Annotated in this window: 51 protein-coding genes (1 of these 51 cut by a window edge); 25 read left to right on the forward strand and 26 right to left on the reverse strand. The window is 69.1% G+C overall.

Features of this window, described 5'->3' with window-relative positions:
- Positions 1-16 precede the first annotated feature (16 nt).
- Entirely contained in the window at positions 17-514 is a 498-nt protein-coding gene (locus tag CEG14_RS25000; RefSeq protein WP_094829128.1) for a GAF domain-containing protein, read from the reverse strand.
- A 141-nt stretch (positions 515-655) separates the two neighbouring features.
- Here CEG14_RS25000 and CEG14_RS25005 point away from each other — a divergent pair, with 141 nt between their 5' ends.
- From CEG14_RS25005 to CEG14_RS25020, 4 genes are all read left to right on the forward strand, one after another.
- Positions 656-1,855: an aminotransferase-like domain-containing protein gene (locus tag CEG14_RS25005; protein ID WP_094829129.1), complete on the forward strand. Its 1,200-nt coding sequence runs from the start codon at positions 656-658 to the stop codon at positions 1,853-1,855.
- A 141-nt stretch (positions 1,856-1,996) separates the two neighbouring features.
- The gene (ubiA, locus tag CEG14_RS25010) at positions 1,997-2,923 is read left to right on the forward strand and encodes a 4-hydroxybenzoate octaprenyltransferase (protein ID WP_094829130.1); all 927 of its coding nucleotides are present in this window, start codon (positions 1,997-1,999) and stop codon (positions 2,921-2,923) included.
- A gap of 285 nt (positions 2,924-3,208) precedes the next feature.
- The gene (locus CEG14_RS25015; RefSeq protein ID WP_094829131.1) at positions 3,209-3,598 is read left to right on the forward strand and encodes a DUF4148 domain-containing protein; all 390 of its coding nucleotides are present in this window, start codon (positions 3,209-3,211) and stop codon (positions 3,596-3,598) included.
- Positions 3,599-3,861: 263 nt separating this feature from the next.
- Positions 3,862-4,962 (forward strand): saccharopine dehydrogenase family protein, encoded by a 1,101-nt coding sequence (locus tag CEG14_RS25020; protein ID WP_094829132.1) that lies wholly within the window; start codon positions 3,862-3,864, stop codon positions 4,960-4,962.
- A 10-nt stretch (positions 4,963-4,972) separates the two neighbouring features.
- Here the strand turns inward: CEG14_RS25020 and glcC are convergent, their stop codons facing one another.
- Positions 4,973-5,737: a transcriptional regulator GlcC gene (gene glcC, locus CEG14_RS25025; RefSeq protein ID WP_094829133.1), complete on the reverse strand. Its 765-nt coding sequence runs from the start codon at positions 5,735-5,737 to the stop codon at positions 4,973-4,975.
- 242 nt (positions 5,738-5,979) lie between these two features.
- Between glcC and CEG14_RS25030 the strand changes: the two genes are divergently transcribed.
- Positions 5,980-8,154 (forward strand): malate synthase G, encoded by a 2,175-nt coding sequence (locus CEG14_RS25030; protein WP_094829134.1) that lies wholly within the window; start codon positions 5,980-5,982, stop codon positions 8,152-8,154.
- A gap of 109 nt (positions 8,155-8,263) precedes the next feature.
- Complete coding sequence (locus CEG14_RS25035; RefSeq protein ID WP_094829135.1) at positions 8,264-8,878, forward strand: TetR/AcrR family transcriptional regulator; 615 nt, start codon at positions 8,264-8,266, stop codon at positions 8,876-8,878.
- A gap of 277 nt (positions 8,879-9,155) precedes the next feature.
- On the opposite strand, the gene CEG14_RS25040 is transcribed toward CEG14_RS25035, so the two are convergent.
- Entirely contained in the window at positions 9,156-11,897 is a 2,742-nt protein-coding gene (locus CEG14_RS25040; RefSeq protein ID WP_094829136.1) for a cation-transporting P-type ATPase, read from the reverse strand.
- 209 nt (positions 11,898-12,106) lie between these two features.
- On the opposite strand from CEG14_RS25040, the gene CEG14_RS25045 reads away from it, so the two are divergent.
- On the forward strand, positions 12,107-12,451 hold the full coding sequence (locus tag CEG14_RS25045) for a hypothetical protein (RefSeq protein ID WP_094829137.1): 345 nt from the start codon (positions 12,107-12,109) through the stop codon (positions 12,449-12,451).
- A 54-nt stretch (positions 12,452-12,505) separates the two neighbouring features.
- Here the strand turns inward: CEG14_RS25045 and CEG14_RS25050 are convergent, their stop codons facing one another.
- Positions 12,506-13,189: an O-methyltransferase gene (locus CEG14_RS25050; RefSeq protein ID WP_094829138.1), complete on the reverse strand. Its 684-nt coding sequence runs from the start codon at positions 13,187-13,189 to the stop codon at positions 12,506-12,508.
- Positions 13,190-13,331: 142 nt separating this feature from the next.
- On the opposite strand from CEG14_RS25050, the gene CEG14_RS25055 reads away from it, so the two are divergent.
- Complete coding sequence (locus CEG14_RS25055) at positions 13,332-14,183, forward strand: LysR substrate-binding domain-containing protein (protein ID WP_094829139.1); 852 nt, start codon at positions 13,332-13,334, stop codon at positions 14,181-14,183.
- Between the two features lie 10 nt (positions 14,184-14,193).
- Here the strand turns inward: CEG14_RS25055 and CEG14_RS25060 are convergent, their stop codons facing one another.
- On the reverse strand, positions 14,194-15,084 hold the full coding sequence (locus CEG14_RS25060; protein WP_094829140.1) for a LysR family transcriptional regulator: 891 nt from the start codon (positions 15,082-15,084) through the stop codon (positions 14,194-14,196).
- A gap of 129 nt (positions 15,085-15,213) precedes the next feature.
- On the opposite strand from CEG14_RS25060, the gene CEG14_RS25065 reads away from it, so the two are divergent.
- Positions 15,214-15,951, forward strand: coding sequence for an SDR family oxidoreductase (locus CEG14_RS25065; RefSeq protein ID WP_094829141.1), 738 nt, complete (start codon positions 15,214-15,216; stop codon positions 15,949-15,951).
- A 211-nt stretch (positions 15,952-16,162) separates the two neighbouring features.
- On the forward strand, positions 16,163-20,428 hold the full coding sequence (locus CEG14_RS25070; RefSeq protein ID WP_094829142.1) for a trifunctional serine/threonine-protein kinase/ATP-binding protein/sensor histidine kinase: 4,266 nt from the start codon (positions 16,163-16,165) through the stop codon (positions 20,426-20,428).
- On the opposite strand, the gene CEG14_RS25075 is transcribed toward CEG14_RS25070, so the two are convergent.
- Entirely contained in the window at positions 20,429-21,082 is a 654-nt protein-coding gene (locus tag CEG14_RS25075; protein ID WP_094829143.1) for a response regulator transcription factor, read from the reverse strand. It abuts the gene before it with no gap.
- A 427-nt stretch (positions 21,083-21,509) separates the two neighbouring features.
- On the opposite strand from CEG14_RS25075, the gene CEG14_RS25080 reads away from it, so the two are divergent.
- The 6 genes from CEG14_RS25080 to CEG14_RS25105 all read left to right on the forward strand — a co-directional run bounded on the left by CEG14_RS25080 (position 21,510) and on the right by CEG14_RS25105 (position 26,978).
- Positions 21,510-22,202: a hydrolase gene (locus CEG14_RS25080; protein ID WP_094829144.1), complete on the forward strand. Its 693-nt coding sequence runs from the start codon at positions 21,510-21,512 to the stop codon at positions 22,200-22,202.
- Between the two features lie 70 nt (positions 22,203-22,272).
- Positions 22,273-24,135, forward strand: a complete 1,863-nt coding sequence (locus tag CEG14_RS25085; RefSeq protein WP_094829145.1) for an amidohydrolase — start codon at positions 22,273-22,275, stop codon at positions 24,133-24,135.
- The gene (locus CEG14_RS25090) at positions 24,135-24,572 is read left to right on the forward strand and encodes a DoxX family protein (RefSeq protein WP_373454234.1); all 438 of its coding nucleotides are present in this window, start codon (positions 24,135-24,137) and stop codon (positions 24,570-24,572) included. Before CEG14_RS25085 ends, CEG14_RS25090 begins: the two co-directional genes overlap by 1 nt.
- Positions 24,573-24,677: 105 nt before the next feature.
- Positions 24,678-24,956, forward strand: coding sequence for a DUF1427 family protein (locus CEG14_RS25095; RefSeq protein ID WP_094829146.1), 279 nt, complete (start codon positions 24,678-24,680; stop codon positions 24,954-24,956).
- Between the two features lie 129 nt (positions 24,957-25,085).
- On the forward strand, positions 25,086-26,300 hold the full coding sequence (locus CEG14_RS25100; protein WP_094829147.1) for a hypothetical protein: 1,215 nt from the start codon (positions 25,086-25,088) through the stop codon (positions 26,298-26,300).
- Positions 26,301-26,309: 9 nt separating this feature from the next.
- Positions 26,310-26,978 carry a glutamine cyclotransferase gene (locus CEG14_RS25105; protein ID WP_218831362.1) on the forward strand — a complete coding sequence of 223 codons (669 nt, stop codon included), beginning with the start codon at positions 26,310-26,312 and terminating at the stop codon, positions 26,976-26,978.
- 81 nt (positions 26,979-27,059) lie between these two features.
- Here CEG14_RS25105 and ssb read toward each other — a convergent pair whose 3' ends face one another.
- The gene (ssb, locus tag CEG14_RS25110) at positions 27,060-27,566 is read right to left on the reverse strand and encodes a single-stranded DNA-binding protein (protein ID WP_094829148.1); all 507 of its coding nucleotides are present in this window, start codon (positions 27,564-27,566) and stop codon (positions 27,060-27,062) included.
- A 239-nt stretch (positions 27,567-27,805) separates the two neighbouring features.
- The gene (locus tag CEG14_RS25115) at positions 27,806-28,990 is read right to left on the reverse strand and encodes an MFS transporter (RefSeq protein WP_094829149.1); all 1,185 of its coding nucleotides are present in this window, start codon (positions 28,988-28,990) and stop codon (positions 27,806-27,808) included.
- Positions 28,991-29,471: 481 nt separating this feature from the next.
- On the opposite strand from CEG14_RS25115, the gene uvrA reads away from it, so the two are divergent.
- From uvrA to CEG14_RS25130, 3 genes are all read left to right on the forward strand, one after another.
- Entirely contained in the window at positions 29,472-32,330 is a 2,859-nt protein-coding gene (gene uvrA, locus CEG14_RS25120; RefSeq protein ID WP_094829150.1) for an excinuclease ABC subunit UvrA, read from the forward strand.
- Positions 32,331-32,403: 73 nt separating this feature from the next.
- Positions 32,404-33,063: a glutathione S-transferase family protein gene (locus CEG14_RS25125; protein WP_094829151.1), complete on the forward strand. Its 660-nt coding sequence runs from the start codon at positions 32,404-32,406 to the stop codon at positions 33,061-33,063.
- Between the two features lie 161 nt (positions 33,064-33,224).
- The gene (locus CEG14_RS25130) at positions 33,225-34,307 is read left to right on the forward strand and encodes a helix-turn-helix transcriptional regulator (protein ID WP_094829152.1); all 1,083 of its coding nucleotides are present in this window, start codon (positions 33,225-33,227) and stop codon (positions 34,305-34,307) included.
- A 319-nt stretch (positions 34,308-34,626) separates the two neighbouring features.
- Here the strand turns inward: CEG14_RS25130 and CEG14_RS25135 are convergent, their stop codons facing one another.
- From CEG14_RS25135 to CEG14_RS25145, 3 genes are read right to left on the reverse strand one after another with little or no spacing between them, the layout of a single operon-like run.
- Positions 34,627-35,784, reverse strand: coding sequence for a deoxyguanosinetriphosphate triphosphohydrolase (locus CEG14_RS25135; protein ID WP_094829153.1), 1,158 nt, complete (start codon positions 35,782-35,784; stop codon positions 34,627-34,629).
- On the reverse strand, positions 35,781-36,857 hold the full coding sequence (aroB, locus tag CEG14_RS25140; RefSeq protein ID WP_094829154.1) for a 3-dehydroquinate synthase: 1,077 nt from the start codon (positions 36,855-36,857) through the stop codon (positions 35,781-35,783). The genes CEG14_RS25135 and aroB overlap by 4 nt, the downstream gene beginning before the upstream one ends.
- A complete protein-coding gene (locus tag CEG14_RS25145; protein WP_094829155.1) occupies positions 36,854-37,501 on the reverse strand; it encodes a shikimate kinase in 648 nt (215 codons plus the stop codon). Before CEG14_RS25145 ends, aroB begins: the two co-directional genes overlap by 4 nt.
- Before the next feature lie 113 nt (positions 37,502-37,614).
- Between CEG14_RS25145 and CEG14_RS25150 the strand changes: the two genes are divergently transcribed.
- The gene (locus CEG14_RS25150; protein WP_094829156.1) at positions 37,615-40,053 is read left to right on the forward strand and encodes a penicillin-binding protein 1A; all 2,439 of its coding nucleotides are present in this window, start codon (positions 37,615-37,617) and stop codon (positions 40,051-40,053) included.
- A gap of 105 nt (positions 40,054-40,158) precedes the next feature.
- Here the strand turns inward: CEG14_RS25150 and cyaY are convergent, their stop codons facing one another.
- Positions 40,159-40,488 carry an iron donor protein CyaY gene (gene cyaY / locus CEG14_RS25155; RefSeq protein WP_094829157.1) on the reverse strand — a complete coding sequence of 110 codons (330 nt, stop codon included), beginning with the start codon at positions 40,486-40,488 and terminating at the stop codon, positions 40,159-40,161.
- Positions 40,489-40,543: 55 nt separating this feature from the next.
- Between cyaY and lptM the strand changes: the two genes are divergently transcribed.
- Together lptM and lysA are read left to right on the forward strand one after the other, a co-directional pair.
- A complete protein-coding gene (lptM, locus tag CEG14_RS25160; protein WP_255032053.1) occupies positions 40,544-40,726 on the forward strand; it encodes an LPS translocon maturation chaperone LptM in 183 nt (60 codons plus the stop codon).
- A gap of 12 nt (positions 40,727-40,738) precedes the next feature.
- Entirely contained in the window at positions 40,739-42,028 is a 1,290-nt protein-coding gene (gene lysA, locus CEG14_RS25165; RefSeq protein ID WP_094829158.1) for a diaminopimelate decarboxylase, read from the forward strand.
- A gap of 73 nt (positions 42,029-42,101) precedes the next feature.
- On the opposite strand, the gene ccsB is transcribed toward lysA, so the two are convergent.
- The 3 genes from ccsB to CEG14_RS25180 form a co-directional block, all read right to left on the reverse strand.
- Positions 42,102-43,442 (reverse strand): c-type cytochrome biogenesis protein CcsB, encoded by a 1,341-nt coding sequence (gene ccsB / locus CEG14_RS25170; protein ID WP_094829159.1) that lies wholly within the window; start codon positions 43,440-43,442, stop codon positions 42,102-42,104.
- An 8-nt stretch (positions 43,443-43,450) separates the two neighbouring features.
- Positions 43,451-45,538, reverse strand: coding sequence for a cytochrome c biogenesis protein ResB (locus CEG14_RS25175; protein WP_094829160.1), 2,088 nt, complete (start codon positions 45,536-45,538; stop codon positions 43,451-43,453).
- 148 nt (positions 45,539-45,686) lie between these two features.
- Entirely contained in the window at positions 45,687-46,388 is a 702-nt protein-coding gene (locus tag CEG14_RS25180; protein ID WP_094829161.1) for a c-type cytochrome, read from the reverse strand.
- 236 nt (positions 46,389-46,624) lie between these two features.
- On the opposite strand from CEG14_RS25180, the gene yihA reads away from it, so the two are divergent.
- Together yihA and hemB are read left to right on the forward strand one after the other, a co-directional pair.
- Entirely contained in the window at positions 46,625-47,248 is a 624-nt protein-coding gene (yihA, locus tag CEG14_RS25185; RefSeq protein WP_094829162.1) for a ribosome biogenesis GTP-binding protein YihA/YsxC, read from the forward strand.
- Complete coding sequence (hemB, locus tag CEG14_RS25190) at positions 47,245-48,261, forward strand: porphobilinogen synthase (RefSeq protein WP_094829163.1); 1,017 nt, start codon at positions 47,245-47,247, stop codon at positions 48,259-48,261. The genes yihA and hemB overlap by 4 nt, the downstream gene beginning before the upstream one ends.
- Before the next feature lie 12 nt (positions 48,262-48,273).
- On the opposite strand, the gene CEG14_RS25195 is transcribed toward hemB, so the two are convergent.
- From CEG14_RS25195 to cutA, 3 genes are all read right to left on the reverse strand, one after another.
- Entirely contained in the window at positions 48,274-49,143 is an 870-nt protein-coding gene (locus tag CEG14_RS25195) for a DMT family transporter (RefSeq protein WP_094831167.1), read from the reverse strand.
- A gap of 241 nt (positions 49,144-49,384) precedes the next feature.
- Positions 49,385-51,307 carry a protein-disulfide reductase DsbD gene (gene dsbD / locus CEG14_RS25200; protein ID WP_094829165.1) on the reverse strand — a complete coding sequence of 641 codons (1,923 nt, stop codon included), beginning with the start codon at positions 51,305-51,307 and terminating at the stop codon, positions 49,385-49,387.
- Positions 51,308-51,319: 12 nt separating this feature from the next.
- A complete protein-coding gene (gene cutA, locus CEG14_RS25205; RefSeq protein WP_094829166.1) occupies positions 51,320-51,661 on the reverse strand; it encodes a divalent-cation tolerance protein CutA in 342 nt (113 codons plus the stop codon).
- A 105-nt stretch (positions 51,662-51,766) separates the two neighbouring features.
- Between cutA and CEG14_RS25210 the strand changes: the two genes are divergently transcribed.
- Positions 51,767-52,204 (forward strand): HIT family protein, encoded by a 438-nt coding sequence (locus CEG14_RS25210; protein ID WP_094829167.1) that lies wholly within the window; start codon positions 51,767-51,769, stop codon positions 52,202-52,204.
- A gap of 100 nt (positions 52,205-52,304) precedes the next feature.
- On the opposite strand, the gene rplQ is transcribed toward CEG14_RS25210, so the two are convergent.
- The 8 genes from rplQ to secY all read right to left on the reverse strand — a co-directional run.
- Entirely contained in the window at positions 52,305-52,697 is a 393-nt protein-coding gene (gene rplQ, locus CEG14_RS25215; protein WP_094798019.1) for a 50S ribosomal protein L17, read from the reverse strand.
- 186 nt (positions 52,698-52,883) lie between these two features.
- Positions 52,884-53,870, reverse strand: coding sequence for a DNA-directed RNA polymerase subunit alpha (locus CEG14_RS25220; protein ID WP_094829168.1), 987 nt, complete (start codon positions 53,868-53,870; stop codon positions 52,884-52,886).
- A gap of 214 nt (positions 53,871-54,084) precedes the next feature.
- The gene (gene rpsD, locus CEG14_RS25225) at positions 54,085-54,708 is read right to left on the reverse strand and encodes a 30S ribosomal protein S4 (protein WP_094829169.1); all 624 of its coding nucleotides are present in this window, start codon (positions 54,706-54,708) and stop codon (positions 54,085-54,087) included.
- 12 nt (positions 54,709-54,720) lie between these two features.
- On the reverse strand, positions 54,721-55,122 hold the full coding sequence (rpsK, locus tag CEG14_RS25230) for a 30S ribosomal protein S11 (protein ID WP_003806930.1): 402 nt from the start codon (positions 55,120-55,122) through the stop codon (positions 54,721-54,723).
- Between the two features lie 14 nt (positions 55,123-55,136).
- On the reverse strand, positions 55,137-55,502 hold the full coding sequence (rpsM, locus tag CEG14_RS25235; RefSeq protein WP_025514374.1) for a 30S ribosomal protein S13: 366 nt from the start codon (positions 55,500-55,502) through the stop codon (positions 55,137-55,139).
- Between the two features lie 41 nt (positions 55,503-55,543).
- Entirely contained in the window at positions 55,544-55,657 is a 114-nt protein-coding gene (gene rpmJ, locus CEG14_RS25240; protein ID WP_003806928.1) for a 50S ribosomal protein L36, read from the reverse strand.
- 35 nt (positions 55,658-55,692) lie between these two features.
- Positions 55,693-55,911, reverse strand: a complete 219-nt coding sequence (gene infA / locus CEG14_RS25245; RefSeq protein WP_003806927.1) for a translation initiation factor IF-1 — start codon at positions 55,909-55,911, stop codon at positions 55,693-55,695.
- Between the two features lie 9 nt (positions 55,912-55,920).
- Positions 55,921-56,203, reverse strand: partial view of a preprotein translocase subunit SecY gene (gene secY, locus CEG14_RS25250; protein ID WP_094829170.1) — the 3' end only. It continues 1,043 nt past the right edge of the window; the window shows 283 of its 1,326 coding nt (coding positions 1,044-1,326); its start codon lies off the right edge, out of view; it ends in the stop codon at positions 55,921-55,923.

Genomic DNA, 56,203 nt, shown 5'->3' on the forward strand with positions numbered 1-56,203 from the left:
GCCCGGCTCGCGCCTGTCAACGCGGCGGCGCGTTCAGGCTGTCGGTGAAGACTTTGCACAACGCTTCCATGCCGACGCGGTCTTCCTCGTCGAAGCGACCGGGCACCGGGCTGTCCACGTCCCACACGCCCAGCAGCGCGCCATTGCGCTCGAGCGGCACGACGATTTCGGAACGCGATGCGGCATCGCAGGCGATGTGGCCGGGAAACGCGTGCACGTCGGCCACCACCTGGGTCTGGCGCGCGCTCGCGGCCGCACCGCACACGCCGCGCTCGAGCGCGATGCGCACGCAGGCCGGCTTGCCCTGGAACGGCCCGAGCACCAGCTCGCGGCCATCGTAGAGATAGAACCCGGCCCAGTTGATGTCGGGCACGGCCTGCCACACCAGCGCGCTGAAGTTGGCGGCATTGGCGATCAGGTCGTACTCGTCGGTGAGCAGCGCCTTCATCTGCGCGGCGAGCTGGCGATACAGCTCCGGCTTGGAATCGGCGGACAGGGCGGTGGCTTCGAACATATGCTTCTATTTGTAACTGTACCGGCGGGAATCGACGGGATTGATTTCGGGGGCACTTCGGCGTGCGGCACCGGCTTTCGGTCCGTGTGCAACAATGAGTTTTTACCGCAAGTGTCAATACCTTCCTTCAGAAGCCCTCCCATGGACAAGCCTTTCGAACCCGCGTGTTCGTTCTCCGAACGCGCCCGGCAGCTGACCAGCTCCGCCATCCGTGAAATCCTCAAGGTCACCGAGCGCCCCGAGGTCATCTCCTTCGCCGGCGGCCTGCCCGCCCCCGGCGGATTCCCGGTGGAAGTGGTACGCGCCGCCTTCGACAAGGTCCTGTCCACCAACGGCCGCGCCGCCCTGCAATACGGCCCGACCGAAGGCTACGCGCCGCTGCGCAAGTGGGTGGCCGACGACCTGAACAAGGCCGGCGCCCAGGTCTCGCCCGACGAGATCCTGATCGTGTCGGGTTCGCAGCAGGCGCTCGACCTGCTGGGCAAGGTGCTGATCGACAAAGACAGCAAGGTGCTGGTCGAGGATCCGAGCTACCTCGGCGCGCTGCAATCGTTCTCGCTGTACCAGCCGCGGTTCGTGCCGGTGGCCACCGACGAAGGCGGCCTGATCCCCGAGGCGATCACCGCCGAGCTGGCCGAGGGCGCGCGCTTCCTGTATGCCCTGCCCAACTTCCAGAATCCCACCGGCCGCACGCTCGACCTCGCGCGCCGCGAGGCGCTGGTGGCGCGCGCCGCCGAATTCGGCCTGCCCATCATCGAGGATGATCCCTACGGCGAGCTGCGCTATGCGGGCGAACCGCAGCCGGGCCTGCTGGCCCTGGGCAGCAAGGTCGGCGCCACCGTGATCCGCCTCGGCACCTTCTCCAAGGTGCTGGCGCCGGGCCTGCGCCTGGGCTACATCGCCGCGCCGCGCAACATCATCAACAAGCTGGTGCAGGCCAAGCAGGCCACCGATCTGCACACGCCCACGCTCACGCAGATGGCCGTGTACGAGATCGTGAAGGACGGCTTCCTCGAACAGCACCTGCCCAACGTGCGCGAGATCTATCGCAAGCAGGGCCAGGCCATGCTCGAGGCCATCACGAAGGAATTCCCGGCCACCGTGAGCTGGACCAAGCCCGAAGGCGGCATGTTCCTGTGGGTCACGCTGCCCGAGCACATCGACAGCACCACGCTGCTGGCCGCCGCGATCGAACAGAACGTGGCGTTCGTGCCGGGCGCGCCGTTCTACGCCGGTTTGCCGCGCGCCAACACGCTGCGCCTGTCGTTCGCCACCGTGCCGGAAGACAAGATCCGCGCCGGCATCGCGATCCTCGGCAAGCTGCTGCACGCCTACGCCTGATCGTCACGCGGCGCGGTCGCCTCGGGGCGGCCGCGCCGCGAATCCGCCTGTCCCGCCTGCTAGTATTGAGGCCTGGCTCCGCCAGGCGCGCGCGCCTGCGCGGCTCGATTTCCCTCCCCACCGCATCCGCCCTTGCCTGCCGTGAGCACGCCCCAATCCGCCGCCCCCGACCTGAACGACATTGTTTTCAACGACTGGGTCGAACGCTGGTTGCCGCGCGCGTGGCGCCCCTACGCGCGCCTGGCGCGCCTCGACCGTCCGATCGGCACCTGGCTCACGCTGCTGCCCTGCATCGCCGCGCTGGTCCAGGCCTCGGGCGGCCTGCCGGACCTGCGCCGCCTGATCGTGTTCTCGCTGGGCGCGCTGCTGATGCGCGGCATTGGTTGCACGGTCAACGACATGTGGGACCGCGACATCGATCGCCACGTCGAGCGCACCCGCTTCCGGCCGCTCACGAGCGGTCAGCTCAGCATGCGCCAGGCGGTGATCTTCCTGGTCGCGCAGCTGCTGGTGTGCGCCTCGTTGCTGTTCTTCATCAACGAACTGAGCCGCTGGTGGGCCGTGGCGGTGCTGCCGTTCGTATTCATCTACCCCTTCTGCAAGCGCGTGACCTACTGGCCGCAGGTCGTGCTGGGCATCTGCTTCAACTGGGGCATGCTGATGGCCTGGTCGGACACGCACAACACCGTTCCGCTGGCCGCCATCGCCATGTGGCTCGGCGCGGTGCTGTGGCAGGTGGGCTACGACAGCATCTATGCCTACATCGACGTGCGCGACGACCGCAGCCTCGGCCTGCACTCCACCGCGATGCGTTTCGGCGACCAGGGCAAGACCTGGATCGGCGGCTTCTATCTCGGCGCCATCGCGCTGTGGGTCTGGGGCGGCCATGCCATGGGGCTGGGCTGGCCCTATCAGGCGGGCATGGCGCTGGTCGCCATCCATCTGGCGTGGCAGCTCAAGGAGTTCGACATCCGCCGTCCCGAGCGCGGCCTGGCGCTGTTCCGCGCCAATCTCTGGACCGGGCTGCTGCTGATCGGCTCCGCGCTGGCGGGCACCCTCGCCGCCTGACCTTCGGGTGGCATCCGCCCTGCGCAAAACCGCCCCCCGGGGCGGTTTTTTCATGCGCAGGTGTCGCGGGAGGGCGCCCCACGTATGGCGCTCATATCCCCACGTATGGGATAGTTATCATTATGTTACGGGGATTACTTGCGCTGGTGGAATAATGTTTTCTGCCAATCCGGGTTTATCCGGAGGCGAGGCCGGTCCAGAATGTCTTCAACGGGAAACAAACACGAACACGACGGATAGGCCGCCGAGTCCGATCCCTTGTGTAGACCCCTGGAGGAATCAACCATGAAGACCCTTGCTACCGCTGTTGTGCTGTCGATGTCGATGATGGCCGGTGCCCAAGCCGCCGACCTCAACCAGGAACCCACCCGCGCCCAGGTGCAATCCGAGCTGGCGCAGGCCAAGGCGCAAGGCGCCTACACCTTCGGTGAAGAAGGCTACCCCGCCGTGATCGCGCAAGGCCAGTCGCTGTCGTCGCAGCAGGTTGCCGACCAGCTGGCCCAGGCCAAGGCCGACGGGGAAGTGACCTTCGGCAATCTGGACTACCCGCCCCGCGTGGCGAGCACCGGCCCGACCGAAACGCGCGCCCAGGTGAAGGCCGATCTGGCCCAGGCCAAGGCGGAAGGCATCGTCACCTTCGGCAACCTGGACTATCCGCCCCAAGTCGAGGGCTGATCCCGAATCGCAGGCTCCCGGGAACCGACGTCCCGTTCCGTTCCCAATGGTCGAAGCCCGCCTCGCGGCGCCCCTCACGGCGCCCGCCTGGCGGGCTTCGGCCGTTCAGGGGGCCGAATTCTCCTTTTTCGACGAAATAGCGTCACATCCAGTCATTCCGTAGTGTTCCCTACGATTTATCGCCAATCTGCTGGCTACATTCCGGCAGGTCGCGCCGATAGCATGGTGCCGTCCCGTTTCCCACCCGTTTCAGGAGCTGCGCCATGTCCGATACCCCCATCACCATTCTTGGCGCCGGCAAGATCGGCTTCGCCATCGCCTTGCTGCTGACCCGCACGGGCGACTATCGCGTGCGCGTGGCCGACCAGGACGACGCCCGGCTCAACGCCGTCGCGGCGCTGGGCTGCGAGACGCTGCGGGTGCGCGGCGACGCCGGCTTGCGCGAAGCCATCGCCGGCCAGTACGCCGTGCTCAACGCGCTGCCGTTCCATTGCGCGGTCTCCGCGGCAGGCATCGCGGCCGCCGCCGGCGTCCACTATTTCGACCTGACCGAAGACGTGGCCAGCACGCAGGCGATCGCCGCGCTGGCGGGCGACGCGCGCGCGGTGCTCATGCCGCAATGCGGCCTCGCTCCCGGCTTCATCGGCGTGGTCGGCCACGATCTGGCCCGGCGCTTCGACACGCTGCTCGACCTGCGCATGCGCGTGGGCGCCCTGCCGCGCTACCCCTCCAACGCGCTGCGCTACAACCTGACGTGGAGCACCGAGGGGCTGATCAACGAGTACTGCAATCCCTGCGAAGCGCTGGTCGACGGCGAGCTGCAGCGCGTGGCGCCGCTCGAAGGCTACGAAACCTTCACGCTCGATGGCGTGGAATACGAGGCCTTCAACACCTCGGGCGGGCTCGGCACGCTGCCGCACACGCTCGCCGGCCGCGCGCGCAACGTCGACTACAAGTCGATGCGCTACCCCGGCCATTGCGACATCATCAAGCTGCTGCTCAATGATCTGCGCCTGCGCGAGCGCCGCGATCTGCTGCAGGAGATCCTGGAGTCGGCCATCCCCTCCACCGAGCAGGACGTGATCGTGATTCTGGCCAGCGCCAGCGGCCACCGCGCGCGCCGGCTGGTGCAGGAGTCGTTCGTGGCGCAGATCCATGGCGCCCCGATCGACGGACATTTCCTCAGCGCGATCCAGCTCACCACGGCGGCCGGCATCTGCGCCGCGCTCGACCTGGTGCACGGCGGCAGGCTGCCGCAGCGCGGCTTCGTCGGCCAGGAGCGCATCGCGCTCGCCGATCTGCTGGCCAACCGCCACGGCAGGATCTACGACGGCCGCGCGGTGGCCGACATGGCCACCCTCTAGCCGGCGCGGCTCAGGTCCAGCCTTCGAGCCGCAGGGTGGCGCGCACCAGGCGCTGCTCTTCCTGCTCGATCTCGCGCAGGCTGCGCCGCACGCTGTCGACGTGATCCGTGGCGGCGCGGTGCGCCTCGTCGGGCTGGCGCCCGATCACCGCCTGAAACAGGCGCTCGTGCTGCAGGTCGATCTGCTGCTTGTGCGGCTGGCGGTGATAAAGGTTGTTCACGCACGCAAACACCGAGCCCAGCAGCAGATCGGTGAGCGACTGCAGCGTGTGCACCAGCACCGCGTTGTGCGAGGCCTGGCAGATCGCCAGGTGGAAGTCGTGATCGTGATGCGCGTGCGTGGCCACGTCGGCGCCGGTCTCATGCGCCGCCACCATGGCGTCGTAGCGGCGCCGGATCATGATGAAGTCGGCCTCGGTGCCGCGGATCGCGGCCAGCCGCGCCGACTCGCCCTCGAGCAGCGAACGCACCTCGAGCAGGTCGTAGAGCGTGCGCGGCTGCGAGTGGAACAGATGCACCAGCGGCCCCGCATCCACCTGCGACATCTGCGCCACGAACGAGCCGCGACCCTGTTCGGTGTGGATGATCTGGCGCGCGCGCAGCAGGTGCAGGCCCTCGCGCAGCGCGCTGCGCGAGACCTTCAGCTTTTCGGTGAGCCGGCGTTCCGAGGGCAGGGGCTGGCCGGCCTTGAGCACACCATCCAGGATGAGGCGCTCGATGCGTTCGGCCACGGCTTCGGCCACCTGCGGGCGGCGGCCCGCTTCCGGGGTATCCATGGAATCGTTCCAACTGGTATGACCAGGGCGTGGCCTCGGCGGGCCACCGGCATGATCGATTTCTCAAGTAATTGAAATCACATCATAAAACGCTCAGGCGCGCCAAACCCGCAGCGCAATAAACTGGTCTGACCAGTGGCCGGGCCTATGGACAGCGGCCCCTTGCTGCCGCGATGATGCAGCCATGTCCTGCGGCGCCCCGTGCGCCGCGCCTCCCCGCTTCCAACTCTCCCGAGACCATCATGACCGAGCGCATCCCGCACCACGGCCTGCAAGTGGCCCCCGTCCTGCACCAATTCATCGAAGACGAGCTGCTGCCCGGCACCGGCGTGGACAGCGACGCGTTCTGGAGCGGCTTCGCGGCCCTGGTCGATGAACTGGCGCCGCAGAACCGCGCCCTGCTGGCCGAACGCGACCGCCTGCAGGCCGAGCTCGACGCCTGGCATCGCGCCCACCCCGGGCCGATCCGCGATGCGGCGGCGTACCGCCAGTTCCTCGAACAGATCGGCTACCTGCAACCGGCGCCCGCCCACGTGCGGGCCAGCACCACGCAGGTCGACCGCGAGATCGCCGTGCAGGCCGGGCCGCAGCTGGTCGTGCCGGTGTCGAACGCGCGCTACGCGCTGAACGCCGCCAACGCGCGCTGGGGCAGCCTGTACGACGCGCTCTACGGCACCGATGCCATCCCCGCCAGCGCAGGCGCCGCCGGCACCGAATACAACCCGCAGCGCGGCCACGCCGTGATCGCACGCGCGCGCGCCTTCCTCGACCAGGCCGCGCCGCTGGCGCAGGGCTCGCACGCCAACGTCACGGCGTATGCCATTGCCGACGGCAGGCTCGCCGCGACCATCGGCGGCAAGCTGGTGGGCCTGGCCGATCCGGCGCAGCTGCTGGGCTTCCACGGCGAAGCCGGCGTGCCCACCGCGCTGCTGTTCGTGCACAACGGCCTGCACTTCGAGATCCAGATCGATCGCCAGCACCTGATCGGCAGCGCCGACGCGGCCGGCGTGAAAGACGTGCTGGTCGAAGCCGCGCTCACCACCATCATGGACTGCGAAGACTCCGTCGCCGCGGTCGATGCCGAGGACAAGGTCCACATCTACCGCAACTGGCTCGGCCTGATGCGCGGCGACCTCACCGAAGAGGTCGCCAAGGGCGGCAAGCGCTTCACGCGCCGCATGGCGCCCGACCGCGAATACCAGGGCCTGGACGGCAATACCTTCACGCTGCCCGGCCGCTCGCTCATGTTCGTGCGCAACGTGGGCCACCTCATGACCAATCCGGCCATCCTCGACGCGCAGGGCGCCGAGATCCCGGAAGGCATCCTCGACGCCGTCATCACCGTGCTGGCCGCCACCGCCGACCTCGCGCTCAAGCGCAACTCGCGCACCGGCTCGATCTACATCGTCAAGCCCAAGATGCACGGCCCGGCCGAGGTGGCATTCGCCAACACGCTGTTCGACCGCGTCGAAGACCTCTACAAGCTGCCGCGCAACACCGTGAAGATGGGCATCATGGACGAGGAGCGCCGCACCAGCGTCAACCTGGCCGCGTGCATCGCGGCCGCCTCGCAACGCGTGGCCTTCATCAACACCGGCTTTCTCGACCGCACCGGCGACGAAATGCACACCGCGATGGAGGCCGGCCCGATGCTGCGCAAGGGCGACATGAAGTCGAGCGCCTGGATCACCGCCTACGAGCGCAACAACGTGCTGGCCGGCCTCGATTGCGGCCTGCGCGGACGCGCCCAGATCGGCAAGGGCATGTGGGCCATGCCCGACCTGATGGCGGCCATGCTCGAACAGAAGATCGCGCATCCCAAGGCCGGCGCCAACACCGCATGGGTGCCCTCGCCCACCGCCGCCACGCTGCACGCGCTGCATTACCACCAGGTCGACGTCCAGGCCGTGCAGCAGGAGCTCGAGCGCACCCGCTACGCCGACGTGCGCGACGGCCTGCTCGAGGGCCTGCTGACCGTGCCGGTGGGCGATCCCGCGGGCTGGACGCCACAAGCGATCCAGCAGGAGCTCGACAACAACGCGCAGGGCATCCTCGGCTACGTGGTGCGCTGGATCGACCAGGGCGTGGGCTGCTCCAAGGTGCCCGACATCCACGACGTGGGCCTGATGGAAGACCGCGCCACGCTGCGCATCTCGAGCCAGCACATCGCCAACTGGCTGCGTCACGGCATCGTCGACGAAGCCCAGGTGCGCGCCACCTTCGAGCGCATGGCCGCCGTGGTCGACGGCCAGAACGCGGGCGACCCGCACTATCTGCCGATGGCGGGCCACTTCGACCGGTCCTTCGCCTACCGCGCGGCCACCGCGCTGGTGTTCGAGGGCCTGAAGCAGCCCAACGGCTACACCGAGCCGCTGCTGCACCGCTTCCGCCTCGAGTTCAAGGCCGCGCAGCGCTGATCGCGATTCGCCCGCAGCAGCCAGGCCCCGCTCGACGAGCGGGGCTTTTTCTTGGCCGGCGCCCTCACCCGGGCTTGCTTTTTCGCACGACCGTGCTAAATTGCTGCGCATGGACACCCACCCTTCCAAGAGCGAGCTCACCTACGCGGCCATCGTGGACACCGCGCTCGACATGGCGGCGAGCGAAGGCCTGGAATCGCTCTCGCTGGGCGAGGTCGCGCGCCGGCTGGCCATCAGCAAGAGCGGCGTGTTCTCGCGGGTCGGGTCGCGCGAGGCCTTGCAGCGCGCCGTGCTCGACGAATACGACCGCCGCTTCGTGGAGGCGGTGTTCACGCCCGCCATGCAGGCGCCGCGCGGCCTGCCGCGGCTCGACGCCCTGGTGCACAACTGGATCACCCGTGCCAGCAACGTCGACACCCTGACCGGCTGCATCTACGTGGCCGGCGCCTTCGAGTACGACGACCTCGACACGCCGATCCGCGAACGCCTGCAGGAGAACGTGCTGCGCTGGCGCGCGGCGCTGCAGCGCGCCGCCGAGCAGGCGCTCGAGGCGGGCCACCTGCGGCCCGACACCGACGCCGTGCAGCTGGTGTTCGAGCTCTACAGCCTGATGGTCGGGCTGATGCATGACGCGCGCTTCCTGCGCGATCCGGCCGCGCCCGAGCGGGTGCGGCTGGCCTATCGCCGCCTGATTTCCACGTACCGCAGTTTTTCCGCCGCCTGACGGCGCCCTGCCCCGCGCCCGCGCGGGGTGTTGCAGCACCTTATTTCGCACGATCGTGCGAAACGGAGCAGATCATGAATGGATGGCTGGTGTTGGGCCTGGCGGCGGTGGCGGGCGGCGTGCGCGCCTGGATCGGCTGGCGCGCCCTGCTGCGGCAATTGCCGGATCGCAACGAAGACATTTCCCTGTTCTGAGCGGCCGCCCCGGCCGGGCGCGGTGTGGCGCGGTGTCGCGGCGAGCGGCGGGCGACAAGCGGCACCCGCCGCCCGAACCGGCCTCAGAACCGCGCCAGGCGCTTGCCCAGCGCGGTATGGCCGATCACCCACTTCTCGAACTCCGCCACCAGGAACACCAGCAGGCCCACGCCGATCACCTCGGCCCAGTTCAGCAGCGACAGCGGCGCCGAATCGAACACGGTGTGCATGATGGGCAGGTAGGTGTAGCCGAGCTGCAGCAGCAGGCAGGCGCCGATCGACATCAGCACGTAGGGATTGCCGAACAGCCCCTGGCGATTGAGGATCGAACCGAAGATCGAGCGGCTGTTGACGAGATAGAACATCTCGGCCATCACGATGGCGTTGACCGCCATGGTGCGCGCCGTTTCGATCGAGGTGCCGTTGCGCAGCTCCCAGAGAAACATGCCCAGGCCGCCCGCCGCCATCAGCGCCGACACCATCACCACGCGCCAGACGAAGAAGCCCGACAGCAGGGGCTGGCCCGGCGGCCGCGGCGCGCGCTGCATGATCCCGGCCTCGGTGGGCTCGAAGGCCAGCGCCAGGCCCAGGCAGCTCGAGGTCACCAGGTTGATCCAGAGCACCTGCGCCGGCGTGATCGGCAAGGCAAACTGGAACAGGATGGCGAGGATCACGATCAGCGCCTCGCCGCCGTTGGTGGGCAGCATGAACAGCACGAACTTGCGCAGGTTGTCGTACACGCCGCGCCCTTCCTGCACGGCCGCCGCGATGGTGGCGAAGTTGTCGTCGGCCAGCACCATGTCGGCCGCCTCCTTGGCCGCCTCGGTGCCCTTCAGGCCCATCGCCACGCCCACGTCGGCGCGCTTGAGCGCGGGCGCATCGTTCACGCCGTCGCCGGTCATCGACACCACCTGGCCGCCGGCCTGCATGGCCTGCACGAGGCGCAGCTTGTGCTCGGGGCTGGCGCGCGCGAACACGTCCACGCCGAGCACGGTCTCGCGCAGCGTGGCGTCGTCCATCAAGGCCACCTCGGCGCCCGTGACCGCGGGCTTGCCCACGCCGATGTCGAGCTGCGCGCCGATGGCGCGCGCGGTCTCGGCGTGGTCGCCGGTGATCATCTTCACCACGATGCCGGCCTCGTGGCAGCGCGCCACGGCGTCGATCGCTTCGCTGCGCGGCGGGTCCATCATGCCCACCAGCGCGATCATCGTATAACCGTCTTCCATGTCGGCCGCGCCGAGCGTGGCGCCGGCCGGCTCCGCGTGCTTCACCGCCAGCGCGAGCAGGCGCAGGCCCTTGGCCGCCGTGTCGGTGGCCATGCGGCGCCAGTAGTCCACGTCGAGCGGCACGCGCGCGCCCTGCGCGTCGAGCTGGTCCACGCTCATGTCGAGGATGCGTTCGGGTGCGCCCTTGGCGTAGATGAGCGGGCTGCCCGACGCGTCGCGGTGCAGGGTGGCCATGTAGCGGTTTTCCGACTCGAACGGAATCGAATCGCGGCGCGGCCATTCGGCCTCGCCCTGCGCCTGCGCGTAGCCGGTCTTCTCGCCCAGCACCAGCAGCGCCCCCTCGGTGGGGTCGCCCTCGACGCGCCAGTGCGTGCCGTCGGGCCGCAGCACGGCGTCGTTGCACAGCACGGCGGCACGCACCGCCTGCGCCAGCGCGGGCGTGTCCGCCACCGCCACGGCGCGGCCGTCCAGCGTGCATTCGCCGCCGGGCTCGTAGCCCACGCCGCTCACGTCGTAGGCGCGGCCGGCGCACACCACGCGCTGCACCGTCATCTCGTTGCGCGTGAGCGTGCCGGTCTTGTCGGAGCAGATCACCGTGACCGAGCCCAGCGCCTCCACGGCCGGCAGGCGGCGCACGATCGCGCGGCGCCGGGCCATGCGCTGCACACCGAGCGCGAGCGTCACGGTCATCAGGGCCGGCAGGCCCTCGGGAATCGCCGAGGCCGCCAGCGCCACCACCATCATGAACATCTCGGCGGCCGAGTGGCCGCGCCACAGCGTGCCCACCAGGAACAGCACCGCGCACACCGCCAAAATCACGACGGCCAGCGTGCGGCCGAAGCGGTCGACCTGGCGCAGCAGCGGCGTGCTCATGCTCTCGATGCTGCTGAGCATCTGGTTGATGCGGCCGAGCTCCGTGTGGCTGCCGGTGGCCACCACCACGCCGCGCGCCTGGCCATACACCACCACCGTGCCGGAGTACGCCATGCCGTAGCGGTCGCCGAGCGGCGCGTCCTGCGCCACGGCGGCGGTGGCTTTCTCGACCGGCAGCGATTCGCCGGTCAGCGCGGCCTCCTCGACGCGCAGCTCCTTGGTCGAGATCAGGCGCAGGTCGGCCGGCACGCGGTCACCGGAGATGAGGTGCACGATGTCGCCCGGCACCAGCTCGGCGGCATCGATCTCGCGCCGCTCGCCGTCGCGCTCGGCCACCGCGTGCGGCGACAGCATGGCGCGGATCGCGTCCAGCGCCGACTCCGCCTTGCCTTCCTGGATGAAGCCGATCACGGCGTTGATGAGCACCGCGGCCAGCAGCACGCCGGTGTCGATCCAGTGCCCGAGAAAGGCCGTGATCACGGCCGACGCCATCATCACGTACAGCAGCACGTTGTGGAACTGCATCAGAAAGCGCATCAACGCGCTGCGCCGGCGCTGTTCGGGCAGGCGGTTGGGCCCGTGCTGCGCGAGGCGGCGCGCGGCTTCCGCGGCGCTCAGGCCGTGTTCGCCGGTCTGCAGCTGCGACAGCGCCTCGGCCTCGGGCAGGGTATGCCAGAGGGGCGCGGCGGCGGGGGTGGGCGTGACGGAGGTGGCGCGATCGGTCATGGATCCGTGTCCTGGGTTGCAGGGAGGAGCCGTCGCGGGCGTGGAGCACGCCGGTACGGACGGGCGGCCTGGAAGGCACCGGGGGTCGCCCGGGCATCCGACCCCATCGTAACCACTCCGCGCCGACCGCGCATTGACCTGCGGCAACGTCGGCACCGGGCACGGCGCTTGCTCCACGCGAAGCTCAACCCTCGCTCGCGGAGGAAGTCATGAACCACAAAAATATGCCGGCCCGTCACGTGGCCGCGGCGCTGCTGCTGGCAGCCGCCCCCCTGATGGCCCAGGCGCAGAACGCCGACGAAGTGCAGAACGCGCCGCAAACGGGTCCGACGCCCACGCCCCAATACCAGCCGCCCCCGCCGCTGGACAATGGCCAGCGCACGCTGCCGGGCGCCACGCATCCGCACAGCATGCCGCCCAACGCGGCGCAGCCCCGGCCGCAGGATCGCGCGCGCCAGAGCGACCGGCCGGCGGCGGGCTCATCGGCCAACACCACCACGCAGCCGCGCAGCACGCTGCCGCAGTCCAACCCGCGCGACGCGGTGGGCCGCTGAGCCCGGCGCGGCGCGCGCCGCCGCGCGCGGGTGCGCGCCGGCCCGGCCCGCGCCTCAGGCGCTCACGTACGCGAGCGCAAAGCCGTCCCAGCCCTTTTCGCCCACCGTCTGCACCGCCGTGATCTCGAGCCGCAGGTCGCGCGCGGCGGCGCTGAAGAAGGCGTGCACGCCGCGCACGTCCGGATCGTCTGCATGCGCGGGATCGGCCAGCCGGCCGGCGCGTGCGATGTTGTCGGCCACGATCACGCTGCCGGGCCGCACCAGCGGCATCAGGCGCTCGAGATAGACCGCGCTGTCGGCCTTGTCCGCATCGAGAAACACCATGTCGAAGGGCGCCTCGCCCACGCGCGCCAGCGCCGCGAGCGTCTCGCGCGCATCGCCCTCGATCAGGCGGATGGTGTCGTTCAGGCCGCTGGCCTCGAAGGTTTCGCGCGCAACCATCGCATGGCGCGGGTCCGCCTCGAGCGTGACGAGCCGGCCGCCCACCGGCAGCGCGCGCGCCATGCACAGCGTGCTGTAGCCGCCCAGCGTGCCCACCTCCAGGATCCGGCGGGCGCCGCACATTCGTGCAAATAACGCCAGCATCCTGCCCTGGTTGGGCGCCACCTCGTGGGCCGGCAGCCCGGCCGCGCGGGCCCGCGCCAGGGCGGCCGACAGCACGCCCTCATCGAGGTGCAGGGTCCGGGTGAAGTACTGGTCCAGCGCGTTCCAGCGCGCAGGATCGTGGGCAGGGGTCATGGCGGGCTTCCTTCGCTACATGGCTTCGAATGACCAGGATCTTAGGCACCGCAGCCGACCCGCAATAGCGACTAATTCGGCGCGCATTCGTGAGTTTTCCTGACATACTGGTGTCGCCTTTCGCGGCCAACATAGGCTCACCATGCGCAAACTCCCTCCGCTCTCGGCCCTGCGTGCCTTCGACGCCGTCGCGCGCAGCGGCTCGGTCACCGCCGCCGCCGCCGAGCTGCACCGCACCCATGGCGCCGTCAGCCGGCAGCTGCGCGCGCTCCAGGAACACGCCGGCGCGGCGCTGTTCGCCCGCCAGGGCACCGGCATCGTGCTCAACGAGGCCGGCCAGGCCCTGCAGGCCATCGTCGGCCCGCTGTTCGATCAGCTCGAAGACGGCTACGCCCGGGTGCAGCAGCGCGCCCGCCAGCCGGGCCTGCACGTGGCCTGCAGCGCCACGTTTGCGATGCGCTGGCTGGTGCCGCACCTGGCCGACTTCTATCGCGACGAACCCGACATCCGCATCCGGCTCTCGATGACGTCGGCGCGCGAGATCCGCGCCGAGGGGGCAGACTTGCTGATCGCCTGGGACCTGAGTCACTACCCCGAAGCCGAGCGCGCACGCGCGCTGCCGCTGGCGCCGGCCGCGTTCGGACCGGTGTGCCGGCCGGGCTACGACATGAAGGCGCGTGGCGCCGTTCGCATCACGCACGAATACACCACCAGCGCCTGGAGCCAGTGGCAAGCCCTCACCGGGCGGCGCGACCTGCCGCGGCGCGAGATCGCGTTTCCGCACACGCACCTGTGCATCGAGGCCGCGCTCGGCGGTCTCGGCGTCGCGCTGGTGGAATCGCGCCTGGTGCAGAAAGAGCTGGCCGACGGCAGCCTGGTCGCCCCCCACGGCTTCACGCCCTTTGCCGGCGGCATGATGGCGCTGGCGGCCGGCGAGCCCGATGCGCGCGCGCGGCGCTTCATCGCGTGGCTGAGCCAGGCCCTGCAGCGCTGAGCGCGCGGGCTCAGCCCGCCTGCGCGAACACCTCGCGCATCCATTGCACGAAAGCGCGCACCCGCACCGACAGCTGGCGGTTCTGCGGATACAGCACCGACACCGGCATGGGCGGAGGCGGATGACCGGGCATCACCACCTGCAGCCGGCCCGCGCCCAGCTCGGCCTCGAAGCGGTAGCGCGGTGCCTGGATCAGGCCCAGTCCCGACACCGCGCAGGCGGCGTACAGATCGGCGCCCGTGACGCTGACCGGACCGGGCAGCACCACGTCGACCTGGCGGCCGTCCACCATGAACTCCAGCGGCATGACGCGGCCCGAGCGGCTCGACACGAAGTTGACGGCGCGGTGCTCCGCGAGCGCGTCGGGCCCGGTCGGCACGCCGTGGCGCGCGAGATAGGCGGGGCTGGCCACGGTCACCTGTTCGAGCAGCGCCACGCGCGCGCCCACCATGCTGGAATCCTGCAGGTAGCCCGCCCGCAGCACGCAGTCCACGCCCTCGCGCACCAGGTCCACCAGCCGGTCGTCCTCGCCCAGGTGCAGCTCGATGCCAGGGTGCCGTTCGAGGAACGCGGGCAGCGCCGGCACCACGAAATGGCGCGCCAGCGTGCCCTGCAGATTGACCCGCAGCAGCCCCTTCGCGGCCGCGTGGCGGAACGCGCCCTCCGCCTCTTCCATGTCGGCCAGCAGCCGCACGCAGCGCTGGTAGAACGCCTCGCCATCCGGCGTGAGCCGCACGGCGCGCGTGCTGCGCTCCAGCAGCCGGGTGCCGAGCCGCGCCTCCATGCGCTTGATCAGGTTGGTGATCGTGGCGCGCGGGATGCGCAGGTCTTCGCTGGCGCGCGTGAAGCTGCCGCGCTCTGTGATGCGCACGAAGGCCTGCATCTCCTGGAATCGGTCCATGGCGTCTATTGTTGAGGTAAATGGATCAATGTGATCGATTCTGACATGGTTATCTGTCAGCAGGAATGATGCAAGATACGGTCACGGCAGGCGGCCCTCCGGCCGCCCACGACACTCCAAGAGCACACCATGACCTCCTCCCCTTCCGTCGCCCTCGTGACCGGCGCCTCGCGCGGCATCGGCGCCCGCATCGCCACCCGCCTTGCCCAGGCCGGCCACGCCGTGCTGGTCAACTACGCGTCGCGTGCCGACGAGGCCAACGCCGTCGTGCAGGCCATCGAGGCCGCCGGCGGCCGTGCGCTGGCGGTGCGCGGCGACGTCTCCCGGGCCGCCGATGTCGACGCCCTCTTCGACGCCGCCCACGACACCTATGGCCGGCTCGACATCCTGGTGAACAACGCGGGCGTGATCTCCACCCAGCCCGTTGCGCAATACACCGACGAGCAGTACGCACGGATCTTCGACATCAACACGCGCGGCACCTTCAACACGCTGCGCGCGGCCGCCACGCGGCTGGCCGACGGCGGACGCGTGATCAATTTCTCGACCACCGCGCTGGCGCTGGCCCTGCCGGGCTACGCCATCTACAACGCCAGCAAGGCCGCGGTGGAGGCCTTCACGCAGGTCTATGCCAAGGAGATGCGCGGCCGCAACATCACGGTGAACGCGGTGGCACCCGGCCCGGTGGCGACCGAGCTGTTCCTGCAGGGCAAGACGGCCGAGCAGGTCGCGCACTTCACCAAGCTGCCCCCGCTCGAGCGCCTGGGCCAGCCCGACGACATCGCCGAGGTGGTCGCCTTCCTCGCCAGCCCGGCCTCGGGCTGGATCAACGGCCAGGTGATCCGCGCCAACGGCGGCGTGGCCTGACGCGAGGGCGGGCGGCCCGCGTCGCCGCGCGTCGCTGGCCGCACCCCGCACCTCGCCGGCCGCACCTTGCAGGCCGCACCTCGCCGGCCGCACCTCGCCGGCCGCACCTGACATCTTCCTGGATGGGGTGGGGCTGCAGCGTGCCACGCGGTGTCGTTAGAATCGGGCCATTCCGGCCGCCCCGCGGCCGGGCCGTTCGCGCACGCCCACGATGCCCAGCCCCTCCCCGCTCCCCGCCCCTGCCTCGCCCGCGTCCGCCGCGCGGCACGGCGCCCCCGCGCTGATCGCGCGCGCCGACGAGGCCCGCATCCTCGGCGACGCCCTGCAACGCGTCGCGGAAGGCGGCGAGGCCGAGCTGGTGGCGATCGCCGGCGCGGCGGGCGGCGGCAAGTCGGCGCTGGCCGAGCAGTTCTTGCGGCTGGCCGCCACGCGTCACGCGCGACTCGCGCTGGCCAAGTGCGACCTGCAACAGCACGACGTGCCCTACGCACCGGTGGCGCAGGCCCTGCGCGGCGTCACGCTGGGGCTGCTGGGCGAAGACGAATCCATGCTCGCGCGCCTCCGCGAACGCTGGCGCCACGCGCTCGCGGGCCAGGGCCGCGCCGTGGCCGAACTCGTGCCGGAGATCGAACACGTCATCGGCCATACGGCGCCGCTGTCGAACGCGCCGGCCGCGCAGGCGCGCCACCGGCTCGAAAGCGCGGTGCTCAACACGCTGGGCGCGCTCGCGCTGCCCGGCGCGCCCCTGGTGCTGTTCATCGACGACGTGCAATGGGCCGATGCCGCCACGCTGGCGCTCCTGCGCGCCTTCATCGCGCGTCCGCCGCGCCATGTCCTGCTGGTCGTGGCCTACCGCAGCACGCGCGATGCGCCGCTGTCGTTCGACTGGCTCGGCTACGCCAACCGCGCCAGCCCGATGCGCATCGCCAAGATCGCGCTCGCGCCGCTGCCCGCGCCCGCGCTCACCGAGTTCATCGCGCAGGCCCTGGAATCGCCGCTCGCATCGCTTGAAGCCTTGGGCCAGGCGGTGCATGCCAAGACCGGCGGCAATCCCTATTTCGCGCTGCAACTGGTGCGCAGCCTGATCGACGATGGCGTGCTGGTGCTGCGCGACGGAAGCTGGCGCTGGTCCCAGGCCGAGCTCGGCCTGCAGGGCTACAGCAACAGCGTGCGGGACCTGATGATGCGGCGGATCGCGCGCCTGCCGGCGGCCGGCGTCGCACTGCTGCGCCAGCTCGCCTGCGTCGGCGCCCGGTGCGACGAAGCCTTGCTGGCGCGCCTGGGCGCGCTCGAGGTCGGACAGTTGCGCACGCAACTGCAGCCGCTCGTGGACGCCGGCCTGCTGCTGCGCGAGCACGGCGCCTACGCGTTCCAGCACGATCGCGTGCTCGAATCGGCCTACGCCCTGATCGGCGAGGTCGAGCGCCCGGCGCTGCACGCCCGCACCGCCACGGTGATGATCGAACACTGGCAGGCAAGGCTCGGCGACCACGCCTTCGAGATCTGCAACCAGATCGAGCACACCCAGGGCTACCTGCCGGACGCCACGGAGCGCGCCCGCTTCGCGCAGGCGCTGGTGGCCGCCGGCCGCCGCGCGCGCAACGCGGCCGCGCTGCCCCAGGCCACCGCCTATGTCGCGGCGGCCATGGACCTGATGCTGCCCGATTGGTGGCAGACCCACTATGCGCTGGCCTACGAGGCCAGCCTGCTGCGCTGCGAATGCCTGCTGGCGGATGCCGACTTCACCGAGGTCGAACGCGCCATCGGCGCGCTGTTCCAACGCGACATGCCGGCGCTGGACCGCGCCGCGGTGTATCGGCTGCAGGCCACGCTGCAGACGGTGCGCTCCGATTACGAAGCGGCCATCGGCAGCGCGCTCGATGGCCTCGCGCTGCTCGACGTGCATCTGCTGCGCGGCCCCTCGCCCGCGCAGCTGCGCCATGCGCGCGAAACCGTGCGGCGCGCACTCGGCGAACGCCCCCTCGCCAGCCTCGCGCGGCTGCCCGCGACCGACGACCGGCGCGTCCAGGTCGCGATGGACCTGCTGGCCACGCTGGTCTCCTCCCTGTTCGTCACCGACGGCCTGAGCTTCCTGCACGTGGCCAAGATGGTCGAGCTCACGCTGGCGCACGGCGTCACCTCCGAATCGCCCTACGGGCTGGCCTGGTTCGGCGTGTTCATCGCCAGTCTGTACGACGAGTATGAAGACGGGCTGGCCTGCGGCATGGCCGCGCTCGACATGGCCGAACATCACGGCTTCGAGGCGGAGCGCATCGGCGCGCTGGTGGCGCTCGACCAGGTCAGCCCCTGGACCATGCCGCTCACCTACGCGCTCGAACAGGCGCAGCGCGCGCGCCGCCAGGGCGCGGCCTCCGGCGACATCGGCATGGCCTGCTATGCCTGCAACCACATCGTCTCCGACCTGCTGGTGATGGGCGAACACCTGCGCCTGGTCGACGAGGAGATCGAACGCGGGCTCGCCTACACCCGCATGATCCAGTACCTCGACATCGAGCTGATCCTCGAATCGCAGCGCCACTTCGTGCAGCGCCTGCGCGGCGAGGCCGACGCCGGGCCGGGCGTGCAAGAAGCACGCCTGCGCCAGACCCGCTCGCAGCCCACGCGCTTCTGGATCCAGCTCTACGACGGCATGGCGCGGGTCTACCTGCGCGACTGGGACGGCGCGCTCGCGCCGCTGATGGCCGCGCGCGACCTGATCTGGTCGGCGCCGGCCCACATCAACGTGGCCGATTGCCGCCTGTTCCTCGCGCTCGCGCTGGCGCACAGCAGCGAGCCCGACCGCCGCGCCGAGGCCGAGTCGGCGCTGCACGCATGCAACACGCGCTTCACGCAGTGGGCCACGCTCAACCCGCTGACCTTCCGCAACAAGCTGCTGCTGATCGAGGCCGAACAGGCACGCCTGCGCGGCGATGCGCTGACCGCGCTCGTGCGCTACGAGCAATCGGCCAACAGCGCGGCCACCGCGGGCTTCGTGCACGAAGAGGCGCTGGCCCACGAGTTCGCCACGCTGCTGTGCGAGGCCCACGGCCTCGTCACGGCCGGCCGCCAGCACCTGCAGGCCGCCACCGACGCCTACCGCCGCTGGGGCGCCGACGAGAAGGAGGCACGGCTGGCGCGCGCGCACCCGGTGTTCGAACGCGGCCGCCACGGCGGCGCCTCGCTGCTCGCGCATGGCGGCGGCCTCGACTGGGAGACCGGGCTGAAGGCGGCCCAGGCCCTGTCCGGCGAGGTCGTGATGGACCGTCTGGTCCAGACCTTGATGAGCAACCTGATCGTGCACGCCGGCGCCGACTACGGCCTGTTGCTGCTGCTGCACGACGGCACGCCGCGCATCGAGGCCGCGGGCCGCGTGGTTGACGGCAGCGTGGCCGTCACGGTCGCGCCGGCCGAGCCCACCGAACAGGCGCTGCCGTTGGCGGTGCTCGACAACGTGCTGCGCACCCGCAAGACGCTGGTGCTGGCCGACGCGGCGCTCGAAGCGCCTTCGCTGTTCGGCCCGCTGGGCGCCAAGCCGCTGCGCTCCGTGCTGTGCCTGCCCCTGATCCGCGGCGGCGCGCTGATCGGCGCCTGCTACCTGGAAAACAATCTCGCGCCGCGCGTGTTCGACGCGCGCCGCACCGCCGGCCTGGAAGTGCTCGCGCCGCAGGTCGCGCTCAGCCTCGAAACGGCGCGGCTCTATGCGGAGCTGATCGAGCAGAACAGCCGCCGCACGCAGGCCGAGGCGAGCCTGCGCAACGCGCGCGCCGAGCTGGCACGCACCTCGCATCTCACCACCATGGGCAGCCTGGCCGCATCGATCGCCCACGAGATCAACCAGCCGCTCACCGCCGTCGTGTCCTCGGTCGATGCCAGCAAGCGCTGGCTCGCGCGCGCCACGCCTGACATCGGCGAGGCGCTCGAGGGGCTGGCGCACGTCAGGCACAACGCCATGCGCGCCGCGGACATCGTGCGCGCCCTGCGGGCGCTGGCGCGCCAGGCGCCCGCCGTGATGGCGCCGCAGCAGCCCGACGGCATCGTGCGCGAGGTCGTGGAGATGGTGCGCGAAGACATCGATGCGCGCGGCGTGCGGCTGGTGCTGGACCTGCAGGCCGGCATGGCGCGGGTCAACGCGGACCGCGTGCAGCTGCAGCAGGTCGTGCTCAATCTCGTCACCAATGCGCTCGACGCCATGGCCGACACCGCCGCCGACCAGCGCGTGCTCACCGTGTGTTCGGCGCTGCGGCCGGGCGAGGTCTGGGTCAGCGTGGCGGACCAGGGCAGCGGCATTCCGGAGGCGGTGCTGGAACGGGTCTTCGATCCGTTCTTCACCACCAAGGCCCATGGGCTGGGCATGGGCCTGGCGATCTGCCGTTCGATGATCGAGGCGCATGGCGGCACGCTGGAGGCGGCCACGCAGGCGCCCTCGGGCGCACGCCTGCGCTTTTGCCTGCCGCTGCTGGACGCGGCGATCGGCTGATCAGGCCTCGGTGTCGAGCGCGGCTTCGCAGATGCCGAGCTGCTGTGCCATCAGCACCAGGTCGGCGAAGGTGCGCGCCCGCATCTTGCGCATCGCCTGGCCGCGGTGGATCTTGACGGTGACCTCGCTGATGCCGATCTCGCCGGCGATCTGCTTGTTGAGCAGCCCGCGCACGGCCAGGCCCATCACCTCGCTCTCGCGCGGCGTGAGGGTCTGGTAATTGGCGCGGATCTCGTCGGCGCGGCGCGACTGCTGCCGGCGCAGCCGGTCTTTCTCGAGCGCGGCCGCCACGGCATCGAGCAGGTCCTGGTCGCGAAAGGGCTTGGTGAGGAAATCCTCGGCGCCGCCCTTCATGGCGGTCACGGTCATGGCGATGTCGCCATAGCCGGTCATGAAGATGATGGGCACGTGCACGCCCTGCAGGCGCAGCCGCGTCTGGAGTTCCAGTCCGCTGGGGCCGCGCAGGCGCACGTCGAGCAGCAGGCAGCTGGGCACGTCGGGCAGCGGGGCATCGAGCAACTCGGCGGCCGAGCCGTAGAGCGCAACCTGCAATCCCACGGAACGCAGCAGGCTGCCCAGCGCCGTACGCAGATCGGCATCATCGTCGACGATCAGGACCAGGGCTTCGCCGCCTTCGGCATTGGGGACACGCACGCTCGGATCTCCTGCTCGCTTTCAGGTCGAAGGACCGGAGAAAACAGGTGGCCGCCGACGTGATTCGGGCAGCACCGATCCCCCTGAAAGCCGGTGCCGAATTATATCTGCGACGATTGCTTGCGCACGCAATCGAACAATCCGTTGCAGGTGCCCGATCTCATACCTTTGGATGAGCCGGCCGCCCGTGCGCAGCCGGTGCGCCCCGGCGTGCACCGGCATGGCGCATGCCGGGCAGGGCGGCCCAGGCAAGACGCGCGTCTCACGCCGCGCGCGGCGGGGTAATACCAACGAACAATGGTCCGCGCCCGCGCGCCGCTCTAGTCTCTGGCCGGGCTTGCGGACGTGCACGCGCCGCCGCCCGCCACGTGGCGCGCCCATTCGCAGCGCCGCGGGCCACTCCATTCGACCTCCGAGGTTCCTCATCATGTCCAATCCGAAACTCGAAGTACTGACCCCCCAGAACAGTCAGATCATCTTCATCGATCACCAGCCCCAGATGGCCTTCGGCGTGCAGTCGCTGGACCGCCAGACGCTGAAGAACAACGTCGTCGGCCTGGCCAAGGCCGCCAAGGTGTTCGACATCCCCACCGTCATCACGACCGTGGAAACCGAGTCGTTCTCCGGTTATACCTATCCCGAGCTGCTCGATGTGTTCCCGGAGCAGAAAGTGCTGGAGCGCACCTCGATGAACTCGTGGGATGACCAGAAGGTGCGCGACGCGCTGGCCGCCAATGGCCGCAAGAAGGTCGTCGTGGCCGGCCTCTGGACCGAAGTCTGCAACACCACCTTCGCGCTGTGCGCGATGCTGGAAGGCGACTACGAGATCTACATGGTCACCGACGCCTCCGGCGGCACCTCGAAGGAAGCGCACGACATGGCGATCCAGCGTATGGTTCAGGCCGGCGTGGTGCCCGTGACGTGGCAGCAGGTGTTGCTGGAATGGCAACGCGACTGGGCCCGCCGCGACTCCTACGACGCCGTGATGGCCATCGCCAAGGAGCACTCCGGCGCCTACGGCATGGGCGTCGACTATGCCTACACGATGGTCCACAAGGCCAAGCAACGCACCAAGACGAACCACGAAGCGATCGCTCCGGTGGCCGCGCCGGTTCGCTGAACCCCGCGCCGCCCCGACGCTGAAACACCGCCGCGCCCTCCGGGGCGCGGTGGCACGCCCGGAGAACCTCATGACACAGACCACCCCCGACCTCATCCTGATCAACGGCAAGTTCGCCACCCTGGACCGCCAGAATCCGCAGGCCAGCGCCGTGGCGATCCAGGATGGCCGTTTCAGCGCCGTGGGCGAACGCGACGACATCATGCGCACCGCCGGCCCGGCCACGCGCGTGGTCGATCTGCAGGGACGCCGCGCGATTCCCGGCCTGATCGACAGCCACATGCACATCATCCGTGGCGGCCTGAACTACAACCTCGAACTGCGCTGGGACGGCGTGCGCTCGCTGGCCGACGCCATGCGCATGCTCAAGGAGCAGGCCGACCGCACGCCCGCGCCGCAATGGGTGCGCGTGGTGGGCGGGTTCACCGAGCACCAGTTCGCCGAGAAGCGGCTGCCCACCATCGAAGAGCTGAACGCCGCCGCGCCCGACACGCCGGTGTTCATCCTGCATCTGTATGACCGCGCCCTGCTCAACGGCGCCGCGCTGCGCGCCGTGGGCTACACCAAGGACACGCCGAACCCCGCGGGCGGCGAGATCATCCGCGACAGCGCCGGCAATCCCACCGGCCTGCTGCTGGCCAAGCCGAACGCCACCATTCTGTATTCCACGCTGGCCAAGGGCCCCAAGCTGCCGGCCGAATACCAGAAGAACTCGACGCGCCACTTCATGCGCGAGGTCAACCGGCTCGGCGTGACTGGCGTGATCGACGCCGGCGGCGGCTTCCAGAACTATCCCGACGACTACCAGGTCATCGAAGAACTGCACAAGGAAGGCCAGCTCACGGTGCGCCTGGCCTACAACCTGTTCACCCAGAAGCCCAAGGAAGAGCTGCAGGACTTCAAGAACTGGTCCAACACGGTCCAGCCCGGCCAGGGCGATGACCTCTACCGCCACAACGGCGCCGGCGAGATGCTGGTCTACACCGCCGCCGACTTCGAGGACTTCCGCGTCGAACGCCCCGAGATGGCACCGTCGATGGAAGCCGATCTCGAACCCGTGGTGCGCCTGCTGGCCGAGAAGCGCTGGCCGTGGCGCCTGCACGCGACCTATGACGAGACCATCTCGCGCGCGCTCGACGTGTACGAGAAGGTGGCGCGCGACGTGCCGTTCGAGGGCCTGAACTGGTTCTTCGATCACGCCGAAACCATCACCGACCGCAACATCGACCGCATCGCCGCGCTGGGCGGCGGCATCGCCGTGCAGCATCGCATGGCCTATCAGGGCGAGTATTTCGTGGAGCGCTACGGCTCGCGCGCGGCCGAGGCCACGCCGCCGATCAAGCGCATGCTCGAGCGCGGCGTGAAGGTCGGCGCCGGCACCGACGCCACCCGCGTGGCCTCCTACAACCCGTGGGTCTCGCTCTACTGGCTCACCACCGGCAAGACCGTGGGCGGCATGTCGCTCTATCCGCAGGCCAACGTGCTCGACCGCGACACGGCCCTGCGCCTGTGGACCGAGGCCAACACCTGGTTCTCGACCGAAGTGGGCAAGAAGGGCCAGATCAAGATCGGCCAGCTGGCCGACCTGGCCGTGCTCTCGGCCGACTACTTCAGCGTGCCCGGCGACGAGATCCAGGACATCACGTCGGTGCTGACCGTGCTGGGCGGCACCGTGGTGCACGGCAGCGACGAGTTCCGCGACCTCGCCCCCGAGCTGCCGCCGGCCATGCCCGACTGGTCGCCCGCGCGCCATCACGGCGGCTACGCGCCCCGGCCGCAACTGGCCACGCGCGGCGCGGCGATGAAGTCGCTGTGCGCATGCAGCACCCGCTGCGGCGTGCACGGCCACGCGCACGCGTGGGGCAACGAGGCGCCGGTCTCCGACCAGAACAGCTTCTGGGGCGCCCTGGGCTGCTCCTGCTGGGCGTTCTGATCGTGGCGGCCCCCTTGTCCCACCCGGCACGCGGGGCCAGCCTGCCACGGCTGGCGCTGTTGCTGCTGTGCGCCGCCTACATCCAGGGCGGGCTGGTCAAGCTGTTCGACTTCGGCGGCGCCGTGGCCGAGATGCAGCACTTCGGCCTGCCGCTGCCCGCCGTGGCCGCGGCGCTCACCATCGTGCTCGAACTGGGCGCCCCCGCGCTCATCGTCTGGGGCCGCCAGCGCTGGCTCGGCGCGCTCGCGCTGGCCGGCTTCACGCTGGCCGCCACCTTCATGGCGAATCGCTTCTGGGAGGCCCCCGCCGAGGCGCGCTTCATGATGACCAATGCGTTCTTCGAGCACATTGGCCTGGTCGGCGCGCTGCTGCTGGTGGCCTGGCTCGACCTGCGCGCGCGTCGCGCCCGCAATGACTGGCGCACAGTCCATGCCTGAGCGCCTCCTCTCCTTTCCGTTGTTTGCGCGCGCAACCATTGCGCCGCAGCGCGGCGCCGCGCGCGCCGCCAACCCCGCATAACGACACTTTCCGTCGAGGCTGTCATGAAGATCTATCTCGTTTCCCTGGGTGCCGGCGTGCTGGTCGGCGTCATCTACGCGCTCATGCAGGTGCGCTCGCCCGCGCCGCCGGCCGTGGCCCTGCTGGGGCTGCTGGGCATGCTGGTCGGCGAACAGGTGGTGCCGCCGGTCAAGCGCTGGATCGCCGGCGAACCGGTCACCATCTCCTGGTTCCATTCCGAATGCGTGCCCAAGATCACCGGCACGCCGCCCAAACCGCTGGCCGCGGCGCCCGCGCGCAAGGAAGACGGCCCGGCGGCCTGAGCGCGCCTGCTGGCGTCGCGACGAGGCGGCACGGGCCCGCCCTCGTGGCCGCGAACGCCGCGCGCGGGGCGCTACGGAGCCCGCGCCGGCATGCTAGATTGAGCGGATCCGCCCTCGCCTCGCCCGCCCATGGATCCGATGATCGCGGCGGCCGCCCGCGCCCTCGCCGGCGGCGCACCGCTCGACGCGCTCAATCATCTCGCTGCCCGTGACGACGCGCCCGCGCTCGCCCTGCGCGGCAGCGCGCTGGCGCAGATCGGCGAGCTGGAGCACGCGCGCCGCCTGCTGCAGCGCGCGGCCAAGGCCAGCCACGCCGACAGCCCGGAACGCGCGCGCTGCGTCGTCGCGCTCGCCGACGTCGCACTGGCCGCGCGCCACCTCGATCACGACACCACCACGCTGGCCGCGGCCTGCGAGGTGCTCGCGCGCCACGGCGACATGCTCAATGCGGTTCACGGCCGCCTGCTGGCCGCGCGCCGGCTCACGCTGATCGGCCGCGCCGACGCCGCCCGCCAGATCCTGGACGCGCTCGATACGGCGCGCCTGCCGCCCGCCTGGCGCGCGATGCGTTCGCTGGTGCGGGCCGAGCTGGCGCTGCGCGCCTTCGAGCCCGCCCTCACCGAGCGCGCGCTAGACCAGGCGCGCCACGACGCGCATGCCGCCGGCATCGCCACGCTGACGCGCGAAATCGAGGCGGCGAGGCGCCTGCTCGCGCTGCCCATGGCGCTGCTGCGCGACGGCGCCGCACCGCGGCCGGTCACGCTGGCGCAACTGGTGCAGGTGCGGCAGGGCCGCTGGCTGGTCGACGCGTGCCGACTGGCGGTGCACTCCCGCGACACCACGGTTGCGCTCGCAACCCGCCCGGTCCTGTTCACGCTGGTGCGCACGCTCGCCGAGGCCTGGCCCGCCGTCGTGCCGCGCGAGGCCCTGATCCAGCGTGCCTTCCGCATCCGCGACGCCGACGACACGCTGCGTGCCCGCCTGCGCGTCGAGCTCGGCCGCCTGCGCCCCCTGCTGCCCGGCGCGGCGCGCATCGAGGCCAGCGGCGCGGGCTACGCGTTGCGTCTCGCGCCGGCGCAGCGCGCCGCCGTGCTGACCTGGCCCGGCAACGAGCGCCATGGCGCGGTGCAGGCCCTGCTCGCCGACGGCCAGGCCTGGTCCAGCTCCGCGCTCGCCCTGGCGCTGTCCACCAGCCAGCGCAGCGTGCAGCGCGCGCTCGACGCGCTCGCGGCCGAAGGCCTGGCGCTCCCCTATGGCCGGGGCCGGACGCGACGCTGGCGCATCGCGCCGCTGCCCGGCTTCGCGCCACGCTTGTTACTCCCGCCGGTGACGCCGCCGCAATAGGATGGCGCCATGAACCCCACGAACGGAGGCATCATGACCACCCCGCAACGGCAGTCCCCCGCGCAGATCCTGCGTGAATATCGCTTTCCCGAGGTGCCCGGCGTGCACGGCGTCACCCACGACGGCCACCACGTCTGGTTCGCCGCCGACGACGGCCTGCGCGCCTTCGACCCCGGCAGCGGCCGGCAGGTGCGCCACCTGGACCTGCCCGCCGACGCCGGCACGGCCTTCGACGGCAAGCACCTCTACCAGATCGCCGGCGACCGCATCCAGAAGATCGCGCTCGACAGCGGCGAGGTCGTCGGCTCCGTGCCCGCGCCCGGCGACGGCCAGAACTCCGGCATGGCCTGGGCCGAGGGCTTTCTCTGGATCGGCCGCTACCACGAAGACCGCATCCTGCAGGTCCGGCCCGACACCGGCGAGGTGCTGCGCAGCCTGCCCTCCACCCGCCACGTCACCGGCGTGAGCTGGGTCGACGGCGAGCTCTGGCACGGCACCTGGCAGGACGACGCCAGCGACCTGCGCCGCATCGACCCGCGCGACGGCCAGGTCCTGTGCGTGCTCGACATGCCCCCCGGCACCGGCGTCTCCGGCCTCGAGTCGGATGGCGCGGACACCTTCTATTGCGGCGGCGGCGACGAGGGCCTGGTGCGCGCGGTGCGCCGCCCGCGCGGCTGACCGCAGTCCGACCGCCCAACGAAAAGCCCGGCCCTCTTGCGAGAGGCCGGGCTTCGGCTTTGTGCCGGAGGCAGGCAGCGATCAGAACGGAATATCGTCGTCCATGTCGGCCAGGTTGGCGCCGGCGGGAGCCGGGGCCGGGCGCGATTGCTGCTGGGCCGGGCGCTGGGGCGCCGGGGCGCGCTGCTGGCGCTGCTGCGGGGCCTCGTCGTAGCCGCCGCCACCGCCGTAGCTGCTGTCGCCGCCGCCTTCGCGGCCGCCGAGCATCTGCATCTGGTCGGCGACGATTTCGGTGCTGTAGCGGTCAGCGCCGGTGTCCTTGTCTTGCCACTTGCGGGTCTTGAGGCGGCCTTCGATGTAGACCGAGCGGCCCTTCTTCAGGTATTCGCCGGCGATTTCGGCCAGGCGGTTGTACATGACGACGCGGTGCCATTCGGTTTCTTCGCGGCGCTCGCCGCTCGCCTTGTCTTTCCACTGGCTGGTGGTGGCGATCGAGACGTTGCAGATGGCGGCGCCATCCGGGCTGTAGCGCACCTCGGGGTCGCGCCCCAGGTTGCCGACGAGAATCACTTTATTGACCGATGCCATGACCGATGTCCCTCTATGGTTGTGTGCTCCCCGCCCCGCCCCCGGAGGACGGCACCGGCGGCGCACAACGGTAAATGCTGAATGGGTCAGGCCTCAACGAACACGCCGGTTTCGGACAGGAAACCGGCGTCACGGGGAGAAACCTGGATTTGACCGTCATTATCGACGATTCGCGGCCCGCCCGCAAAGCCGGAGCGGGACACGGGAAGCACGGTTTTGTAACCGCCCTTGCGGCCGCCTCAGGCCAGGGGCTTGAGCGCCCAGGTGACGGCGAGCCACAGCAGCGACAGCGCCGCCGCGGCCCAGAACACGCCGCCGGCGCCGGCATGGGCGGCAATCCAGCCGCCCAGCAGGCCGCCGGTGAACAGGCCCGCGGCCTGGGCGGTGTTGTAGAAGCCCAGCGCCAGGCCCTTGTAGGCCTGGGGCGCCACGCGCGACACCAGCGAAGGCTGCAGCGCCTCCAGCACGTTGAATGCCACGAAAAAGCCCGTGAGCGCCAGGACCAGCGGGTAGAAGCCGGCCCCGGCGGCCGCGGGCAGCAGCGCACAGACCAGGATCAGCAGCGCCACCGACGCACGCAGCGCGCCCCGGTGCGCGCGCCGCTTCTCGGCGACGAACACCACCGGCACCATCAACACGAACGAGACCAGGATCACCGGCAGGTAGACGTGCCAGAGCGACTGCGCCGGCAGGTCGCCCAGCTTCAGCAGCAGCGCCGGCACGACCACGAACAGCGCCACCTGGATCAAGTGCAGCACGAACACGCCGAAATTCAGCCGCAACAGGTCGCCGTGCAGCAGCACCTCGCGCGGGCTGGCGTTCATGGTGCGGGCGCCGGTGCGCGGCACCACGGGCACGACCCAGCGCGCCACGGCGAGGCAAGCCAGGCCCAGGCAGGCGATGGTCCAGAACAGGCCGTGCAGGCCCCAGGCGCCGACCAGCACCGGTGCGAGCACCAGCGACAGCGCGAACGACAGGCCGATGGAGGCGCCCACCATGGCCATGGCGCGGGTGCGCACCTCGTCGCGGGTGGCATCGGCCAGCCAGGCGGTGACGGCGGCCGAGATGGCGCCGGCGCCCTGGATCGCGCGCCCCACGGTAATCCAGAACACGTCGTCGGCCAGAGCACAGACCACGCTGCCCGCCACGAACAGCAGCAGGCCCAGCAGCACCACCGGACGGCGGCCCCAGCGGTCGGAGGCCAGTCCGAACGGAATCTGCATGATGGCCTGCGTCAGGCCATACATGCCCAGCGCCAGGCCCACGCGCACCGGATCGTCGCCGCCGGGCAGGCCCTTGGCGGCCACGGCGAACACCGGCAGCAGCAGGAACAGCCCCAGCATGCGACAGGCGAACAGGCCCGCCAGCGCGACGCTCGCGCGGCGCTCGGATGGGGTCAGTTTCAGCGTGGGATGGGCTGCCATGGAAATTTGGGGCGGAACAGGAAAACAGAAACGCGGCCCCGGCGACGGCACGGCCCCGGCCGCGCCCCGAGGGACCGGCCGCCAGGCCCGCATACACGGCAGGGATCGGCGCGCTATAGTACCAAGTTGGCCTTTGAAACTGCTTAAACCGGGCCGGATGAGGGCAAGGCGGCGCCGGGCATGCGGGCGCAGGCGTGGGTACGGATTGGGCCGCGGCGCAAGCGGCGGCCGCAACCGCAGACCGAGTCAGGCTCCGCCCCGCACCGAACGCCGCAGCCGTCTTTCTGCCCGGGTCCCGCCTGCCTGCAACGCGACGGCGTCATGATCCGACGCCGGATGCGGCTGCGGGCTGGTCTGGCGCCGATCCGCCCCCATCTGACCAGGATGGCCGGGACGGCGGCGCCCGCCGGGCAGCGACAAAGGGCCGTGCAACACCGAACCCGGTGCGCCGTCAGCGCGCCGGGCGACTCGCGGAAGAGCTATGGACGAGATACGTATCAGGGGTGCACGCACCCACAATCTCAAGAACGTCTCGCTGGACTTGCCTCGCCACCGGCTGGTGGTCGTCACGGGCCTCTCGGGCTCGGGCAAGTCTTCGCTCGCGTTCGACACGCTCTACGCCGAGGGCCAGCGCCGCTACGTCGAAAGCCTGTCGGCCTACGCGCGCCAGTTCCTGCAGCTGATGGACAAGCCCGACGTGGACCTGATCGAGGGCCTGTCGCCGGCCATCTCGATCGAGCAGAAGGCCGCCGGCCACAACCCGCGCTCCACCGTCGGCACCATCACCGAGATCCACGACTACCTGCGGCTGCTCTACGCCCGGGTCGGCACGCCCTACTGTCCCGACCACGGCCTGCCGCTGCAGGCGCAGAGCGTCAGCCAGATGGTCGACGCGGTGCTGGGCTGGCCCGAGGAGAGCCGCCTGGCCGTGCTGGCGCCGATCGCGCGCGCCAAGAAAGGCAGCTTCGAAGACGAATGCGCCAGCCTGCAGGCGCAGGGCTACGTGCGCCTGCGCGTGGACGGCAAGCTGGTCGAGATCGACCAGATGGAGCCGCTCAAGAAAACCGAGAAGCACGACATCGACGTCGTGATCGACCGCCTGCGCGTGCGCCCCGAGGGCAAGCAGCGCCTGGCCGAGAGCTTCGAGACCGCGCTCGGGCTGGCCGACGGCCGGGCCCTGGCGCTCGATCTCGACAGCGGCCGCGAACAGGTCTTCTCCAGCCGCTACGCCTGCCCGGTCTGCAGCCACAGCCTGCCCGAGCTCGAGCCGCGCCTGTTCAGCTTCAACAACCCCATGGGCGCCTGCCCCTCGTGCGATGGCATCGGCCAGGTCGGCTTCTTCGATCCCAAGCGCGTGGTGGCCTTCCCCGAGCTGAGCCTGGCCGCCGGCGCGATCCGCGGCTGGGACAAGCGCAACGCCTTCACGCATTCGCTGCTCACCAGCCTGGCCACGCATTACGAGTTCGACATCGAGACCGCCTTCGAGGAGCTGCCCGACGCCATCCGCGACAAGGTGCTGTTCGGCTCGGGCGAGGAAGAGATCGCGTTCTTCTACCTCAACGAGAAGGGCCGCAGCAGCGTCAAGCGCCATCCGTTCGAGGGCGTGATCCCCAACCTGGAACGGCGCTGGCGCGAGACCGACTCGGCCACCGTGCGCGAAGAGCTGGGCAAGTACCGCAACATCAAGACCTGCCCCGACTGCGGCGGCTCGCGGCTGCGCCCCGAAGCGCGCCACGTGCTAATCGGCGACGAGCCGCGCCAGGGTCAGGAGCATGGCCGCGCGATCTATGAGGTCGAGGCGATGCCGCTGTCGACCTGCCTGGCCTGGTTCCAGGCGCTCGCCCTGACCGGCGCCAAGCAGGAGATCGCGCAGCGCATCGTGCGCGAGATCGAGGCGCGCCTGAGCTTCCTGAACAACGTCGGGCTCAACTATCTCTCGCTCGACCGCAGCGCCGACACCATCTCCGGCGGCGAGGCCCAGCGCATCCGGCTGGCGAGCCAGATCGGCTCGGGCCTGACCGGCGTGATGTATGTGCTGGACGAGCCTTCGATCGGCCTGCACCAGCGCGACAACGATCGCCTGATCGGCACGCTGCAGCACCTGCGCGACCTGGGCAACAGCGTGATCGTGGTCGAACACGACGAAGACATGATCCGCGCCTCCGACTGGGTGGTGGACATGGGCCCCGGTGCCGGCGAGCACGGCGGCCAGGTGGTGGCGCAGGGCACGCCCAAGGACGTGCAGCGCGATCCCCAGTCCCTCACCGGCCAGTACCTGAGCGGCGCGCGCGCGATTGCGATCCCCAAGCGCCGCCCCGTCGACGACGAGCTGCCGTGGCTCACGCTCAGCGGCGCCACCGGCAACAACCTCAAGTCGGTGGAGCTGCGCATCCCGGCCGGCCGGCTGGTGTGCGTGACCGGCGTGTCGGGCTCGGGCAAATCGACCCTGGTCAACGACACGCTCGCGGTGGCGCTGGCCCGCCAGCTCAACCACGCCCAGGGCGAGCCCGCCCCCTACGCCAACATCACCGGCCTGGAAAACTTCGACAAGATCATCAGCGTCGACCAGAGCCCCATCGGCCGCACGCCGCGCAGCAACCCGGCCACCTACACCGGCCTGTTCACGCCGATCCGCGAGCTGTTCGCCGGCGTGCCGGAGGCGCGCACGCGCGGCTACGACCCCGGGCGCTTCAGCTTCAACGTGAAGGGCGGGCGCTGCGAGGCCTGCCAGGGCGACGGCGTGGTCAAGGTCGAGATGCACTTCCTGCCCGACATGTACGTGCCGTGCGACGTGTGCCACGGCAAGCGCTACAACCGCGAAACGCTGGAGATCCGCTATCGCGGCCGCAACATCAGCGAGGTGCTCGACCTCACGGTGGAGCAGGCGCTCGAATACTTCGAGTCGGTGCCCGCGATCGCGCGCAAGCTGCAGACCCTGATCGACGTGGGCCTGTCATACATCCGGCTGGGCCAGAGCGCGACGACACTGTCGGGCGGCGAGGCGCAGCGCGTGAAGCTGTCGCTCGAGCTCTCGCGCCGCAGCACCGGGCGCACGCTCTACATCCTCGACGAGCCCACCACGGGCCTGCATTTCCGCGACATCGAGCTGCTGCTCGAGGTCCTGAACCAGCTGGTCGAGAGCGGCAACACCGTGCTGATCATCGAGCACAACCTCGACGTCATCAAGACCGCCGACTGGCTCGTCGACATGGGCCCGGAAGGCGGCGACGGCGGCGGCCGGGTGGTGGCGCAGGGCACGCCGGAAGTCGTGGCCGACAGCGCCGAAAGCCATACCGGCCACTACCTCGCGCGCGTGCTCGGGCACAGGAAAAGCAAGTAGACTGCCCGTCTGCGGGCCGGCTCGCCGCCGGCCCGTGCTTCGCGCCCGTGGCGCGCTTCCAGACGGCTGGCTTATGTACACCCTGTTCATCGGCAACAAGAATTATTCCTCCTGGTCCTTGCGGGCCTGGCTCGCGCTGCGCGCCGCCGGCGTGCCGTTCGAGGAGCGCAAACTCGGTCTGTGCACCGACGACTTCGCCGCCCAGCTCGGCCGCATCACGCCGGCCGGCCTGGTGCCGGTCCTGCTCGACGGCGACTTCGCCGTCTGGGACTCGCTGGCCATCTGCGAATACGCGGCCGAGCGCCATCCGGAGCTCGCCCTGTGGCCCGCCGATCCGCGCACCCGCGCACGCGCCCGCTCGATCTCCGCGCAGATGCACAGCGGCTTCGGCCAGCTGCGCTCGCTGATGCCCATGAACATCGAGGCGCACCTGCCCGGCATCGACCTCGGCGCCGCCCAGCAAGACATCTCGCGCGTGCAGGCCATCTGGCAGGACACCCGCGCCGAGTTCGGCCAGGGCGGTCCATTCCTGTTCGGCCGCTTCAGCATCGCCGACGCGTTCTATGCGCCCATCGTGTCGCGCTTCACCACCTACGGCGTGGCCGCAGCCGGCCCGGTGCGCGACTACATGGACGCCGTGCTCGACCTGCCCGCCATGCGCGAGTGGACGGAGGGCGCGCTGGCCGAACAGACCTTCGTCGCCATCGACGAGCCGTACCGCACGCATCGTTGAAGCCTGGAAGGTTGTCCGCGCAACCAGCGCGGGCGGCCCGCCATCTACCGACCTCGCAGTCGGTTACGCCGCACCGGCCCGCGCCTGGGCATGGGGTGAACTTGAGGTAAATTTGCTGCTGCTGTTACAGCGCCTGCCGTTTTCCCCACTCGCCCCGCCTCATGGACGCTTCTTGTGAACTCCGGATCGCCAGCGCCCTTTACGAGGGCGTGGCCGACACACAGCAATGGCAACGCGCATTGCGCATGGCGGCGCGCGCCGTCGACACCGATCGCTGTGCGCTGCTGGCCCGCGACCGCGACACCGACCAGGTGCGCGTGATCGAGATGGCCGGCCTGAGCGATGCGCTGCTGGCCGAGTACGAGGCGCACTATCACCGCATCGACGAGGTGCTGCCCAGCGTCGATCGCCTGCCCAGCGGCAACTGCCTGCTGGACCAGCGCGACATCGGCGTCGAGACCATGCAGCGCTCGCCGTTCTACCAGGATTTCCTGCATCCCCACGGCATCGGCTCGCTGATGGTGACGCGCACGCTGCACACCGAAGACACCGAATGGAGCATGTCGTTCCAGCGCGGCACGGACCAGGGCTATTTCGAGCCCGAGCACGAACAGATCCTGTTGCGCATGCTGCCGCACTTCCGCCGCGCGCTGAAGTTGCGCGTGCAACTGGGTGAGCTCGAACAGCGCGCCCGCCTGGGGCGCGCCGCGCTCGACACCTTCGCCACGCCGTTGCTGCTGTGTTCGATGGCCGGACGCGTGCTGCTGGCCAACGACGGCGGCGAGGCCTGGTTCCGGCGTGCCGGCGCCCAGGTCATGAACCTGCCCGCGTGGCGCCGCCTGCTGACGCGCGCCACCGCGAGCGCCGGCATGGTGGGCGCGCTGGCCGATGCCCACCGCCTGCCCGACGGCACGCTGCTGATCGCGTTGCCCGCGCCGGCCTCGTTGCGCGAGGCCGCGGGCCGCGACGAGCCGCTCGCCCTGATCCTGGTCCACACCCACCTCACGCCCCGCCCCGTGCCGCACGGCGTGCTGCGCGAACTGTTCCGGTTGAGCGCGGCCGAGTGCCGTCTGCTGGACTGCCTGGTCAATGGCGCCACGCTGGCGCAGGCGGCCGCGCAGCTCGGTATCGCGCTCGAGACCGCGCGCACCCAGAGCAAGGCCGTGCTGCAGAAGACCGGCGCGCAGCGCCAGGCCGCCCTGCTGCGCATGATCAGCGTGCTGCAGAGCCCCGCCCCGCACTGACCAAAGCTCGACAGTGACGCGCGTCACTGACGCGCAGCCCCCTCCCGATCATTGCGCGCGCAACCGCTTGCCACGGCGCCTGGCGCTGTCGAGAAAAAGACAGGAATTCTGGGGATATCGGCTGCGCCGACAAAAAAGAACCGCCGACTCTGATGCGACGGGAGCCCCGATTGTCGCATCACAGTGGGCGGGAAAGCACGGCGAATGTGCATCCACGATGCTATGGGTCCCGGGCCTGCGACGCATCACCCCTTGGGGTGAAAAAGCCCGCAACCTAGGGTTCTACCCAGGTAGCGGGCGAGACGCACGTCTTGCCCGCTCAGCCCATGTCGAACAACCGCCGATGCTCGCTGATGGCGTAGCGATCGGTCATGCCGGCGATGTAGTCGGAGATCGCGCGCGCCTGCGTCACCTCGGTGTCGCGGCGATAGTCGGGCGGCAGCAGGCGCGGGTCGTCGAGGAACACCTCGAACAGCTCGCGCACGATGCGGCGCGCCTTGCGCGTCATGCGCACCACCTGGTAGTGGCGATAGAGATTGTCGAACAGGAATTTCTTCAGCTGATCGGCCTCGCGGCGGATCTCGGGCGAGAAGCCCGCCAGCGGGCCGGCCCGGCGCGCCTCGTCGGCGCTGGCCGGCGCGGCATGCAGGATGCGCTCCTGCGAGGTGCCGGTGAGATCCACGATCAGGGTGTTGATCATGCGCCGGATGGTCTCGGCGGTGGCGCGCCGCGTGGGCAGGCGCGGATATTTCGCCAGCACCGATTCGTAGTGGCGCGCGAAGATGCCCACCTCGAGCAGCTGCTCGATCGTGATCAGGCCCGAGCGCAGGCCGTCGTCGATGTCGTGGTTGTTGTAGGCGATCTCGTCGGCCAGGTTGGCCAGTTGCGCTTCGAGCGAGGGCTGCGTGCGGTCGATGAAGCGCTGGCCCACGTCGCCCAGCTGGCGCGCATGCGCCGCCGAGCAATGCTTGAGGATGCCTTCGCGCGTTTCGAAGCAGAGGTTCAGGCCGTTGAACTCGGCGTAGCGCTCCTCGAGCTCGTCGACCACGCGCAGGCTCTGCAGGTTGTGCTCGAAGCCGCCCGCCTCGGGCACCAGCTCGCGCATGCAGGCGTTGAGCTCGTCCTGGCCGGCATGACCGAACGGCGTGTGGCCGAGGTCGTGCGCCAGCGCGATGGCCTCGGTCAGGTCTTCGGACAGCCGCAGGCTGCGCGCCAGCGTGCGCGCGATCTGCGCCACTTCGAGGCTGTGCGTGAGGCGCGTGCGGAACAGATCGCCCTCGTGATTGACGAAGACCTGGGTCTTGTACTCGAGGCGGCGAAACGCGTTCGCATGCACGATGCGATCGCGGTCGCGCTGGAATTCGCTGCGGTTTTCCGGCGCCGGCTCCGGGTGCCGGCGGCCGCGGCTGCGGGCGGGGTCGGATGCATAAGAAGCCAATTCGTTCATCGCACTCACCACCGTCCCGCCCTCGCTCATTGAATCGTTCGTTGCAGTACCGCTGCCACCGCCGCCTGCGGCGCGCCGCGCGTGACGGCCTCGCCGATGCGCGGCAGCAGCACGAATTTGATCTCGCCGCCCTCGGTCTTCTTGTCGACCTGCATCAGCGCGATCCAGCGTTCCAGCCCCAGGTCGGGTGCCACCACCGGGCAGCCGATGGCCTGCACGAGCGCGCGCACCCGCGCCACGTCGGCCGCCGGGAAGCCGCAGACCTCGGCCGACAGCTCGGCCGCCTGCACCATGCCGCAACCGACGGCCTCGCCGTGCAGCCACTCACCATACCCCAGGCCCGACTCGATGGCATGGCCGAACGTGTGGCCCAGGTTGAGAATGGCGCGCAAGCCGGACTCGCGCTCGTCCTTGCCCACCACCTGCGCCTTGAGCTCGCAGGAACGGCGGATCGCATGGGCCACGGCGTCGGCGTCGAGCGCGCGCAGCGCGGCCGCGTTCTGCTCACACCAGTCCCAGAAGACCGGATCCAGGATCAGGCCGTATTTGATGACCTCGGCCAGGCCCGCCGACACCTCGCGCGCGGGCAGCGTCTGCAGCACGTCGGTGTCGATCTCGACGGCCACCGGCTGGTAGAACGCGCCGATCATGTTCTTGCCCAGCGGATGGTTGACCGCCGTCTTGCCGCCCACCGACGAATCCACCTGCGCCAGCAGCGTGGTCGGCACCTGCACGAAGCGCACGCCGCGCATGTAGACGGCCGCGGCGAAGCCGGTCATGTCGCCGATCACGCCGCCGCCCAGCGCCACCAGCACCGCGCGGCGGTCCAGGCGATTCTCGAGCATGGCGTCGAAGATGAGGTTGAGCGTCTGCCAATCCTTGTGCGCCTCGCCGTCGGGCAGCTCGATGCGCAGCACCTTGCGGCCCGTGCGCGCCAGCGCCGCCTCGGCGCGCGCGCCGTAGAGCGCGCCCACGGTGGGATTGGTGACGATGGCGATCGTGGTGGCGTCGGCGGGGATGGCCTCGTCCAGGCGATCGATGCGGCCGGGCGCGATGCGGATCGGGTACTGGCCGCCCGGGGTGTCGACTTCTACAACGTTCATGAGGTGTGCTTCTCGTACGCCTGCAGCTTGGGCAGGATGGATTTGACCAGCGTCGTGATGGGGGCCGATCCGGTCTCGATCACGAGGTCGGCCACCTCGACATACAGCGGCTCGCGCTTGACCATCAGGTCGCGCAGCGTGCCGCGCGGATCCGCGGTGGCCAGGAGGGGACGGTTGCGGTCGCGGCAGGTGCGGCGGTAGAGCTCGTCCACGCTCGCGCGCAGATACAGCACGATGCCGCGTGCCTTGAGGGCCGCGCGATTGTCGTCCGCGAGCACCGCGCCCCCGCCGGTGGCGAGAATAATCCCGCGCCGTTGGGTACACTCTTGCAGAGCAGCCGCCTCGCGCCGCCGGAATCCCGCCTCGCCCTCGATCTCGAAGATCACCGGCACGCGCACGCCGCAGCGCGCCTCGAGCTCATGATCCAGATCGACGAAGTCGCGTCCCAGCGCACGCGCCAGGCCACGGCCGATGGTGGTCTTGCCGGCCCCCATCATCCCGACCAGGAAGATCGGCAGATCGTGCGGCAGGTGCAGCAACGGTTCCACGCATTCCGCGGGGCACACAGGCGCCGCGGCTTCAGGGCAATCGTCGGGCAACGGGTCAGGATCGGACTCGTCGCAAGTGTGGGCGGAAAGATTCATATCGGCATTATCCCATCGCCGCCAGTTGCCCGCTTACCACAACGATTTATTTTGTTACAGAAACCGGCCATCCCTCAGCGGGTCGGGCCGGAGATCACCGTAAAATCGCCGCGATGAGCAAGCGTCCGAATTCCAAAGAAGAGCAGTCCGCCCCCAGCGGGTCCCCGTTTTTGCGATTTTTCGTCAAGACCGGCATTTTCTGTGCGGGCCTGGCGCTGTGTGGCGCATTGCTGGCCGGCATGGCGCTGGCGCTGGCCTGGCCCAATCTGCCCGACCTGCACGCCATGACCGACTACCGGCCGCGCGTGCCGCTGCGCGTCTACACGGCCGACAAGGTCCTGATCGGCGAGTTCGGTGAAGAGCGCCGCAACGTGCTTCGCTTCAACGAGATTCCCGACGTCATGAAGTCGGCCGTGCTCGCGGCCGAAGACGACCGCTTCTATCAACACGGCGGCATCGACTGGATGGGGGTGGCGCGCGCGGGCCTCACCAACCTCGTCAACATGTCCAAGACGCAGGGCGCCAGCACGATCACGATGCAGGTCGCGCGCAACTTCTATCTCTCTTCCGAAAAGACGTACTCGCGCAAGTTCTACGAACTGCTGCTCACGTTCAAGATCGAGAACGAGCTCACCAAGGACCAGATCCTCGAGCTCTACATGAACCAGATTTACCTGGGCCACCGCGCCTATGGCTTCGCCGCCGCCTCGCGCACCTACTTCGGCAAGCCGCTGTCGCAGGTCACGCCCGCCGAGGCCGCCATGCTGGCCGGCATCCCGAAGGCGCCGTCGCGCTTCAACCCGATCTCGAACCGTCCGCGCGCCGAGCTGCGCCAGCGCTACGTGCTGGGCCGCATGTATTCGCTGGGCTATCTCACCGAGCCGGAATACAAGGAAGCGATGGCCCAGCCCATCGTGATGAAGTCGGCCGAGGGCACCCCCGCCGGCGGCTATGCGATCCACGGCGAATACGTGGCCGAACTGGCGCGCCAGCTGCTCTACGGCGTGTACCAGGACAACCTGTACTCGCGCGGCATCAACATCTACACCACGGTCACCTCGAAAGACCAGGAAGCCGCCTACCGCGCCGTGCGCGAAGGCGTGCTCGAGTACACGCGCCGCGCGCCCTACCCGGGCCCGGAAGAGCAACTCGAGATGCCGGCCGGCACCGAAAGCAATCCGCAGGCCCTCGATGACTTCCTCGACGGCGTGTTCGACAAATACCCCGACAGCGCCGACCTGCTCACCGCGCTGGTGCTGTCCGCCAGCCCCACCGAAGTGAAGGTGGCGCGCAGCTCGCGCGAGATCATCTCGATCACCGACAAGAAGGCGCTCGGCGTGATCGCGCGTTCGCTCAACGACAAGGCCAAGCCCGAACAGCGCCTCAAGCGCGGCTCGGTGGTCTACATCCACAAATACAACGACGGCTGGGAAGTGATCAACATGCCGTCGGTGCAGGCGGCCTTCGTGGCCCTCGCCCCGCAGGACGGCGCGATCCGCGCGCTGGTCGGCGGCTTCGACTTCTATCGCGGCAACTTCAACCGCGTGACGCAGGCGTGGCGCCAGCCCGGCTCCAGCATCAAGCCCTTCATCTACGCGGCTTCGCTCGAGCGCGGCCTGACCCCGGGCACGCAGATCTCCGACCAGCCGTTCGAGCTCTCGGCCGCGCAGACCGGCTCCAAGGCCTGGCACCCCAAAAACTACGGCAACCAGTACGAGCCCATGCTGACGATGCGCCAGGGCCTGTACAAGTCGAAGAACATGGTCTCGATCCGCATCCTCGAGGCGATCGGCCCGCAGTATGCGCAGGAATACCTGACCCGCTTCGGCTTCGACAAGGCACGCCAGCCGGCCGTGCTGCCGCTCGCGCTCGGCGCGGGCTCGGTCACGCCGCTGCAGCTGGCCGGCGCGTTCTCGGTATTCGCCAACGGCGGCTATCGCGTCACGCCGTTCCTGATCGACAAGGTCACCGACAGCTCCGGCAAGGTGCTGATGCAGGCCCGTCCGGTGGTGGCGGGCGACGCCGCGGCGCGCGCGATCGATCCGCGCACCGCCTGGGTCGCCGACGACATGCTGCGCGGTGTCGCCACCAGCGGCACGGCCGCGCGCGCCCGCGTCATGCTCAAGCGCAACGACCTGGCCGGCAAGACCGGCACCACCAACGAATCGGTCGACGCGTGGTTCTCCGGCTACACGCCGAGCCTCGTGGCCACCGCCTGGCTGGGCTTCGACCAGCCGCGTTCGCTCGGCTCGCGCGAAACCGGCGGCGGCGCCGCCATGCCGATCTGGGTCGATTTCATGCAGGAAGCGCTCAAGGGCGTGCCCGAAGAGAAGCAACGTCCGCGTCCCGACGGCCTGCTGGCCGAGGGCGGCGACTACTATTTCTCGGAATTCCCGCCCGGACAGGCCGTGGCGCGGCTGGGGCTGCCGCAGGCGGGCGATGCGCTCGGCGACTTCCTGAACGGCCTGACCGGCCAGGAAGGCCCGATCCGTGCCGCGCCGGGCGTGGGCGCGAGCTCGTCGCAACCCTGGTCGCAGAACATCCCGTTCTGAGGTGGAGGCCGCGCCCGCGGGCGCGGCAGTCGGATCGGGTGAGCGGCCGGCCCAGGGAAACCGGGCCGGCGCAGACAGCGGGCCGGCATGCAGCCGGCCTCGTCTTTACAGCTTGACGCTGACCGGCACGCCGGCAGCCGCGGAACAGATCTGCGACAGCGCATCGGGCAGGCCCGGGCCGCCGCGCGTGTCGTTCCAGCGCTGGCCGTCGTAGCGGTAATGGAAACCGCCGGTACGGGCGGCAACCCACAGTTCCTGCATGGCCGCCTGGCTGTTGACCACGACGTGGGTGCCGTCCTCGAACACGAGGGTCAGCACATTGCCGCTGCGGGTGGCCTCGACGTCGACATCGAGCGATGCGGCCCAGTCGTCGGCCTGGCTCTCGATCGAGTCGAGCACCTGATCCACCAAGGCAAGAAATTCGGTTTCGGTCATAATCTAACCTGCAATGATTACGGAGTTCCCAGTGTTCCACATGGCTTTTGGCCGCATGGCTCTACGCATTGTAGCCACGCTTGCCGCGGCTGGCCTGCTGGCCGCCTGCGGCTACCGTGGTCCACTCTACCTGCCGAACGACGGCACGGGCAAACCGGGCCAGGGCAACGCCTCGCAGCGCAAGCCGGAACCGGCGATCAACGCCCCCCAGAACGACACCACCACCCTGCCGAACTAAGGCCTGCTTCTCATGACCGTCACGACCGCCCAGCCCGAACTGGCTGGCCATCCGCATTTCCATTACGCCAACGGCGTGCTGCACGCCGAAGGCGTCTCGCTGGCGCACCTGGCCCAGGAACTCGGAACGCCGCTCTACGTCTACTCGCGCGCCGCCCTCAAGGCCGCCTGGGACAACTACCGCGACGCCATCGGCGACCGCCCGGTGCTGGTCTGCTACGGCATGAAAGCCAACTCCAACCTGGCCGTGCTGAAGGAATTCGCGCGCCTGGGCGCCGGCTTCGACATCGTGTCGGGCGGTGAACTCAAGCGCGTGCTGGCCGTCGGCGGCGACCCCGCCAAGATCGTGTTCTCCGGCGTGGGCAAGCAGGCCTGGGAAATGCGCGAGGCCCTGCTGGCCGGCGTGAAGTGCTTCAACGTCGAGTCCACGGCCGAGCTGGCCCGTCTCTCCGAGGTCGCGCAGGCCGTCGGCCGCACGGCCCGCGTGTCGCTGCGCGTCAACCCCGACGTCGACGCCCAGACCCACCCCTACATCTCCACCGGCCTGAAAGAAAACAAGTTCGGCATCGCGATCGACGAGGCGCTCGCCGCCTACCAGACCGCGGCCTCGCTGCCCGGCCTGCAGGTCGTCGGCGTCGACTGCCACATCGGCTCGCAGCTCACCGACATCAGCCCGTATTTCGACGCGCTCGAAAAGCTGCTCGATTTGATCGACCGCCTCACCGAAGCCGGCATCCGCATCGAGCACCTCGACCTCGGCGGCGGCCTGGGCATCCGCTACACCGACGAAGTGCCGCCGTCGCCGCGCGCGCTGCTCGATCGCGTGTTCGACCGCCTGCAGGCGCGTGGCCACGGCCACCTGCACCTGATGCTGGAGCCGGGCCGTTCGCTGGTCGGCAACGCCGGCGTGCTGCTCACCACGGTGCAGTTCCTCAAGCACAACGACGCGCGCAACTTCGCCATCGTCGATGCGGCGATGAACGACCTGCTGCGTCCCACCCTGTACCAGGCCTATCACGGCGTGCGCGCCGTCACGCCGCGCGGCGGCGCGGGCAAGGTCTACGACGTGGTCGGTCCGGTCTGCGAAAGCGGCGACTGGCTGGCCAAGGAGCGCCAGCTCGACATCCAGCAGGATGACGTGCTCGCGCTCGAGTCGGCCGGCGCCTATGGCATGGTCATGGCGGGCAACTACAACACCCGCCCGCGCGCGGCCGAAGTCATGGTCGATGGCGCCCACTACCACGTGGTGCGCCAGCGCGAGACCTTCGACGATCTGCTGCGCGGCGAGTCCACGCTGCCCTGACGCCGTCGGGCGCGCGCCATGCAAAAGGCCCCGTGCATGCACGGGGCCTTGTTTTTGGGCACTCGCCGCGGCGTCAGAGCTCGCCGTAGGAGTGCAGGCCCGACAGGAACATGTTCACGCCCAGGAAGGCAAAGCCGGTGATGAGCAGGCCCACGAGCGCCCAGTAGGCCGCCATCGAGCCGCGCAGCCCCTTGATGAGGCGCATGTGCAGCCAGGCCGCGTAGTTGAGCCACACGATCAGGGCCCAGGTTTCCTTCGGGTCCCATTGCCAGTAGGCGCCCCACGCATCGGCGGCCCACAGCGCGCCGAGCACGGTGGCCACGGTGAAGAACGCGAAGCCGATCGCGATGGCGCGATACATGATGTCGTCGAGCACCTCGAGCGACGGCAGGGCCTGCGCGATGCGGCGGCGCGCCAGCAGGATGCTGCCCACGATCACCGCCCCCACGCCGCCATAGATCATCCAGGTGGCCGACAGCCCGTCGGTGCGGAACACCATCGGCTCGGCGCACAGCAGCACGCCCAGCACGAACAGCGGCGCCAGCTTTTTCCAGGAGGTGGTCTCGCCATGCTGCTTGACCAGATAGGCGAAGCCCACCATCGCGGCTAGCGAGAACGTGCCGTAGCCGATGAAGTTGGCGGGCACGTGCAGCTTCATCCACCAGCTCTTGAGCGCCGGCACCAGCGGCTGGATCTGCCCGGCGTCACGCGTGAACGAATACCAGAGCAGGAACACGATCGACGAGGAGATCACCAGCAGCACGAAGCCGCCCAGCGCGCGGGTCGCGTACTTGCGCTCGTAATAGAGATAGAACAGCGCCGTGATGAGCGCGAACAGCACGAACACCTCGTACAGATTGCTCACCGGGATGTGGCCCAGGTCCGGGCCCATCAGGTGGCCTTCGCGCCAGCGCACCAGCAGGCCGGTCGTGCCCGCGAACACCGCGCCCCACGTGAGCGCCGTGCCCAGCCACGCCGAGGTGGGGCTGACGATGCCGATCCAGTAGCAGACCGTGGCCAGCATGAACAGCGCGCACATCCACAGGATGGCCGATTGCGACGACAGCAGATACTTGAGGAAGAACACCTGCTCGGCGCGTACCAGATCGTTCTGGTAGAGCGTGAGGGCCAGCCCCACGGCCAGCGCACAGGCCACCATCAGGCGGCGCAGCGGGCGCCACAGCCAGCCCAGCCAGGTGAGCGCCGGCACGGTGCCGCACAGGATGAGCTTCTCGTAGTAGTCCATCGACTGGCTGAAGCGCGTCAGGGCATAGCCCGCGCCCACGGCCAGCAGCACGAAGAACACCAGGTCGGTCCAGTCGGGACGGCCGCGCTGCGCGCGGTTGTCGCCGGTCTGGGAAAACGTGCTGCTCCAGTTCGAATCGGGGAGCGGCGGGCGGGTGGTGGTATTCATGGCTGATCTCAAGACCGGCCCAGGCCCTTCATGGCCTGGTCGAACCGGTCGAATTCCTGATTGAAGTCCAGTGTACGCTTCTGCGAGGTCATGGCCGCCTGGACGTCGGTGCCATGGCCTTCACGGGCGGGGCTGAGCCAGACCCAGATGCGGCGGTCGCGGATATAGAACATCGAGAACACGCCGACGATCAGCAGCAGGCAGCCCAGGTACACGGCGTTCTTGCCCGGCGTGCGGCTCACCTGGAAGCCGCTGGCCTGGATGTGCTGGAAGTCGCTGAGCGCAAACAGCACCGGCGCCGGATACAGCGTGAGGTCGGACATCGCGCCCAGCGCCACCTGCTGCCAGCGGCTGGCCTGCTCGGCCTGCGGACCGGTGTCGGGCAGCGGCGGCATGCCGTTGCGTTCGCGCATGATGGCGCGCACGTCGTACATGGTGCTGCCCAGCAGGCGCAACACCACGCCGGCGGCACGCTCGGTCTCGCTCGGATCGGTGCCCTGCTGCAGCAGCTCGGCCAGCGCGCGCAGGCCACCGCTGGCGTAGGTGTCGAGCCCGCGTTGCGCGGCCGCGCTCAGGGCCTGGCGATCGGCGCCCGCAGGCAGGTTGCGCTCCACGAAGCGGCGCACCGCCTCGGCCCGCACCGTCGGATCGGCCAGCGCCGCGCGCAGCCGCAGGAACTCAGTGGGCGAGCCGTCCTCGTCGACCGGGATGCGCACGTAGCCGAAATTCTGCGCCGGGTTGTCGCGCACGCCGGCCAGCAGCACCGGCACGCCGTCGAGGTCGATCGGCAGCATGTACACGCGGTAGTCGCGCGCCTGGCCGGCCTCGTCGACCAGCTGATACTCCACCGTGGGGCCGACGTTGCGCAGGTTTTCGTTCTTGCGGCCCGCGGCGCTGCCGGTGACGGCGGCCAGATGCTCGGAGAAGTCCTGGCGCTTGGCGGCCTGCGGCCCGTTGGCGTTGATTTCCTCGACGTTGATCGGGCGCAGGTCGGTGACGCGCAGCTTCAGGCTCTGCGTGGTCTGGCCGTTGATGCGCGCGCTCAGGTCGTTGGTTTCGTCGACCGCGCCGTCCACCTTGAACGGCGCGCCGCCGCCCTGCAGCGGATAGCCGGTCAGCGTGACCTTGCTGCCGCCGTCGCCCATGTTGCTCTGGTAGACCGTCACGCCCTTGTAGCGCAGCGGCTCGTTGACCTCGATCACCGACTTGAAGCTCTTGCCCGTGTCCGGATCCGTGACCTCGACATGGCTGGCGAACCGGCTCGGCATGCCGGTGGAGTAGTACTCCACGTCGAACTTGTCGAGCTTGAGCGTGAACGGCAGCGGCTGCACCAGCACGCCATCGCCGATCATGACCAGGGCGGTGTTGCGCGCCGCGCCTTCCGGCACCAGCACGTTGGCGCGGAAGCTCGGGTTGGCGAGCGGCAGGCGGCCGCTCTGCGGCACGTCGGCGATCAGCATGTTGTCGACGATCGGCGTCTTGCCGGCAAACATCATCTGCAGTCGCACGGGCAGCTCGCTGTCGAGCAACCCGCCGATACAGATCACCACCATCGCCGCGTGGGCACAGATGTAGCCCAGGCGGTTGGCGCTGCCCTTCTTGGCAGCCAGCAGCACGCCATCGCCATCGCGGCGCTCGCGCACGGCGTAGCCCTGGCGGCGCAACAGCGACCGCACCTCGCCTTCGGTGCCGGCCACGTTCATCGCGGTCTGCGTCTGCACGCGGTGCGGGAACGCGCGCAGGCTGGAGGCGCGCACGTGCTCGCGGAACGAGCGCGCGTCGCGCAGCATCTTGGGCGCATTGCGAATCAGACAGACCGAGGTGGAGACCACCAGAAAGCCCATGATCAGCAGGAACCACCAACTGTTGTAGACGTGCCAGATCGAGAACTTGTCGAACACCTCGTACCAGAACGGGCCGAACTGATCGATGTAGTTGCTGGCCGGGCGGCCCTGCGGCAGCACCGTGCCGACCACGCTGGCCACGCAGATGAACATCAGCAGGCTGACGGCGAAGCGCATCGAGCCCAGCAGCTCGAACAGGTCACGCGGCAGGCTGCGCAGGCGGGAGGGGGAGGAAATGGCGGTTTGATTCATGAAAAAAGAGGGGCCGAGTGAGCCGGCCCCTCACATAGACAGCAAGGCCCCGGAGGGGTTCCGGGACCGGACGGGCGCGCGGCGGCGGGCCTGACGGACCGCCACCATGCTAGCGCACCCCGGCCGCGCAAACCGCCACGGCCTTGATCTAGCGCAGACCCGCCGCGTAATCCGCGACCGCCTTGATGTCGGCATCGGACAGGCGATCGGCGATCTGGTGCATGGGCTCGTTGGTGGCCCGCTCGCCGCTCCTGAACAGCTTGAGCTGCTCTTCGAGGTACGAGGGGAACTGGCCGGCGAGGCGGGGATACTGGCCCGGGATGCCGGCGCCCGTGGGGCTGTGGCACGAGGCGCAGGCCGGCACGCTGCGCTCGGGCAGGCCGCCGCGCCAGATCTTCTGGCCGCGCTCGACGAGGCTCTCGTGGCCGGCGGTGGCCGGTTGCGAGAGCGCCTGCTGGGCCAGATAGAGGGCAACGTTCTGGATATCCTGAGGGGAAAGCGGTTGCGCGACGGCGGACATCGGCGTGGGATTGCCGCCTGCGCCGAGCCGCGCCGGCAGCTTTTCGCCGTCTTTGACGCGGAAATCCTGCAGCTGCTTGACCAGGTACTCGTGGGGCTGGCCCGCGAGATTGGGATTGGCCGGGATGCTGCTGTTGCCTCCCGGTCCGTGACAGGTGATACAGGCGATGATGCCACGCGCCGCGTCGCCCCCTTGATAGAGCTGGGCGCCTTTGGCCGCATCAGGCTTGGTCGGGGCAGAGGCCCCATCAGCGGCGAAACTGGTAGTCATGACGGTGGCACCGAGCACAAGCCCGCCTGCAGCCATCATCCGGGACAGCACACGCTTCATGTAAACCTCGACGTTCGGATGTCGATTCGAGCACATTGCAGCTGCTGTTCAGCATCTGCCTGCATGCCCGACGCCTGCCCGCGCGAACGGTTCTCATACTGCTTTTGCCAGCCCCCGGCAGCTCGGCCCATGATGTCCGGCAAGCCCGCAGGTAGCCGCCCCCACGCGCGGGGACCACTGTTGCAAACGCCGGATTATACAATAGGGATCGCAATCAACCGTCCCGAAGGCAGCCCGTGTCCTTACTTCATCGCGCCTCATTCGTCATTTCGGCAGCCCAGCTCGACCAGCTGCCGCCCCCCGGTGCGCCCGAGGTCTGCTTCGTTGGCCGCTCCAACGCGGGCAAGTCCTCCGCGATCAATGTGCTCTGCAACCAGCGTCGGCTGGCCTTCTCGAGCAAGACGCCGGGCCGCACCCGGCTGATCAACATGTTCGGCCTGCCCGACCCGCTCACGCCGGGCGAGCAGCTCGGCTACCTGGTCGACCTGCCCGGCTATGGCTACGCTTCCGTGGCCCATCGCGAAAAGGAAAAGTGGGCCGACATCCTCGGCGGCTATCTGCGCGACCGCGCCTCGCTGGTCGGCATCGTGCTGCTGATCGACATTCGCCGCGGCGTGACCGAGCTCGACCGCCGGCTCGCCAATTTCATCGCCCCCACCGGTCGCCCGGTGCTGGCATTGCTGACCAAGGCAGACAAGCTGCCCTACGGCCAGCGCGTGCGCGCCGTATTCGACGTGCGCAAACAACTGGCCGACATCGGCGCCCTGCACATGGTGCCGTTCTCGTCGACCGAACGCATCGGCCTCGAAGAGGCCGGTGCCCACATCGAGAACTGGATTTCACCCAAGGTAGTGCCATGAACCCGCAGATCATCTCCGCCGCTTTCCCGAACGCCCGCCCCCGCCGCCTGCGCCGCGACGACTTCACGCGCCGCCTGGTGCGCGAAAACACGCTCACCGCCGACGACCTGATCTATCCGGTGTTCGTGGCCGAAGGCCAGGGCCTGCGCCAGCCGGTGGGCTCGCTGCCCGGCGTGACGCGCTACTCGCTCGACACGCTGCTGCCGGTGGCCGAGCAATGCGTCGAGCTGGGCATTCCGGTGCTGTCGCTGTTCCCGGTGATCGACCCCTCGCTCAAGACGCCCGACGGCATCGAGGCCACCAATCCCGACGGCCTGATCCCGCGCGTGGTGCGCGAGCTCAAGCAGCGCTTCCCCGAGCTCGGCGTGCTCACCGACGTGGCGCTCGATCCCTACACCAGCCACGGCCAGGATGGCGTGATCGACGAAGACGGCTACGTGCTCAACGAGCCGACCGTGCAGATCCTGATCCAGCAGGCCCTCACGCAGGCCGCCGCCGGCGTGGACATCGTGGCGCCCAGCGACATGATGGACGGCCGCATCGGCGCGATCCGCACCGCGCTCGAGTCGCAGGATCACATCCACACCCGCATCATGGCCTACTCGGCCAAGTACGCGAGCGCCTTCTATGGCCCCTTCCGCGACGCGGTGGGCTCGGCCACCAACCTGGGCAAGTCCAACAAAATGGCTTACCAGATGGATCCGGGCAACATCGACGAGGCGCTGCGCGAGGTCGCGGCCGACCTGCAGGAAGGCGCCGACATGGTGATGGTCAAGCCCGGCATGCCCTATCTCGACGTGCTGCGTCGCGTGAAGGACGCGTTCCGCGTGCCGACCTTCGCCTATCAGGTCAGCGGCGAATACGCCATGATCAAGGCGGCGTCGGCCAATGGCTGGCTCGACCACGACAAGGTGATGATGGAAGCCCTGCTGGCGTTCAAGCGTGCCGGCGCCGACGGCATCCTGACCTACTTCGCGATCGAAGCCGCGACGCTGCTGCGCCAGGCGCGCTGAGCCCGCGCGGGCTCAGCGGGTGGCCGGCGCCGCAGGCGCCGGCCGCAGCCCCAGCCACGTGCCCGAGAGCACGCAGGCCAGCCCCGCCAGATGCAGCAGGGTGATGCGCTCACCCAGGAAGATGGCGGCCGCGAGCAGGCCGAAGATGGGCAGCCAGTTCACGAACATCGCCGCGCGGCTCATGCCCAGGCGCGCGATGCCGGCGTTCCAGAGCAGGTTGCACACGCCCGAGGCGATCACCGCCGAAAACACCACCACCACCCAGGGCCAGAGGTCGGACGACCAGGACTCGGCGCGATAGGTGTCGGCCGACAGCGCCGCATGCAGCGTGAGCGAGATCGCCCCCACGAGATACATCCACCAGAGGATGGTGAGCGGATCCAGGGCGCGCGACACGCGCTGGATCACCAGGCCGCCGAACACGAACACGATCACGGCGAACAGGGCCAGCAGGTCGCCCGCGCCGGCCTGCGCCACCTGGCCGCCGCTGCCGGCCACCACCAGCGCCACGCCGCCCAGGCCCAGCGCGGCCGCGCCGATGCGCGACGAGGTGAGCCGCTCGCGATAGAACACCGCGGCCAGCACCACCGACCAGAGCGGGCTGGTGGCCATGATGAGCGTGGCGTTGGCCGCCGTCGTCATGCGCAGCCCGCTGACCAGCGCGATCTGGTGGGCATAGACCACCAGCACACCCGCCGCGGCCAGCCAGCCGGCCTGCGCCAGCGTGAGGCGCGGAATGCGGCCCTTCTTGAGCAGCACGAAGGCCGACACCGCGGCGAAGGCGACCACGATGCGGATGGCCGCCACCACGTAGATGTCCATCTGGCTGGTCAGGTATTTCACCGCCACCAGATTCACGCCCCACGTCGCCATCACGAGCATGAGCTGCGCGTACACCTGGCCCGTGCGGACCGGTGCGGAATCGGAAGGATGTGTGGACACGGTGTGGGCGCGCCGCGGGCGCAGGGGATGGGAGAGCTCCCATACTACCGTCAGTGCGCGAGCCGCGTCAGCACGGGGCCTGCGGGCGACGGGGGATCGGGCGCGCGCTGTTGCGCGCATGCCGCACGCCCGCGGCCCGCCCGTTGCGCGCGCAACCTTCCAGGCTTCAAGCGATGGCGCGTCAGGGAGCGAGCGCGCGATCCAGGCTGGCCTCGAAGCGGCGCGCGTCCTGGAAGCCGATCACGCGGGCATCGCCCAGCTCGCGGCCGCCGGCCGCGAAGAACATGATGCCCGGCGGGCCGAACAGGCGGAAGCGCTTGAGCAGCGCGCGGTCGTCGGCGTTGTTCGCGGTCACGTCGGCCTGCAGCAGCAGCATGCCGCTCATCTTGGCGGCCACCGCGGGATCGGTGAAGGTGAAGCGCTCCATTTCGCGGCACGACACGCACCAGTCGGCATAGAAGTCCAGCATCACCGGGCGATCGCTGCGGGCCAGCACCGCATCGAGCTCGGCCACCGAACGCACGCGCTGGAAGCCCGCCTTGGCGCCCGCGGCCTGCACGGGCGCGCCGGAGTCGCGCGCGGCCAGGTGCCCCAAGGGCTGCAGCACGTCGCGGCCACCGCTCAGCGCGCCCACCAGCCAGGCCAGCGCCAGCAGCGCCAGCAACAGGCCCAGGCCCTTGCCGAACATGCGCGCGGTGGCGCGGCCGGCCGCCACGGGCAGCGGCTCGAAGGCGCGCAGCATCACCGCCCCCACCAGCGCGAGGAAGGCCCAGCCCAGCATCTGCACCCAGGTCGGCAACACCGGAATCAGCATCCACCAGGCTGTGGCCAGCAGCAGCATGCCGAACAGCCGCTTCACGCCGTCCATCCAGGCCCCGGCCTTGGGCAGCAGGGCGCCGGCCGAGGCGCCGACCACCAGCAGCGGCACGCCCATGCCCCAGGCCAGCGCGAACAGCGCCGAGCCGCCCAGCAACACGTCGCCGGTCTGCGAGATGTAGAGCAGCGCGCCCGCCAGCGGCGCGGCCACGCAGGGGCCCACGATGAGCGCCGAGATCGCGCCCATCAACACCGCGCCGGTGACGCGGCCGCCCGGAATGCGGTTGGCCCGCTCGGTCAGGCGCGATTGCAGCGCGGCGGGCACCTGCAGGGTGTAGACGTCGAACATCGCCAGCGCCAGCAGGGCCAGCAGCACGGCGAACAGCGTCAGGATCCAGGGCGTCTGCAGCCAGGCCGCGAGGCCGGCGCCGCTCAGGCCGGCCGCGACGCCGAGGGCGGTATAGACCACCGACATGCCCAGCACATAGGCCGCGGCGAGGCCCAGGCCGCGGCTGCGCGACGGCGCGCGCGCGGCATCGCCGCCCAGCACGATGGAGGACAGGATGGGAATCATGGGCAACACGCAGGGCGTGAGCGAGAGCAGGATGCCCAGCAGCAGGAACACGCCTGCCGTCTGCAGCCAGCCCAGGCCGCCGATGGCATCGGCCAGGCCGGTGTCGCCGGCGCCGAGCAAGGCGCCCAGCCCGCCCGACGCGCCGGCGCCCGACGCAGCGGCGCCCGACGCACCCGGCACGCTGGACGACGACGCGGCGCGGGCCGGGCCCGCCAGCGCGAAGCCGCCCGCGACCGGCGTGAGCGCCACGCTGTGATCCATGGGCGGATAGCACAGGCCGGCATCGGCACAACCCTGGCTCGTCATGGTGATGCGCAGCGGCGCGCCATTGCCGCCCGAGAGTGGCACGCGGATCACGATGTCCTTGTGATAGACCTCCATGTCCTTCTCGAACGTGGGGTCGTATTTGACCTCGCCGGCCGGATACACGGCCTCGCCCAGCGTGACGGCCTGCGCCGGGTTCACGCTCAGGCCGAAGCGCTCGCGGTACATGTAGTAGCCGGGCGCCACCTTGTAGCGCAGCTCGAGCGTGTCGGGCGCCGGCAGCGCGGCACTGAACACGAATGCCTTTTCGGGATCGAGGAAGTCGGCCTCGGTGGCGGCGTGGGCGCGCGGCGCGAGCGCCAGCCAGAACGCCACCAGGACCATCAGCAACCACGTCCAGCGGAGGACGGGATCGGGACGGGACGCACGGACTCGCAACGAGGACGACATGGACAACTCTGCTCAGTCGGCGCCGGGCGCGGCGGTCTGTTCGCGCACCCAGTCGAGATAGGAGGCGATACCGCCGATCACCGGCACCACGATGATTTCGGGAACGTCGTAGGGATGCAGCCGCGCCAGCGCCTGCACCACCGCGTGATGGCCGCCGTAGGTGGTCTTGATCGTGATGGGCACCTCCTCGGCGCCCTCCACCTCGCCTTGCCAGCGATAGATGGACAGCACGGGCGCGCCGAGGTTCACGCAGGCGGCCAGGCCGTCTTCGACCAGCTCGTGCGCAATCCGTTTGGCCAGCAGCATGTCGGGCGCATTGCTGATGATCAGTACGACGTCGTCATCGCGCAACATGGACACTCCTGATTTAAGGCGGGTGCGGGGCAACTCGGGGTATTTTATCGGGAAGAGACGGGTGTCACTTCCCGCACGCCCAGGAGACCGCCAGGAGGCCGCGCCATGCCGGATTCATGCTTGTTCTGTCGAATTGCCCGGCACGAGCTGCCCGCCCACGTGGTGCACGAAGACAGCCGCACGCTGGCGTTCCTGGATATCCACCCGGTGCGGCCGGCCCACGTGCTCATCATCCCGAAGCAGCACTACCCGTATTTCGAAGACATGCCCGCCGACCTCGCCGGCCACATCGTGAACCTCGGCCAGCGCCTGGCGCGCCAGATGAAGCGCATGTACCAGGTCGAGCGCGTGGGCCTGGCCTTCACGGGCATCCACGTGCCGCATGCGCACGCCCACATCGTGCCGATGCATCATCCGCACGACATCACCTCCACGCACTACATCGCCGAGCAGGACCTGACCTTCGTCATGCCGCCCCAGGCCGATGCCGAACAGCTCAAGGCGCTCGCCGAGGAGTTGCGCGGCGCGCTCGGCGGCAACTGAGCCGGGCCCACCGCGCCGCGCGGGTACGCGTGGCTACCCTGCCCTGCAAAAGCAAAAGCGGACCACGAGGGTCCGCCTTTGCCGCTAATGCTCGACCGATTTACTCGGCGGCGTCAGCTTCCGAAGCATCCACTTCCGGACGGTCGACCAGCTCCATGAAAGCCATGGGAGCGTTGTCGCCCTGACGGAAACCCATCTTCAGGACACGGGTGTAGCCGCCGTTGCGGGCCGCGTAGCGCGGGCCGATTTCGGCGAACAGCTTGACCACGGCGTCGCGATCGCGCAGACGGGCAAAAGCCAGGCGCTTGTTCGCGAGCGTGGGCTCCTTGCCCAGCGTGATGAGGGGTTCGATGACGCGGCGCAGTTCTTTCGCCTTGGGCAGCGTGGTCTTGATCGCTTCGTGAGTGATCAGCGAAACGGCCATGTTGCGGAACATGGCGAGACGGTGGCTGCTGGTGCGGTTGAGCTTGCGAAGGCCGTTACCGTGACGCATGGTGTATTTCCTTTGAATCTAAGACGGCGTTTCCGCCATCTGGTTATCCGGTTCTTCTATCGCCTGTTGCCAGGACGCGGTCCGGTAGAAAAATTGCATCGACTGATGCGCGGTTCGTCCCGGGCGCCGGCGCCTGCCGGCGCCCGGGACATCGGCGGCGGACACATGCCCGCCACCGGGTGTTGCTTACGGGCGCTCGAGGCCCAGCGGGGGCCAGTTTTCGAGCTTCATGCCCAGCGTCAGGCCGCGTGCGGCCAGCACTTCCTTGATCTCGTTGAGCGACTTGCGACCCAGGTTCGGGGTCTTGAGCAGTTCGTTCTCGGTACGCTGGATCAGGTCGCCGATGTAGTAGATGTTTTCGGCCTTCAGGCAGTTGGCCGAACGCACCGTCAGCTCCAGGTCGTCGACCGGACGCAGCAGCACCGGGTCGATCTGCGGCGTGCCGCGGACCGGGGCTTCGTACGAATCGCCAGCGCCTTCGAGGGCGGCGAACACCGAGATCTGGTCCATCAGGATGCGGGCCGATTGGCGCACCGCTTCCTCGGGCGAGATCACGCCGTTGGTTTCGATGTCCAGGACCAGCTTGTCCAGGTCGGTACGCTGTTCCACACGGGCGCTTTCGACCGAGTAGCTCACGCGGCGAACCGGCGAGAACGAGGCGTCCAGCACGATCCGGCCGATGGTGTGGGTGCGGTCTTCCGACAGCGCGCGCACGTTACCGGGCACGTAGCCACGGCCCTTCTCGACCTTGATCTGCATTTCCAGCTTGCCGGCATCGGTCAGATTGCAGATCTGGTGATCGGGGTTGATGATCTCGACGTCGTGCGGCAGCTCGATGTCGCTGGCCAGGACGGCGCCAGCACCGTTCTTGCGCAGCACCAGCGTGACTTCGTCACGGTTGTGCAGCTTGAAGACCACGCCCTTCAGGTTCAGCAGGATGTCGACGACATCTTCGCGAACACCGGGGATGGTCGAGTATTCGTGCACCACGCCCGTCATTTGCACTTCGGTCGGCGCGTAGCCGGTCATCGAAGACAGCAGGATGCGGCGCAGGGCGTTGCCCAGCGTATGGCCGTAGCCGCGTTCGAACGGCTCCATCACGATCTTGGCGTGATTGGCGCGAACCGGTTCGACTTCAATGGAACGCGGCTTCAGAAAACCTTGAGTGGACATGTACTGATTTCCTTTTCAATACCCTCGGTTCGTTACACCGATAAGGCTGATGGAAGAGTGGGACTGCGAAAAAATCAACGATGCGGCAGCACCGTTCATTACTACCGCAAAGCCCGCCACGCCAAAAATGGCGAGGGCGGGCTGTGCGGTAAGACTTGCGCGGCTGATCGCGGGGATACAGCGCGGGCCCCGTACGAGACGGGACCTGCGGGCATCAACGCGAGTACAGTTCGACGACCATCGATTCGTTGACGTCACGAGCGACGTCAGCGCGATCGGGTGCCGACTTGAACGTACCGGCCATCTTGTTGGTGTCGACTTCGACCCATTGCGGAATGCCGATGCTCGAAGCCAGGTCCAGCGCTTCGCGGATACGGCCTTGCTTCTTGGCAGCTTCACGCACGGTGATGATGTCACCAGCCTTGACCAGGATCGAGGCGATGTCGGCGGTGTGGCCGTTCAGTTCGATGGCGCGGTGGCTCACCAGCTGGCGAGCTTCGGCGCGCGTCGAGCCGAAGCCCATGCGGTAGACCACGTTGTCCAGGCGCGATTCGAGCAGCTGGATCAGGGTCTCGCCGGTGTTGCCACGACGACGTTCGGCTTCAGCGAAGTACTTGCGGAATTGCTTTTCCAGCACGCCGTACATGCGCTTGAGCTTTTGCTTTTCACGCAGCTGCAGACCGTAGTCCGAGGTGCGGGCACCCGAGGTGCGGCCGTGCTGGCCGGGCTTGGAATCCAGTTTGCACTTGGAGTCCAGCGAGCGACGGGCGCTCTTCAGGAACAGGTCAGTACCCTCGCGGCGCGAGAGCTTGCACTTGGGTCCAGTATAACGAGCCATTTGGATTCCCTATTAGATACGACGACGCTTCGGCGGACGGCAGCCGTTGTGCGGGACGGGCGTGATATCGGCAATGCTCGAAATCTTGATGCCCAGCGCATTCAGCGCGCGCACCGACGATTCGCGGCCAGGACCGGGGCCCTTGATGCGAACTTCGAGGGTCTTGATGCCGTATTCCATCGCCACGCGGCCAGCCGTTTCGGCAGCAACCTGTGCAGCGAACGGCGTCGACTTGCGCGAGCCCTTGAAGCCCGCGCCACCCGAGGTAGCCCACGACAGAGCGTTGCCCTGGCGATCGGTGATGGTGATGATGGTGTTGTTGAAGGACGCGTGAACGTGCGCGATGCCGTCCGAGACGTTCTTCTTGACCTTTTTGCGCACGCGCGAGGCGCCGCTGGTAGAAGCTTTCGCCATAATCTATTCCTCGATTATTTCTTCAGGGACGCAGCAGCACGACGCGGGCCCTTGCGGGTGCGAGCGTTGGTGCGAGTGCGCTGACCGCGAACGGGCAGGCCGCGCTTGTGGCGCATACCGCGGTAGGTTCCCAGATCGATCAGACGCTTGATCGAGAGCTGCACTTCACGACGCAGGTCGCCTTCGACGGTGAACACGCCAACGTGTTCACGGATGCGCTCCAACTCAGCGTCGGTCAGATCTTTGACCTTTTTGGTAACGGGCACACCAGCAGCTTCGCAAATTTTGCGGGCGCGCGTACGACCGATGCCAAAAATGGCGGTCAGGCCGATCTCGGCGTGCTGTTGCGGCGGAATGTTAATGCCAGCAATACGGGCCATGACTGTTCCTTGATTTAATCCGTTGCGTACCGCTAACCAGGTTAGCCTTGACGCTGCTTGTGACGCGGGTCGGTGCAGATGACACGCACCACGCCGTGACGTTTGATAACTTTGCAGTTGCGGCAGATCCGCTTAACCGATGCCATTACTTTCATGGTTGACTCCTAATTTTCCGTAATCCGGTTCCGCATCACTTGGAGCGGAAAACAATTCTTGCTCGTGTCAGGTCATAGGGCGTGAGCTCCACTGTGACCTTGTCTCCGGGCAGAATCCGGATGTAATGCATGCGCATCTTGCCGGAAATGTGCCCTAACACCACGTGGCCGTTTTCGAGCTTGACGCGAAATGTCGCGTTGGGGAGGTTCTCAAGAACCTCGCCCTGCATCTGGATGACGTCGTCCTTTGACATTCTCTTTGCTTACCGCAGAGGCATTCCCGAGCCCTTGAAGTTGGCCTTCTTGAGCAAGGAATCGTACTGGTGCGACATCATGTAGGCCTGAACTTGCGCCATGAAATCCATCGTCACCACAACGATAATCAACAGGGACGTTCCACCAAAGTAGAACGGTACGTTCCAACGCATCACCAAGAATTCCGGCAGCAGGCACACCAGCGTGATGTAGAGGGCACCAGCCAGCGTGAGACGCATCAGAATCTTGTCGATGTAACGCGCGGTTTGCTCACCAGGACGAATGCCCGGG

It is taken from the genome of Bordetella genomosp. 1 (assembly GCF_002261335.1).
GTDB lineage: Bacteria > Pseudomonadota > Gammaproteobacteria > Burkholderiales > Burkholderiaceae_B > Bordetella.

What these genes read in the sequence shown, in the direction of transcription:
- CEG14_RS25060 (WP_094829140.1), bottom strand. Translation starts at nt 15,084, where the DNA reads ATGGACCGATTCCAGGAGATGCAGGCCTTCGTGCGCATCACAGAGCGC.
- rpsM (WP_025514374.1), bottom strand. Translation starts at nt 55,502, where the DNA reads ATGGCCCGTATTGCTGGCATTAACATTCCGCCGCAACAGCACGCCGAG.
- rpsD (WP_094829169.1), bottom strand. Translation starts at nt 54,708, where the DNA reads ATGGCTCGTTATACTGGACCCAAGTGCAAGCTCTCGCGCCGCGAGGGT.
- CEG14_RS25045 (WP_094829137.1), top strand. Translation starts at nt 12,107, where the DNA reads ATGAACCACAAAAATATGCCGGCCCGTCACGTGGCCGCGGCGCTGCTG.
- CEG14_RS25100 (WP_094829147.1), top strand. Translation starts at nt 25,086, where the DNA reads ATGGATCCGATGATCGCGGCGGCCGCCCGCGCCCTCGCCGGCGGCGCA.
- ccsB (WP_094829159.1), bottom strand. Translation starts at nt 43,442, where the DNA reads ATGAATACCACCACCCGCCCGCCGCTCCCCGATTCGAACTGGAGCAGC.
- rpsK (WP_003806930.1), bottom strand. Translation starts at nt 55,122, where the DNA reads ATGGCGAAAGCTTCTACCAGCGGCGCCTCGCGCGTGCGCAAAAAGGTC.
- CEG14_RS25055 (WP_094829139.1), top strand. Translation starts at nt 13,332, where the DNA reads ATGCGCAAACTCCCTCCGCTCTCGGCCCTGCGTGCCTTCGACGCCGTC.
- CEG14_RS25145 (WP_094829155.1), bottom strand. Translation starts at nt 37,501, where the DNA reads ATGAATCTTTCCGCCCACACTTGCGACGAGTCCGATCCTGACCCGTTG.
- CEG14_RS25125 (WP_094829151.1), top strand. Translation starts at nt 32,404, where the DNA reads ATGTACACCCTGTTCATCGGCAACAAGAATTATTCCTCCTGGTCCTTG.
- CEG14_RS25180 (WP_094829161.1), bottom strand. Translation starts at nt 46,388, where the DNA reads ATGAAGCGTGTGCTGTCCCGGATGATGGCTGCAGGCGGGCTTGTGCTC.
- rplQ (WP_094798019.1), bottom strand. Translation starts at nt 52,697, where the DNA reads ATGCGTCACGGTAACGGCCTTCGCAAGCTCAACCGCACCAGCAGCCAC.
- CEG14_RS25195 (WP_094831167.1), bottom strand. Translation starts at nt 49,143, where the DNA reads ATGCTCGTGATGGCGACGTGGGGCGTGAATCTGGTGGCGGTGAAATAC.
- CEG14_RS25040 (WP_094829136.1), bottom strand. Translation starts at nt 11,897, where the DNA reads ATGACCGATCGCGCCACCTCCGTCACGCCCACCCCCGCCGCCGCGCCC.
- CEG14_RS25050 (WP_094829138.1), bottom strand. Translation starts at nt 13,189, where the DNA reads ATGACCCCTGCCCACGATCCTGCGCGCTGGAACGCGCTGGACCAGTAC.
- uvrA (WP_094829150.1), top strand. Translation starts at nt 29,472, where the DNA reads ATGGACGAGATACGTATCAGGGGTGCACGCACCCACAATCTCAAGAAC.
- CEG14_RS25080 (WP_094829144.1), top strand. Translation starts at nt 21,510, where the DNA reads ATGTCCAATCCGAAACTCGAAGTACTGACCCCCCAGAACAGTCAGATC.
- CEG14_RS25000 (WP_094829128.1), bottom strand. Translation starts at nt 514, where the DNA reads ATGTTCGAAGCCACCGCCCTGTCCGCCGATTCCAAGCCGGAGCTGTAT.
- CEG14_RS25210 (WP_094829167.1), top strand. Translation starts at nt 51,767, where the DNA reads ATGCCGGATTCATGCTTGTTCTGTCGAATTGCCCGGCACGAGCTGCCC.
- lptM (WP_255032053.1), top strand. Translation starts at nt 40,544, where the DNA reads ATGGCTCTACGCATTGTAGCCACGCTTGCCGCGGCTGGCCTGCTGGCC.
- rpmJ (WP_003806928.1), bottom strand. Translation starts at nt 55,657, where the DNA reads ATGAAAGTAATGGCATCGGTTAAGCGGATCTGCCGCAACTGCAAAGTT.
- CEG14_RS25070 (WP_094829142.1), top strand. Translation starts at nt 16,163, where the DNA reads ATGCCCAGCCCCTCCCCGCTCCCCGCCCCTGCCTCGCCCGCGTCCGCC.
- CEG14_RS25035 (WP_094829135.1), top strand. Translation starts at nt 8,264, where the DNA reads ATGGACACCCACCCTTCCAAGAGCGAGCTCACCTACGCGGCCATCGTG.
- CEG14_RS25005 (WP_094829129.1), top strand. Translation starts at nt 656, where the DNA reads ATGGACAAGCCTTTCGAACCCGCGTGTTCGTTCTCCGAACGCGCCCGG.
- CEG14_RS25150 (WP_094829156.1), top strand. Translation starts at nt 37,615, where the DNA reads ATGAGCAAGCGTCCGAATTCCAAAGAAGAGCAGTCCGCCCCCAGCGGG.
- CEG14_RS25105 (WP_218831362.1), top strand. Translation starts at nt 26,310, where the DNA reads ATGAACCCCACGAACGGAGGCATCATGACCACCCCGCAACGGCAGTCC.
- hemB (WP_094829163.1), top strand. Translation starts at nt 47,245, where the DNA reads ATGAACCCGCAGATCATCTCCGCCGCTTTCCCGAACGCCCGCCCCCGC.
- infA (WP_003806927.1), bottom strand. Translation starts at nt 55,911, where the DNA reads ATGTCAAAGGACGACGTCATCCAGATGCAGGGCGAGGTTCTTGAGAAC.
- glcC (WP_094829133.1), bottom strand. Translation starts at nt 5,737, where the DNA reads ATGGATACCCCGGAAGCGGGCCGCCGCCCGCAGGTGGCCGAAGCCGTG.
- cutA (WP_094829166.1), bottom strand. Translation starts at nt 51,661, where the DNA reads ATGTTGCGCGATGACGACGTCGTACTGATCATCAGCAATGCGCCCGAC.
- CEG14_RS25220 (WP_094829168.1), bottom strand. Translation starts at nt 53,870, where the DNA reads ATGTCCACTCAAGGTTTTCTGAAGCCGCGTTCCATTGAAGTCGAACCG.
- CEG14_RS25115 (WP_094829149.1), bottom strand. Translation starts at nt 28,990, where the DNA reads ATGGCAGCCCATCCCACGCTGAAACTGACCCCATCCGAGCGCCGCGCG.
- CEG14_RS25130 (WP_094829152.1), top strand. Translation starts at nt 33,225, where the DNA reads ATGGACGCTTCTTGTGAACTCCGGATCGCCAGCGCCCTTTACGAGGGC.
- aroB (WP_094829154.1), bottom strand. Translation starts at nt 36,857, where the DNA reads ATGAACGTTGTAGAAGTCGACACCCCGGGCGGCCAGTACCCGATCCGC.
- dsbD (WP_094829165.1), bottom strand. Translation starts at nt 51,307, where the DNA reads ATGTCGTCCTCGTTGCGAGTCCGTGCGTCCCGTCCCGATCCCGTCCTC.
- cyaY (WP_094829157.1), bottom strand. Translation starts at nt 40,488, where the DNA reads ATGACCGAAACCGAATTTCTTGCCTTGGTGGATCAGGTGCTCGACTCG.
- CEG14_RS25085 (WP_094829145.1), top strand. Translation starts at nt 22,273, where the DNA reads ATGACACAGACCACCCCCGACCTCATCCTGATCAACGGCAAGTTCGCC.
- lysA (WP_094829158.1), top strand. Translation starts at nt 40,739, where the DNA reads ATGACCGTCACGACCGCCCAGCCCGAACTGGCTGGCCATCCGCATTTC.
- CEG14_RS25015 (WP_094829131.1), top strand. Translation starts at nt 3,209, where the DNA reads ATGAAGACCCTTGCTACCGCTGTTGTGCTGTCGATGTCGATGATGGCC.
- CEG14_RS25095 (WP_094829146.1), top strand. Translation starts at nt 24,678, where the DNA reads ATGAAGATCTATCTCGTTTCCCTGGGTGCCGGCGTGCTGGTCGGCGTC.
- CEG14_RS25175 (WP_094829160.1), bottom strand. Translation starts at nt 45,538, where the DNA reads ATGAATCAAACCGCCATTTCCTCCCCCTCCCGCCTGCGCAGCCTGCCG.
- CEG14_RS25030 (WP_094829134.1), top strand. Translation starts at nt 5,980, where the DNA reads ATGACCGAGCGCATCCCGCACCACGGCCTGCAAGTGGCCCCCGTCCTG.
- CEG14_RS25135 (WP_094829153.1), bottom strand. Translation starts at nt 35,784, where the DNA reads ATGAGCGAGGGCGGGACGGTGGTGAGTGCGATGAACGAATTGGCTTCT.
- ssb (WP_094829148.1), bottom strand. Translation starts at nt 27,566, where the DNA reads ATGGCATCGGTCAATAAAGTGATTCTCGTCGGCAACCTGGGGCGCGAC.
- CEG14_RS25065 (WP_094829141.1), top strand. Translation starts at nt 15,214, where the DNA reads ATGACCTCCTCCCCTTCCGTCGCCCTCGTGACCGGCGCCTCGCGCGGC.
- CEG14_RS25020 (WP_094829132.1), top strand. Translation starts at nt 3,862, where the DNA reads ATGTCCGATACCCCCATCACCATTCTTGGCGCCGGCAAGATCGGCTTC.